Source organism: Ralstonia sp. 24A2, assembly GCF_051783885.1.
GTDB lineage: Bacteria > Pseudomonadota > Gammaproteobacteria > Burkholderiales > Burkholderiaceae > Ralstonia.
This window is the reverse complement of record NZ_JBPVZD010000001.1, coordinates 512,315-567,991: the sequence shown is the minus strand read 5'-3', so window position 1 is coordinate 567,991 and position 55,677 is coordinate 512,315. Positions and strand designations below refer to the sequence as shown.

The 55,677-nt window shown below is 64.8% G+C and carries 54 protein-coding genes, 1 other RNA gene and 1 riboswitch (2 of these 56 only partly in view); of the genes, 20 read left to right on the top strand and 35 right to left on the bottom strand.

What is annotated here, in order from left to right:
- The 15 genes from ACS13N_RS02645 to apbC all read right to left on the bottom strand — a co-directional run.
- On the bottom strand, positions 1-2,153 hold the 5' portion of the coding sequence (locus ACS13N_RS02645) for an Orn/Lys/Arg decarboxylase N-terminal domain-containing protein (protein ID WP_438930222.1). 127 nt of this gene lie to the left of the window's left edge; only the first 2,153 of its 2,280 coding nucleotides appear in the window; its start codon is at positions 2,151-2,153; its stop codon lies off the left edge, out of view.
- A gap of 72 nt (positions 2,154-2,225) precedes the next feature.
- Entirely contained in the window at positions 2,226-2,792 is a 567-nt protein-coding gene (gene dcd / locus ACS13N_RS02640) for a dCTP deaminase (RefSeq protein WP_012762552.1), read from the bottom strand.
- 188 nt (positions 2,793-2,980) lie between these two features.
- Positions 2,981-3,856: a formate dehydrogenase accessory sulfurtransferase FdhD gene (locus ACS13N_RS02635; RefSeq protein ID WP_438930601.1), complete on the bottom strand. Its 876-nt coding sequence runs from the start codon at positions 3,854-3,856 to the stop codon at positions 2,981-2,983.
- A 92-nt stretch (positions 3,857-3,948) separates the two neighbouring features.
- Positions 3,949-4,491 carry a superoxide dismutase family protein gene (locus ACS13N_RS02630; protein WP_438930221.1) on the bottom strand — a complete coding sequence of 181 codons (543 nt, stop codon included), beginning with the start codon at positions 4,489-4,491 and terminating at the stop codon, positions 3,949-3,951.
- 78 nt (positions 4,492-4,569) lie between these two features.
- Positions 4,570-4,902 (bottom strand): hypothetical protein, encoded by a 333-nt coding sequence (locus ACS13N_RS02625; RefSeq protein WP_438930220.1) that lies wholly within the window; start codon positions 4,900-4,902, stop codon positions 4,570-4,572.
- Between the two features lie 35 nt (positions 4,903-4,937).
- Positions 4,938-6,104, bottom strand: coding sequence for a formate dehydrogenase subunit gamma (locus tag ACS13N_RS02620; RefSeq protein ID WP_438930219.1), 1,167 nt, complete (start codon positions 6,102-6,104; stop codon positions 4,938-4,940).
- Positions 6,105-6,127: 23 nt separating this feature from the next.
- On the bottom strand, positions 6,128-6,373 hold the full coding sequence (locus tag ACS13N_RS02615) for a hypothetical protein (RefSeq protein WP_438930218.1): 246 nt from the start codon (positions 6,371-6,373) through the stop codon (positions 6,128-6,130).
- Positions 6,370-7,059: a formate dehydrogenase FDH3 subunit beta gene (gene fdh3B / locus ACS13N_RS02610; RefSeq protein ID WP_438930217.1), complete on the bottom strand. Its 690-nt coding sequence runs from the start codon at positions 7,057-7,059 to the stop codon at positions 6,370-6,372. Before fdh3B ends, ACS13N_RS02615 begins: the two co-directional genes overlap by 4 nt.
- A 16-nt stretch (positions 7,060-7,075) precedes the next feature.
- Positions 7,076-10,081, bottom strand: coding sequence for a molybdopterin-dependent oxidoreductase (locus ACS13N_RS02605; RefSeq protein WP_438930216.1), 3,006 nt, complete (start codon positions 10,079-10,081; stop codon positions 7,076-7,078).
- 70 nt (positions 10,082-10,151) lie between these two features.
- Complete coding sequence (locus tag ACS13N_RS02600) at positions 10,152-10,409, bottom strand: twin-arginine translocation signal domain-containing protein (protein WP_438930215.1); 258 nt, start codon at positions 10,407-10,409, stop codon at positions 10,152-10,154.
- Positions 10,410-10,644: 235 nt separating this feature from the next.
- Entirely contained in the window at positions 10,645-11,316 is a 672-nt protein-coding gene (locus ACS13N_RS02595; protein WP_438930214.1) for a TorD/DmsD family molecular chaperone, read from the bottom strand.
- 26 nt (positions 11,317-11,342) lie between these two features.
- Positions 11,343-13,502 (bottom strand): 4Fe-4S binding protein, encoded by a 2,160-nt coding sequence (locus tag ACS13N_RS02590; protein WP_438930213.1) that lies wholly within the window; start codon positions 13,500-13,502, stop codon positions 11,343-11,345.
- A gap of 82 nt (positions 13,503-13,584) precedes the next feature.
- Positions 13,585-14,148, bottom strand: a complete 564-nt coding sequence (locus tag ACS13N_RS02585; RefSeq protein ID WP_438930212.1) for a DUF3306 domain-containing protein — start codon at positions 14,146-14,148, stop codon at positions 13,585-13,587.
- Positions 14,149-14,159: 11 nt separating this feature from the next.
- The gene (locus ACS13N_RS02580) at positions 14,160-14,684 is read right to left on the bottom strand and encodes a DUF3305 domain-containing protein (protein ID WP_438930211.1); all 525 of its coding nucleotides are present in this window, start codon (positions 14,682-14,684) and stop codon (positions 14,160-14,162) included.
- A gap of 3 nt (positions 14,685-14,687) precedes the next feature.
- The gene (apbC, locus tag ACS13N_RS02575) at positions 14,688-15,776 is read right to left on the bottom strand and encodes an iron-sulfur cluster carrier protein ApbC (protein WP_438930600.1); all 1,089 of its coding nucleotides are present in this window, start codon (positions 15,774-15,776) and stop codon (positions 14,688-14,690) included.
- 207 nt (positions 15,777-15,983) lie between these two features.
- Here apbC and ACS13N_RS02570 point away from each other — a divergent pair, with 207 nt between their 5' ends.
- Together ACS13N_RS02570 and metG are read left to right on the top strand one after the other, a co-directional pair.
- Positions 15,984-16,613 (top strand): OmpA family protein, encoded by a 630-nt coding sequence (locus ACS13N_RS02570; protein ID WP_438930210.1) that lies wholly within the window; start codon positions 15,984-15,986, stop codon positions 16,611-16,613.
- A gap of 292 nt (positions 16,614-16,905) precedes the next feature.
- Positions 16,906-18,975 carry a methionine--tRNA ligase gene (gene metG / locus ACS13N_RS02565; RefSeq protein WP_438930209.1) on the top strand — a complete coding sequence of 690 codons (2,070 nt, stop codon included), beginning with the start codon at positions 16,906-16,908 and terminating at the stop codon, positions 18,973-18,975.
- Positions 18,976-19,059: 84 nt separating this feature from the next.
- On the opposite strand, the gene ACS13N_RS02560 is transcribed toward metG, so the two are convergent.
- From ACS13N_RS02560 to ACS13N_RS02550, 3 genes are all read right to left on the bottom strand, one after another.
- Positions 19,060-19,602: a hypothetical protein gene (locus ACS13N_RS02560; protein WP_438930599.1), complete on the bottom strand. Its 543-nt coding sequence runs from the start codon at positions 19,600-19,602 to the stop codon at positions 19,060-19,062.
- A 96-nt stretch (positions 19,603-19,698) separates the two neighbouring features.
- Positions 19,699-23,610, bottom strand: a complete 3,912-nt coding sequence (locus ACS13N_RS02555) for a translocation/assembly module TamB domain-containing protein (protein ID WP_438930208.1) — start codon at positions 23,608-23,610, stop codon at positions 19,699-19,701.
- Positions 23,611-23,618: 8 nt separating this feature from the next.
- Positions 23,619-25,397 (bottom strand): autotransporter assembly complex protein TamA, encoded by a 1,779-nt coding sequence (locus tag ACS13N_RS02550; RefSeq protein WP_438930207.1) that lies wholly within the window; start codon positions 25,395-25,397, stop codon positions 23,619-23,621.
- 227 nt (positions 25,398-25,624) lie between these two features.
- On the opposite strand from ACS13N_RS02550, the gene ACS13N_RS02545 reads away from it, so the two are divergent.
- The 3 genes from ACS13N_RS02545 to panC are packed head-to-tail and all read left to right on the top strand — an operon-like array spanning position 25,625 to position 27,611.
- Entirely contained in the window at positions 25,625-25,813 is a 189-nt protein-coding gene (locus ACS13N_RS02545; protein WP_039597042.1) for a DUF3460 family protein, read from the top strand.
- A 39-nt stretch (positions 25,814-25,852) separates the two neighbouring features.
- Positions 25,853-26,734 (top strand): segregation and condensation protein A, encoded by an 882-nt coding sequence (locus ACS13N_RS02540; RefSeq protein ID WP_199033218.1) that lies wholly within the window; start codon positions 25,853-25,855, stop codon positions 26,732-26,734.
- A gap of 25 nt (positions 26,735-26,759) precedes the next feature.
- Positions 26,760-27,611 (top strand): pantoate--beta-alanine ligase, encoded by an 852-nt coding sequence (gene panC, locus ACS13N_RS02535; protein ID WP_438930206.1) that lies wholly within the window; start codon positions 26,760-26,762, stop codon positions 27,609-27,611.
- 46 nt (positions 27,612-27,657) lie between these two features.
- On the opposite strand, the gene ACS13N_RS02530 is transcribed toward panC, so the two are convergent.
- Both ACS13N_RS02530 and ACS13N_RS02525 read right to left on the bottom strand, forming a co-directional pair.
- Positions 27,658-28,323, bottom strand: coding sequence for a nucleotide-binding protein (locus tag ACS13N_RS02530; RefSeq protein ID WP_438930205.1), 666 nt, complete (start codon positions 28,321-28,323; stop codon positions 27,658-27,660).
- A 100-nt stretch (positions 28,324-28,423) separates the two neighbouring features.
- Positions 28,424-29,878 carry a cobyric acid synthase gene (locus ACS13N_RS02525; RefSeq protein WP_438930598.1) on the bottom strand — a complete coding sequence of 485 codons (1,455 nt, stop codon included), beginning with the start codon at positions 29,876-29,878 and terminating at the stop codon, positions 28,424-28,426.
- Positions 29,879-29,998: 120 nt separating this feature from the next.
- On the opposite strand from ACS13N_RS02525, the gene cobU reads away from it, so the two are divergent.
- The 4 genes from cobU to ACS13N_RS02505 are packed head-to-tail and all read left to right on the top strand — an operon-like array spanning position 29,999 to position 33,549.
- Complete coding sequence (cobU, locus tag ACS13N_RS02520; RefSeq protein ID WP_438930204.1) at positions 29,999-30,574, top strand: bifunctional adenosylcobinamide kinase/adenosylcobinamide-phosphate guanylyltransferase; 576 nt, start codon at positions 29,999-30,001, stop codon at positions 30,572-30,574.
- Positions 30,571-31,563, top strand: a complete 993-nt coding sequence (gene cbiB / locus ACS13N_RS02515; protein WP_438930203.1) for an adenosylcobinamide-phosphate synthase CbiB — start codon at positions 30,571-30,573, stop codon at positions 31,561-31,563. Before cobU ends, cbiB begins: the two co-directional genes overlap by 4 nt.
- Positions 31,560-32,588: a threonine-phosphate decarboxylase CobD gene (gene cobD, locus ACS13N_RS02510; RefSeq protein ID WP_438930202.1), complete on the top strand. Its 1,029-nt coding sequence runs from the start codon at positions 31,560-31,562 to the stop codon at positions 32,586-32,588. The genes cbiB and cobD overlap by 4 nt, the downstream gene beginning before the upstream one ends.
- Positions 32,589-32,604: 16 nt before the next feature.
- Entirely contained in the window at positions 32,605-33,549 is a 945-nt protein-coding gene (locus tag ACS13N_RS02505; protein WP_438930201.1) for a cobalamin-binding protein, read from the top strand.
- A 3-nt stretch (positions 33,550-33,552) separates the two neighbouring features.
- On the opposite strand, the gene cobC is transcribed toward ACS13N_RS02505, so the two are convergent.
- Genes cobC through ACS13N_RS02470 form a run of 7 tightly spaced genes read right to left on the bottom strand, consistent with a single transcriptional unit; the run spans position 33,553 to position 40,305 of the window.
- The gene (gene cobC, locus ACS13N_RS02500) at positions 33,553-34,140 is read right to left on the bottom strand and encodes an alpha-ribazole phosphatase (protein WP_438930200.1); all 588 of its coding nucleotides are present in this window, start codon (positions 34,138-34,140) and stop codon (positions 33,553-33,555) included.
- Complete coding sequence (locus tag ACS13N_RS02495; protein ID WP_438930597.1) at positions 34,125-34,907, bottom strand: adenosylcobinamide-GDP ribazoletransferase; 783 nt, start codon at positions 34,905-34,907, stop codon at positions 34,125-34,127. Before ACS13N_RS02495 ends, cobC begins: the two co-directional genes overlap by 16 nt.
- Positions 34,908-34,909: 2 nt before the next feature.
- On the bottom strand, positions 34,910-35,956 hold the full coding sequence (gene cobT, locus ACS13N_RS02490) for a nicotinate-nucleotide--dimethylbenzimidazole phosphoribosyltransferase (protein ID WP_438930199.1): 1,047 nt from the start codon (positions 35,954-35,956) through the stop codon (positions 34,910-34,912).
- Positions 35,957-35,965: 9 nt separating this feature from the next.
- Positions 35,966-36,586 (bottom strand): cob(I)yrinic acid a,c-diamide adenosyltransferase, encoded by a 621-nt coding sequence (gene cobO, locus ACS13N_RS02485; protein ID WP_438930198.1) that lies wholly within the window; start codon positions 36,584-36,586, stop codon positions 35,966-35,968.
- The gene (locus tag ACS13N_RS02480; protein ID WP_438930197.1) at positions 36,576-37,412 is read right to left on the bottom strand and encodes an ABC transporter ATP-binding protein; all 837 of its coding nucleotides are present in this window, start codon (positions 37,410-37,412) and stop codon (positions 36,576-36,578) included. Before ACS13N_RS02480 ends, cobO begins: the two co-directional genes overlap by 11 nt.
- Entirely contained in the window at positions 37,409-38,416 is a 1,008-nt protein-coding gene (locus ACS13N_RS02475) for a FecCD family ABC transporter permease (RefSeq protein ID WP_438930196.1), read from the bottom strand. The genes ACS13N_RS02480 and ACS13N_RS02475 overlap by 4 nt, the downstream gene beginning before the upstream one ends.
- On the bottom strand, positions 38,413-40,305 hold the full coding sequence (locus tag ACS13N_RS02470; RefSeq protein ID WP_438930195.1) for a TonB-dependent receptor domain-containing protein: 1,893 nt from the start codon (positions 40,303-40,305) through the stop codon (positions 38,413-38,415). The genes ACS13N_RS02475 and ACS13N_RS02470 overlap by 4 nt, the downstream gene beginning before the upstream one ends.
- 125 nt (positions 40,306-40,430) lie before the next feature.
- Positions 40,431-40,682, bottom strand: a riboswitch (cobalamin riboswitch).
- Between the two features lie 156 nt (positions 40,683-40,838).
- On the opposite strand from ACS13N_RS02470, the gene ACS13N_RS02465 reads away from it, so the two are divergent.
- The 5 genes from ACS13N_RS02465 (at position 40,839) to ACS13N_RS02445 (ending at position 43,322) form a co-directional block, all read left to right on the top strand.
- The gene (locus ACS13N_RS02465) at positions 40,839-41,150 is read left to right on the top strand and encodes a hypothetical protein (RefSeq protein WP_438930194.1); all 312 of its coding nucleotides are present in this window, start codon (positions 40,839-40,841) and stop codon (positions 41,148-41,150) included.
- 2 nt (positions 41,151-41,152) lie between these two features.
- Positions 41,153-41,470 (top strand): cell division protein ZapA, encoded by a 318-nt coding sequence (locus ACS13N_RS02460; RefSeq protein WP_438930193.1) that lies wholly within the window; start codon positions 41,153-41,155, stop codon positions 41,468-41,470.
- 223 nt (positions 41,471-41,693) lie between these two features.
- A non-coding RNA gene (ssrS, locus tag ACS13N_RS02455) (6S RNA) lies at positions 41,694-41,914 on the top strand.
- Positions 41,915-42,055: 141 nt separating this feature from the next.
- On the top strand, positions 42,056-42,526 hold the full coding sequence (locus ACS13N_RS02450; RefSeq protein ID WP_438930192.1) for an EVE domain-containing protein: 471 nt from the start codon (positions 42,056-42,058) through the stop codon (positions 42,524-42,526).
- Between the two features lie 94 nt (positions 42,527-42,620).
- Positions 42,621-43,322, top strand: coding sequence for an SIMPL domain-containing protein (locus ACS13N_RS02445; protein WP_438930191.1), 702 nt, complete (start codon positions 42,621-42,623; stop codon positions 43,320-43,322).
- Between the two features lie 63 nt (positions 43,323-43,385).
- On the opposite strand, the gene lgt is transcribed toward ACS13N_RS02445, so the two are convergent.
- Complete coding sequence (lgt, locus tag ACS13N_RS02440) at positions 43,386-44,288, bottom strand: prolipoprotein diacylglyceryl transferase (RefSeq protein WP_438930190.1); 903 nt, start codon at positions 44,286-44,288, stop codon at positions 43,386-43,388.
- Between the two features lie 14 nt (positions 44,289-44,302).
- Positions 44,303-45,235 carry a LysR family transcriptional regulator gene (locus ACS13N_RS02435; RefSeq protein ID WP_438930189.1) on the bottom strand — a complete coding sequence of 311 codons (933 nt, stop codon included), beginning with the start codon at positions 45,233-45,235 and terminating at the stop codon, positions 44,303-44,305.
- 127 nt (positions 45,236-45,362) lie between these two features.
- On the opposite strand from ACS13N_RS02435, the gene ilvD reads away from it, so the two are divergent.
- Both ilvD and ACS13N_RS02425 read left to right on the top strand, forming a co-directional pair.
- Positions 45,363-47,036, top strand: a complete 1,674-nt coding sequence (gene ilvD, locus ACS13N_RS02430) for a dihydroxy-acid dehydratase (protein WP_438930188.1) — start codon at positions 45,363-45,365, stop codon at positions 47,034-47,036.
- An 80-nt stretch (positions 47,037-47,116) separates the two neighbouring features.
- Positions 47,117-47,569, top strand: a complete 453-nt coding sequence (locus ACS13N_RS02425; RefSeq protein WP_438930187.1) for a DUF2938 domain-containing protein — start codon at positions 47,117-47,119, stop codon at positions 47,567-47,569.
- A gap of 23 nt (positions 47,570-47,592) precedes the next feature.
- Here the strand turns inward: ACS13N_RS02425 and ACS13N_RS02420 are convergent, their stop codons facing one another.
- Genes ACS13N_RS02420 through ACS13N_RS02410 form a run of 3 tightly spaced genes read right to left on the bottom strand, consistent with a single transcriptional unit; the run spans position 47,593 to position 49,983 of the window.
- On the bottom strand, positions 47,593-48,018 hold the full coding sequence (locus tag ACS13N_RS02420) for a DUF2486 family protein (protein ID WP_438930186.1): 426 nt from the start codon (positions 48,016-48,018) through the stop codon (positions 47,593-47,595).
- Positions 48,015-48,443, bottom strand: a complete 429-nt coding sequence (locus ACS13N_RS02415) for a DNA polymerase III subunit chi (protein WP_199032382.1) — start codon at positions 48,441-48,443, stop codon at positions 48,015-48,017. Before ACS13N_RS02415 ends, ACS13N_RS02420 begins: the two co-directional genes overlap by 4 nt.
- Before the next feature lie 31 nt (positions 48,444-48,474).
- Positions 48,475-49,983, bottom strand: coding sequence for a leucyl aminopeptidase (locus ACS13N_RS02410; RefSeq protein WP_438930185.1), 1,509 nt, complete (start codon positions 49,981-49,983; stop codon positions 48,475-48,477).
- Positions 49,984-50,106: 123 nt separating this feature from the next.
- Between ACS13N_RS02410 and lptF the strand changes: the two genes are divergently transcribed.
- Genes lptF through ACS13N_RS02395 form a run of 3 tightly spaced genes read left to right on the top strand, consistent with a single transcriptional unit; the run spans position 50,107 to position 52,798 of the window.
- Positions 50,107-51,225, top strand: a complete 1,119-nt coding sequence (gene lptF, locus ACS13N_RS02405) for an LPS export ABC transporter permease LptF (RefSeq protein WP_438930184.1) — start codon at positions 50,107-50,109, stop codon at positions 51,223-51,225.
- Positions 51,225-52,418: an LPS export ABC transporter permease LptG gene (lptG, locus tag ACS13N_RS02400; protein WP_438930596.1), complete on the top strand. Its 1,194-nt coding sequence runs from the start codon at positions 51,225-51,227 to the stop codon at positions 52,416-52,418. The genes lptF and lptG overlap by 1 nt, the downstream gene beginning before the upstream one ends.
- Entirely contained in the window at positions 52,418-52,798 is a 381-nt protein-coding gene (locus ACS13N_RS02395; RefSeq protein WP_438930183.1) for a sirohydrochlorin chelatase, read from the top strand. Before lptG ends, ACS13N_RS02395 begins: the two co-directional genes overlap by 1 nt.
- Positions 52,799-52,825: 27 nt before the next feature.
- On the opposite strand, the gene ACS13N_RS02390 is transcribed toward ACS13N_RS02395, so the two are convergent.
- The 3 genes from ACS13N_RS02390 to ACS13N_RS02380 all read right to left on the bottom strand — a co-directional run bounded on the left by ACS13N_RS02390 (position 52,826) and on the right by ACS13N_RS02380 (position 55,124).
- Positions 52,826-53,647 (bottom strand): hypothetical protein, encoded by an 822-nt coding sequence (locus ACS13N_RS02390; protein WP_438930182.1) that lies wholly within the window; start codon positions 53,645-53,647, stop codon positions 52,826-52,828.
- Positions 53,648-53,793: 146 nt separating this feature from the next.
- Positions 53,794-54,198 (bottom strand): 5-carboxymethyl-2-hydroxymuconate Delta-isomerase, encoded by a 405-nt coding sequence (locus tag ACS13N_RS02385; protein ID WP_438930181.1) that lies wholly within the window; start codon positions 54,196-54,198, stop codon positions 53,794-53,796.
- Positions 54,199-54,227: 29 nt separating this feature from the next.
- On the bottom strand, positions 54,228-55,124 hold the full coding sequence (locus tag ACS13N_RS02380) for a LysR family transcriptional regulator (RefSeq protein ID WP_438930180.1): 897 nt from the start codon (positions 55,122-55,124) through the stop codon (positions 54,228-54,230).
- A 126-nt stretch (positions 55,125-55,250) separates the two neighbouring features.
- Between ACS13N_RS02380 and ACS13N_RS02375 the strand changes: the two genes are divergently transcribed.
- Positions 55,251-55,677, top strand: the 5' portion of a protein-coding gene (locus tag ACS13N_RS02375; protein WP_438930179.1) for a zinc-dependent alcohol dehydrogenase family protein. It continues 590 nt past the right edge of the window; 427 of the gene's 1,017 nt are visible here — the first part of the coding sequence; the start codon lies at positions 55,251-55,253; the stop codon falls past the right edge of the window.

Sequence of the window (55,677 nt, the reverse complement as noted above, 5' to 3'; positions counted from 1 at the left end):
ATCGTCTTGTTGAAGCGCTCGCCCGGGATCAGCAGCGGAATGCCCGGCGGATACGGCGTCAGCAGGATGCCGGTGATACGGCCTTCCAGGTCATCGATCGCCACGCGCTCAGTCTCGCGGTGGGCCATCTTGGCCCAGGCGTCCGACGGGATCATCGCCGGTTCCATGTCCGACAGGTACATCTCCGTCGTCACGCGGGCCACGTCGTTGGCCTGGTAGACGCTATGGATGCTGTCGCACAGTTCACGCAGGCCGATGCGCTCGTACTGCGGGTACTGGCGCACGAACTCCGGCAACACACGCCACAGCGGCTGGTTGTTGTCGTAGTCGTCCTTGAACTGCTGCAGCTCGGTCACCAGCGAGTTCCAGCGGCCCTTGGTGATGCCGATGGTGAACATGATGAAGAACGAGTACAGACCGGTCTTCTCGACGATGATGCCGTGCTCGGCCAGGTAACGGGTGACGATGGCGGCCGGGATGCCCGAGTCGCTGAACTTGCCGTCCACGTCCAGGCCCGGGGTGATGATGGTGGCCTTGATCGGGTCGAGCAGGTTGAAGTCTTCGGCCAGGTTGCCGAAACCGTGCCAGCGCTCGTTGGCCTTGAGCATCCAGGCTTCGCGCTCTTCGATGCCTTCGTCCGACAGGTCGTTCGGGCCCCAGACCTTGAACCACCAGTCGTCGCCCTTGCCATTCCCGCCATTCGTGCCGACGTACTCCTGCTCCACCTTGCGCATGGCGCGGCGGAAATCGAGCGCTTCGGCAATACTCTCTTCCACCAGCGCCGTGCCGCCCGGCGCTTCCATCATCGCCGCGGCCACATCGCACGAGGCGATGATCGAGTACTGCGGGCTCGTCGACGTGTGCATCAGATACGCCTCGTTAAAGCGATACGTATCGAGCTTGCGCGTCTCGGAATCCTGCACGAGGATCTGCGAGGCCTGCGACAGACCGGCCAGCAGCTTGTGCGTGCTCTGCGTGGCGTAGACCAGCGCGTCCTTGCTGCGCGGACGGCCGTGGCCGATCGCGTGCATGTTCTCGTAGAACGGGTGGAACGACGCGTGCGGCAGCCACGCTTCGTCAAAGTGCAGCGTGTCGATCTCGGTCGACAGCATGTTCTTGATCATTTCGGCGTTGTACAGCACGCCGTCGTACGTACCCTGCGTGATGGTCAGGATGCGCGGCTTCTTGTTCTTCGCTTTGCTGGCAAACGGATGGTCGGCGATCTTCCTGGCGATCGTTTCCGGCTCGAATTCGCTCTTCGGAATCGGGCCGATGATGCCGAAGTGGTTGCGCGTCGGCATCAGGAACACGGGAATCGCACCCGTCATCATGATCGCGTGCAGATTCGACTTGTGGCAGTTGCGGTCCACCACGACGATGTCGCCGGGGGCCACGTTGGCGTGCCACACCATCTTGTTCGACGTGGACGTGCCGTTGGTCACGAAGAACATGTGGTCCGAACCGAAGATGCGCGCCGCATTGCGCTCGGACGCGGCCACGGGGCCGGTGTGATCGAGCAGCTGGCCGAGTTCTTCCACGGCGTTGCAGACGTCGGCGCGCAGCATGTTCTCGCCGAAGAACTGGTGGAACACCTGGCCCACCGGGCTCTTCAGGAACGCCACACCGCCCGAGTGCCCCGGGCAATGCCACGAATACGAGCTGTCCTGCGCGTAGTCGATCAGCGCCTTGAAGAACGGCGGCGGCAGCGAATCGAGGTAGTTGCGCGCTTCACGGATGATGTGTCGGGCCACGAACTCAGGCGTGTCCTCGAACATGTGGATGAAGCCGTGCAGCTCGCGCAGCACGTCGTTCGGCAGGTGGCGCGAGGTGCGCGTCTCGCCGTACAGGAAGATGGGGATGTCGGCGTTGCGGCGGCGCACTTCGGCCACAAAGGCGCGCAGGTTCTCAACCGCTTCCGGTTCCGGCTTGTCGTTGTCCGGGTTGATGAACTCGTCGTCGTCAATCGACACGATAAAGGTCGACGCGCGGCTCGACTGCTGCGCGAACGAGGTCAGGTCACCATAGCTGGTGAGGCCGATGACCTCCATGCCTTCGGTTTCGATGGCTTGCGCCAGCGCGCGAATGCCCGACCCGGAGATGTTCTCGGAGCGGAAGTCCTCGTCGATGATGATGACGGGAAAACGGAATTTCATCGTGGGTCCTTATGGATGAAGCTAAAGGCACCGCTCCGGATACGCCTGAACGCGCGGAAACGGACTACAAAGTTAGGTCTTGGGCAGCGTCACACCGTGCTGGCCTTGATACTTGCCACCACGATCCTTGTACGAGGTTTCGCACTCTTCGTCGGACTCGAAGAACAGCACCTGCGCGCAGCCCTCGCCGGCGTAGATCTTGGCGGGCAGCGGCGTGGTGTTCGAGAACTCCAGCGTCACGTAGCCTTCCCACTCGGGCTCGAACGGCGTGACGTTGACGATGATCCCGCAGCGCGCGTACGTGCTCTTGCCCAGACACACGGTCAGCACCGTGCGCGGGATGCGGAAGTACTCCATCGTACGGGCCAGCGCGAACGAGTTCGGCGGGATGATGCACACATCGCCCTTGAAGTCGACAAACGACTTCTCGTCGAAGTTCTTCGGATCGACGATGGTGCTGTTGATGTTGGTGAAGATCTTGAATTCGTCGGCGCAGCGGATGTCGTAGCCGTAGCTCGACGTGCCGTAGGAGACGATGCGGCGCCCTTCGGATTCGCGCACCTGGCCCGGCTCGAACGGCTCGATCATGCCGTGCTGCTCGGCCATACGGCGGATCCACTTGTCGGATTTGATGCTCATGGGATGCCTTGGATGAACAAATGGGGGCAGGCTTCGCGGTGCGAAAACTGTCCCCATTTGGTCACTTCGGCGGCCGGGCCCGCGCTTTGGTCCGCGTGTCGGTCCAATTTGGAACGCGGATTGTACTCCCAAACCCGTGACGGAAACCCCCGTGTAAGGCGATGGCTTGCGCCGGCCTTACCAGCAAGTCAGCGGCCGGATTCCGCCGCCTGCGGCAGCTCGCCGCGGGGTCCAACCGTCTTGGCCATGTCCGGCTCGGCCACAAACCGGTCGCGTCCGGTGTAGAGCAGGAAGTGGCGCCCAGTGCACCGCGCAAACAGCGACAGGTTGACCCGCTGCGCCATCTGATAGCCCATCTGCGTGACACCCGAGCGCGACAGAAGGAACGGAATGCCCATCTGCGCGCCCTTGATGACCATCTCGGAGGTCAGGCGGCCGGTGGTGTAGAAGATCTTGTCGCCGCCGTCCATGCCTTCCAGCCACATACGGCCTGCGATGGCGTCCACGGCGTTGTGGCGGCCCACGTCTTCAATGAAATGCAGCAGCCCGCCCTGCGCATCGAACAGCGCGCAGCCGTGCACCGAGCCAGCCTGCTTGTAGATCGACTGCTGCAAGCGGATGGTGTCGACCACACGGTACAGCGTGGTCTGCGTCATGCGCGCTTCCGGCGGCAGGTGGATGGCGTCGATCTCGTCCATCAGCGAGCCGAACACGGTGCCCTGCCCGCAGCCGGTGGTGACGGTGCGGCGGGCGGTCTTTTCGTCCAGGTCGGCAATGCCGGCGCGGGTGGTGACGGCAGCGGATTCGGTCTCCCAGTCGACCTGGATGGAGGCGATGTCTTCGACGCTGCTGACCAGGCGCTGGTTGCGCAGGTAGCCGAGCACGAGCGCTTCGGGTGCGCCGCCCAGCGTCATCAGCGTGACGAGTTCGCGCTTGTCCAAATAGACCGTGAGCGGGCGCTCGCCGGGGATGTAGACCTCGCGTGCGCGGCCCAGCTCGTCGAGCACTTCAACCTCGTCGAGCAATGGAACAGAAGCGTTGGTCAGTTCGGGGCGCAGCGGCATCAGATCTTCGTTCAAACAAAAATGCGCACGACGAGCGTGCGCATGGACATGCGGCTTGTACCTGCCCTGAGGCAGGTACCGCGTACGGGCGATCAGTTCGCCACGATCACGCCGCAAGCGATGCGCCCGCCGGAGTTGCCAGTGGGCTGGGTTACATAATCATCCTTACCGGAATGCACGACCAGCGCGTGGCCGACCAGGCTGGTCGAGCCGGGCGACAACGTCACGCCGGAAAGGACGATGGAGCCGACGGCCTTGCCGTTGGCATCGGATTGCAGCATCGGGATGTCACCTGCATGGTGCGCGCCGCTACGCGGATCGCCATGCTGCTGGCCGGTCGGGTTGAAGTGGCCGCCTGCGCTCATGCCGTCGGCCGAGGAGCAGTCGCCCTTCTCGTGCACGTGGAAACCGAACATGCCGTTGGCGGGCAGACCGGAAATATCCACGGCCATGGCAACCCGATTGTCGCCTTGCTGCGCCAGTTTCACGCTGCCCTGCACGGTGCTGCCGCTCTTGGGCGCCAGCACGGCTGAGGCCGCCATGCCTGAGTCGGCCGCCTTTGCCGTCGATCCAGTATTCGATGCACAACCGGCCATCAGGCCGATCACGGCGAGTCCAATCGCGAGTTGCTTCATGTGTCACCTCCAGTCAGGGTTCACTTGCGAGCGGACGATTGTACTGCCGGATGATGAACTCGCAACATGGGCGCTGCGTCAACCTTTGGCAACAGGGGCCGATGCTGCTGGCGCGGCCACGGCTGGCGTCGGTGGCACAAAGGGTCCCGGATCGACACACGGCGTGCCCGGCTGCGTATGCGCGCCCTTGCCGCTCGCCTGGTAAGCCCCTGCGGCTCGATCTTGTGCCTTGCACAACTGGAACGCGGCCACCTTGTCGCTCCAGGCTGCTTTGGCTTTGTCCACTTCGGCCTTGGCTTTCTGTTCTTCGGTCGGTGCCGGCAATTTGGCGAAGGCCAACCCGCTGGCGAGGCAAAGCGCGGCAGCAGCAAGCGTCGTACCTACGGTACGTGTCATCGTGAAAGCATGCATGGAGAGATTCCTCGATTCGGTGACAGCCGGGCGCATCACGACTTGGCGGGCTGCTCGCTTGGCGCCGGTAGCGCGGGCGGCTGCGAGCGCTGCGCCGGAATCTTGCCGGCCTTGATGTCGTCATACCAAAGCTCGTGGTGCTCCTTGGCCCAGGCTTCGTCAACATAGCCGTCGCGCATGGCGCGGTAAGCGCCTTCCATGCCGATCGTGCCCATGTAGATGTGGCCCAGCGACATGCAGATCATGCCCACCGCTGCAATGGCATGGATGATCTCGGCCAGCTGCATCGTGCTGCGGTAGTAATCCACGCCCGGGACGATGCGATCGAGCACCCAGCCAGAGGCCGACAGGATCAACCCGAACAGGACCAGGCCGCCCCAGAACCAGAGCTTCTCGCCAGCATTGAAGCGATGCGACGGCGGTTCATGACCGCCGCCAAACAGGCCACCGGCCTTCAATAGCCACTGCAGATCGATCCCGCGCGGCAGGTTGTCACGCACCCACATCACGAAGGCCACGATGATGCTGACCGTGAACAGCGGCCCAATCAGGTTGTGCAGGTTCTTCAGCACGTATGTCAGCCAGCCAAACAACTGGTGACCCAAGATCGGCAGCAGGAAATGCTTGCCCCACAGCATGACGATGCCCGACACGCCCAACGTGACGAAGGAGATCGCCATGGTCCAGTGCACATAGCGCTCGGTCGGCGTGAAGCGCTCGATCTTGCGGCCGGTCGGCGTGTCCTTCAGAGGAATCGCCCCCTTCCACAGGAAGAAGCCGAGGATGACCAAGGGCACCAGTACCACGAGCCAGCCACCCCACACGGTGATGACGCCGTTGCGGAACAGGCGCCATTTCTGCCCGGTGCGCTGGATCAGCACGCCGGCCTCCAGACCGGGGATGCTGGCGTAATGCGTCTGGTCGGAATTGACTTCGCGCCAGACCGGCGCGTTGTTGCCGGGCTGCGTGGTGCGTCGCGCAGTCTGGTCCTGCGCTTCCTTGGCCAGATCACGCTTCTGCACATCAAACACGTTCTCCGAAACGATATTGGAGAACGGCTGCGTTGGTTGCACGGCCGGGTTGACCGGTGCATTCGCGGCGGCGGGCGCACTGGCCGGCTGCTGTGCGCTGGCGAGCATCGCCGCACCGCCGAGCAGCAGCGCCATCGCAACGCACGTCAGGTGTTTCCAAGAAGTGCCCATGGACGGACCTCCGCTTGCGCGCGTCATGGCGTCTTGTTGTACTCGTTCTGATACTGGCCGCGCGCGCGAATCTGGTTCTCCCAGCTCGTGCGGTCGCCGGGCGTCCAGTTCTTGACCATGAACGGATCACCCTCGGCGCCCTTGTAGGCGGGCGTGTCGTCCTTGCGGTGCGAGGCGAAGGCGGTCTGCGCGCGCTCGCCGCAGGCCGACAACACCAGCACGGCACCCAGTGCGATCAGCAGGCTGGTCGATCGTACGCGGGCGCTCATGATTGCGCTCCCGGGGTTGAAGCGGGCGCTGGTTGGGACGAACCCGGCGCAGCGGGTGTAGCCGGCGCCGCCTGGCCACCCTTGCCCTGCGCACCGCCCGCGCCACCATAGGCCGTGCCCCACCCGAACAACTCCGCGCCCTTCCCCCGCTTCATCACGCGGTTGCGCAAGATGTCGGAAATCACGTCGCCGTCGCCGCCGAGCAGCGCCTTGGTCGAGCACATCTCCGCGCACAGCGGCAGCTTGCCTTCGGCCAGGCGGTTGCGGCCGTACTTTTCGAATTCCTCTTCGCTGCCGTTCTTCTCGGGGCCACCGGAGCAGAACGTGCACTTGTCCATCTTGCCGCGCACGCCAAACGTGCCCTGGCTAGGGAACTGCGGCGCGCCGAACGGGCACGCATACGAGCAGTAGCCGCAACCGATACAGACATCCTTGTCATGCAGCACCACGCCGTCTTCGGTGCGGTAGAAGCAGTCGACCGGGCAGACCGCCATGCACGGCGCATCGGAGCAATGCATGCACGCCACGGAGATGGATTTCTCCGCGCCGATCATGCCGTCATTGATGGTGACCACGCGGCGCCGGTTCACACCCCAGGGCACCTCGTGTTCGTTCTTGCAGGCCGTGGCACAGGCGTTGCACTCGATGCAGCGCTCGCTGTCACAGATGAATTTCATGCGTGCCATGTTGATCTCCCCGTCCTTATGCGAACCGCTCGATCTGGCAGACCGTCGTTTTCGTTTCCTGCATCATCGTCACCGAGTCGTAGCCGTAGGTGGTGGCCGTGTTGATGGCCTCGCCGCGCACGATCGGGTGGGCGCCTTCTGGGTAGTAGTCGAGCAGGTCCTTGCCCTGCCACCAGCCCGAGAAGTGGAACGGGATGAAGGCGTGGTCGACACCCACACGCTCCGTTACCAGCGCACGCACCTTGATCTGGGCGCCGGTCGGCGTCTTGACCCAGACGAAGTCGTTGTGGCGGATGCCCCGGTCGGCCGCAGCCTTGGGGTTGATCTCGACAAAGTTCTCCTGCTGCAATTCGGCCAGCCACGGGTTCGAGCGCGTTTCCTCACCGCCGCCCTCGTACTCCACGAGGCGGCCCGAGGTGAGGATGATCGGGAATTTTTCGTAGACCTTGTTCTCGATATTGCGCTGCTGCACCGTCTTGTACAGCGTGGGCAGGCGCCAGAAGGCCTTCTTGTCGTCGTGCGTCGGGTACTTGGCGACCATGTCGGGCCGCGTGGAATACAACGGCTCGCGGTGCTGCGGAATCGCATCGGGGAAGTTCCACACGATGGCGCGCGCCTTGGCGTTGCCGAACGGGTGGCAGCCGTGCTTCATCGCCACGCGCTGGATGCCGCCGGACAGGTCGGTCTTCCAGTTCTTGCCCTCGGCGGCCTTCTTTTCGGCGTCGGTCAGGTCGTCCCACCAGCCGAGTTTCTTGAGGAAGACGTGATCGAACTCAGGGTAGCCCGTGGTCAGGTCGGAGCCCAGCGAGAATGAACCGTCTTCCGCCAGCAGGTTGACGCCGTCGCGCTCCACGCCAAAGTTGGCGCGGAAGTTCCCGCCGCCTTCCATCACGTGCTTGCTGGTGTCGTACAGGTTGGGCGAGCCGGGGTGCTTGAGTTCCGGGGTGCCATAGCACGGCCACGGCAGGCCGAAATAGTCACCGGTGAGGTCGTAGCCAGTTTCCGGGTCCTTGCCGCCCTTGCAACGCAGCGTGCGCACATCAAACAGATGCATGTTGCGCATATGGGCCTTCAGGCGTTCCGGCGATTGGCCGGTGTAGCCGATGGTCCAGTTGCCGCGATTGATCTCGCGCAGGATCGATTCGATCTCCGGCTCGCGCCACGTCATGCCGGCGCGCTTGTACTCGGTGATCTTGCAACCCTTCGACAGCTCCTTGCCGAAGCCGAGGCGATCCGCAAAGGCCTGCATGATCACGTGATCGGGCTGCGACTCGAACAGCGGCTCGATCACCTTCTCGCGCCATTGCAGCGAGCGGTTGGACGCCGTGCACGAGCCCGACGTTTCAAACTGCGTAGCCGCAGGCAACAGGTAGACGGCGCGGTTCGGGTTGGGAGGCGTGCCGTCAGCCGAGGGCATGTTGGCCATCGCCGCCGTGGCTGACGGGTATGGGTCCACCACAACCAGCAGATCAATCTTGTCGAGCGCGCGCTTGATGTCCATCCCGCGCGTCTGTGAATTCGGTGCGTGGCCCCAGTAGAAGACGGCGCGGACGTTGTTGTCTTGATCGATCAGTTCGTTCTTTTCGAGCACCGCATCGGCCCAGCGCGAGACCGTCGTGCCGGACTTTTCCATCATCGCCTGCGAGGCGAAGCGGCCCTTGATCCAGTCGTAATCGACATCCCACACCTTGGCGAAGTGCTTCCACGCGCCAGTCGCCAAGCCGTAGTAGCCCGGCAGCGAATCCGGGTTGGGGCCGACGTCCGTCGCGCCCTGCACGTTGTCGTGGCCGCGGAAGATGTTGGCGCCACCGCCCGACTTGCCGATGTTGCCCAGCGCCAGTTGCACGATGCACGATGCACGCACGATGGCATTGCCGATGGTGTGCTGCGTCTGGCCCATGCACCAGACGAGCGTGCTCGGACGGTTCATCGCCATCATCTCGGCGACCTTGTGGACCTGTGCCTCGGGCACGCCGCACACCTCTTCGACCTTGTCCGGCGTCCACTTGGCGAGCACTTCCTCGCGCACCTTGTCCATGCCGTAGACGCGGTCGTGGATGTACTGCTTGTCTTCCCAGCCGTTCTTGAAGATGTGGTACAGCACGCCGAACAGGAAGGCGATATCGGTACCCGAACGGATGCGCACGTATTCATCGGACTTGGCCGCCGTGCGCGTGTAGCGCGGGTCGACCACGATGACCTTGCAGCCCGTTTCCTTGGCATGCAGCAGATGCAGCATCGACACCGGGTGTGCTTCCGCCGCGTTCGAGCCGATGTACAACGCGCACTTGGCGTTCTGCATGTCGTTGTACGAGTTGGTCATCGCACCGTAGCCCCACGTGTTGGCCACGCCGGCCACGGTGGTGCTGTGGCAGATACGCGCCTGGTGGTCGCAATTGTTGGTGCCGAAGAACGACACCCACTTGCGCAGCAGGTACGCCTGCTCGTTGCTGTGCTTGGACGAACCGACGAAGAAGAACGAGTCCGGCCCCGTCTCCTGGCGGATCGTCTTCATCTTGGCGACGATTTCGTTGAGCGCCTGCTCCCAGCTGATGCGCTGGTAGCGGCCGTCGACGAGCTTCATTGGCGTCTTAAGGCGGTATTCGCCATGGCCGTGTTCACGCAGGGCCGCGCCCTTGGCGCAGTGCGCACCCAGGTTGATGGGGGAATCGAACACCGGTTCCTGACGCACCCACACGCCGTTCTGCACAACGGCATCCACCGAGCAGCCGACCGAGCAGTGCGAGCACACGGTACGGCGCACGACGATGTCGCCCTTGCCGCCGTTACCCTCAGCGGCCTGGGCCTCGCCCACCACCGATTTCTTCACCAGCGAGAGTTGCGTGGCTGCCAGCCCCGCGCCCACGCCAATGCCGGAGCGTTTGAGGAAGGTGCGGCGATCCATGGTCGGCAACGCGCCGGCCAGACTGCGCGCGAGACTACCGGTAAGCGATGCGGCGCCCTGGCGACGTGCCGGGGCGGTTTTGGTGTCCTGTACCGCCGGTTTGCGGGTCAGAAGCATAGGGGTCACCTGAGGATGTGGGGTGCGTGCAATGACAACAACGGGGCAAGCGAGTGCGAATGCGCCCGCGTCAGATCCACGTCGTCTTGTAGTACTTGCGGATGTGTTCGCTCAGGCGATAGCCCGTCGCGCCATCGTCAGCGGGTTCGGCCTGCGGCGTGGCGGAGGCGATCGGCGTTTGCGCCAGATGACTTGCCGTGGCGGCAGTGCCGGCAGCAGCGGCGACGGCGGCCCCCATCAGGAAACGGCGGCGTGTCGGCGCGTTTTCAGTGGATTCCGCGGAATCTGCTTGCGGGCGGGCGTGAGGGACAGTGTTCGGACCTGGCATATCGATGCTCCCCGGCTTTGTGAAACCGATGATCGAATCTAATAGGAATTATCCGACATATTTTAGAAGCAACTGCCGGGGAAAACCATGCCTGACACCCCTCACCGGCTGAGTTTTCTGACGATTTGACGATAATTTTTCGCACTCAGCACAAATTGAACCACCCCGCCATGACGTGGGCGGGGCCTCGCTCTTGGCGGCGTGCTGATTTCTTAGGCAAGCATCCGGCGTGCAGTCACGCCAATTCGAGCGCGAGCCGTTCGACTTCAAAAAAGGCTTTGGCCAAACCCGCCGCGTCGGCATAAAAGCGCGCACGCGGATGCTGCAACACAGCATCGCAAGCGGTGTCGACCCACGACGCCAGATGACGCTGGAAGAAGGCGCGCTGCTCTTCCACATGGGCAATGGCAGCGTCGTCGCCGGCAATCAGGTAGCGCATGACCTCGCACAGGGTAGCAAGGTGGTCCTCGGTCTCGGTGATGCCCTCGGCGCGCTCCAGGCCGTAGCGGCGCAGGTCATCGCGCAGTACCACCAGCGGCTTCTCGTTCAGGAAACCCGCCTGGTAGTACGAGCCGTACAGGAACACCTCCGGCTTGCCGACGCCGATGAACAACTCGGTGTATTCATCGTCGGCCTGTGCGGCCGTGGTCTGGCCAGCGCGCGCAACCAAGCGGCGCCAGGCTTGCGTGAGCGCGCTGCTCACGGCGGCCTCCACATCGGCCGGATCGGTATCGCTCTCGCCGATGGGCTCCAGCGGTGCCGCCGCAATGCGTTGCAGCAAATCGGCGTCCGGCGCATGGAAGAACAGTGTCGCAAGCAAACCGTACAGATCTGCGCGGGCGAGATCCTCGGCACTGTCGGCGGGCGTGGCGGCGCGGTGGAATTGCAGGGGCTGGGCGTCGGTCATGGAAAACGGAAACGGAGGTTCGTTCTTCAGTGGGTGGTGCCCGGACGTTCGCCGCGCTCCATCATGTCGATCACACGGCAGTCGCCGCACATCTTCAGGCGCTCGGCAGCGGCACCAGAAAACGCCGGATGTGCGCCGAGCTTGGCCAGCATCGTGGTGACCATCTGCGCCGTGCCGAACGGCTTGCCGCAGCGGACGCAGTGGAATGGCTGTGTCTCGTTGAGCGTAACGGGCTGACGGGCTTCAGCGGACAGGTTCAGGCGTGGGATAAGCGCGATGGCGTCTTCGGGGCACGTGGTTTCGCACAGGCCACACTGGACGCAATTACGTTCGATCATCGAGAGCACCGGCCGCTCAGCCTGGTCGCGCAACGCCTGCGACGGGCACGCGCCTACGCAGGCCATGCACAGCGTGCAGCGCTCGCGATCCACAGTGATGGCGCCGAACGGTGCACCCGCCGGCAGCGGGATGGTGGCCTCAGTGGCCTTGGCGTGGCGAGCGAAGTGATCGAGCGCAAAGTCGAGCGTCTCACGCTTGGCGGCCGCCACGGCGAACGTCGCCGCGGGCATGTCACGGCGGAATCCATGCATCGGGCCGGATACCTCGGCAGCGTTAAGACGCACATCGAGGGTCGCCACATCCGCCGTATCGATCAGCACAACGCTCGGTACATCGGCGGACTCGCCCAGCCCTTGCAGCACGGCCTGCGCCACGGCGACCTGCTCGGCGAGCATCGCCCGGTACTGCGGCGCATCGTCTTCGGTCAGAAGAATGGCAACACGCGCAGCGCCATAGGCAAGCGCCGAGAGCCACACCTCCAGCCCCGTCGACACTGCATGAAACACTTCGACCGGTAGCACATTCACGGGCACGCCCTGCGCCTTACCGATACGTGCCGCGCGGCCCAGTTGTTCGATCAGCGTGCGGCCCCGCTCACCGTTGTGCAGCAAGACCACCGCATCGCGCCCGCCTGCCGACGCGTACGTGCTCAGCAACGTCTTGAGCTTGCGGCCCTGGTACGGCGCGCTTGGGTACGCGTAGGTGATGGCGCCAGTGGGGCACGCCGTCGTACACGCGCCGCAGCCAACGCACAGGTTAGGTGTGACGTGCACGCTGCCGCGCCCATCCTTCCATTGCGACGAGATGGCCGCTGCGGAGCACACCTGCACGCACGCATCACAGCCGACTTGACCGTTACGTCCGTGCGCGCAGATCGATTCTTTGTACTGGAAGAACTTCGGCTTCTCGAACTCGCCCACCATCTGCAGCAGTGCGAGCGATGCCGTCAATTGACGGCCCGCATCAGCGCCCGCGTGAAAGTAGCCCTGCGGCGACTGGTGCTGGGCAAAGGCCGGCGCATCGTTCAAGTCGAAGATCAGGTCGAACTGGCCCGACAGTGTTTGCGGTGCATCTACGCGGGCAAAGTCGATCGCCATCGCTTCGCCGCAGGCCTTCACGCAATCGCGATGGTCACGGCAAAGATCGAGATCAATCTGGTAGAGCGCGTCGATCGCGTTTTCCGGACACACGTCGATGCAGGCGTTGCAGCGTGTGCAACGGTCCAGATCGATCGGATTGCGGTTGCGCCACTGCACGTCGAAGGCGCCGAGCCAGCCCTTCACCTCCACCAGCTCGCCAGCGTGGACTGGCCAGCGGCGCTCCATCGGCGGCGAGAGTGGACCGGCGGAGCGATCGCGCCCTGTGGCCAGCACCGTCACGCTCAGTTGACCGGCCAGGCGCCCGGCCCACGGCATGACCCGTTCGGCGGGGCCGACGATGAGCAGGTTGCCCTCGGAGCGGTAGTCGACCACGGGTACCGGATCTGGCGCAGGCAAGCCAGCCACCGCCAGCAGCGCGGCCGTCTTCGCATGGAAGCCGCGCGCATCGCGCTTGGCCCCGGCCGACCACCCGCCCGTCTCGCGCACGTTCACGAAATGGATCGGTGCGGTCACACCCTCGTGCTGCGCAGCCACCTCGGCAAACAGCGCCTTCTCCTGCGTGCAGGCGACGATCACGTCTTCCGTACCGTCCAGCGCCTGCGTGAAGGCGCCGATCTCGCGGCGGCACAACAGGTGGTGTGTCTTGCCAGGCGCATCGAGGGCGGCATCGGACGCGCGCAGGGCGTCGCTCACCGCATCGGCATCGAGCGGCATGGTGTGATTGCAACTGCAGACCAGCGTGGGCATGGAAGTGTACGTATGCGCCCGCGTCTGGCGCGCGGGCTATGGGGACATGGCCGTACGGTCTCTGCCGCACGGTCTTCTTTTTTTATTCTACGGACGGTGGCTTAGCGCCGCCATGCCGGGTTGTCTGGGCGGGATCGCCAACGACGGGCGGCTCGGCAGGTTCAGGCGGCGTCTCACCTGTCACGGCGGGGGCAGCCTCGGCGTCGGGTGGCTCGAAACCCACCCTTTGCGCCACATCCTCGTCGAGCGGCTCAAACAACCGCAGTTCCGCCGTATGTCGCAGTTCGCGCAACATCTCGGGCGGAATCGGGTCGGGCTGAGAGTAATCGTCGATGTAGGTGTCGAGCCCGTCCATCACGTTGAAATGCGGATCGGCGAAGAGCTTTTTGAGCGCGGCGCGCTTGACGGCCTCGTCCACACCACGTGCGACAAAGGGAGCGAAATCGTTGGCCGGTGTGAGCTTCGCGGCGTCTTCGAGCGTCAGTGGCGGCGGCGCATCAGGCGCAGGCTCGGCAGGTACCGGCTCCTGCACTACAGCCGGCGCAGGCACCACCTCCACGGGCGGCGCGGCTTCCGGCTCGGGCTCACCGCGCCGCTCGGCCGTCTTGCGGCGCGACCAGCGCGACAGGAAAGATTCGTCGTTCACGGCAGCCTCGCTCAGAACTTCGCGCGGTCTTCCGGCGACAGGAACGACTCAGGCCGGCGCCGCTTCTTCGGCTCGGGCCGGTAGTTCTCGGCCACGTACGCCTGCAGCCACTCTAGCGCGGCGGCATCCAGCGGCACGTTCTCAACCGTCTCGCCGCCGTCGAGCCAGCGGCCGGCCTCGTTGTAGCTGAGCGAAACCGTATGCGGAATCGCCCTACCCTCGTCGGCCGTGCCCGCCTCGCCCAGGCGCCACAGCACGAACCAGCAGGGCGCGGCGGAGGTCACGTTCAGGTAGTAGCCCTCGGCCTCGTCGCGGAACAGCGTGACGTTGAAGCCGGGGGTGAGCCAGCGCTCTTCGGTGTCTGAGCGATCCAGGCAGCGTGGCTCGGTACCGTATTCGCCTAAATCCGGCACCACATCCTCCAGCCGCCACTGGAACGGCTGCCAGCGGTTGCCCGTCGGGCGACGGCACAGCACCACCGCCATCCGTACGGACGGGCGCTCAGTCGACAGCGGCTCGATGGTGTTGGTGTCCATGGCTTACGTGTTTTGCACGACGATCGAAGGGAACTTGCTCGTCATGTCCTTCGCCTTCTCGGCGACGGTGATGGCCACGCGGCGCGCGATCTGCTTGTAGACGCTGGCAATCGCACCGTCGGGATCGGCCACCACGGTCGGGCGGCCCGAATCAGCCTGTTCGCGGATGGAGAGGTTCAGCGGCAGGCTGCCCAGGAATGGCACGCCGTACTGCTCACACATCTTTTCACCGCCGCCCGCGCCGAAGATGTGCTCGGTATGGCCGCAATTCGGGCAGCAGTACACCGCCATGTTCTCGACCACGCCGATGATGGGAATGCCCACCTTCTCGAACATCTTCAGGCCCTTCTTGGCGTCGAGCAGCGCGATGTCCTGCGGCGTGGTGACGATCACGGCGCCCGTCACGGGCACCTTCTGCGACAGCGTGAGCTGGATGTCGCCCGTACCCGGCGGCATGTCGACGATGAGGTAATCCAGGTCGCGCCAGTTGGTCTGCTTGAGCAGTTGCTCCAGCGCGGACGTGACCATCGGGCCGCGCCAGACCATCGGGTTGTCCTGCTCGATCAGGAAACCGATCGAGTTGGCCTGCAGGCCGTGGCCTTCCATCGGCTCCATGGTCTTGCCGTCGGCCGACTCGGGCTGACCCTGGATGCCGAGCATCATCGGCTGGCTCGGGCCGTAGATGTCCGCGTCCAGAATGCCGACGTTGGCGCCCTCGGCAGCCAGCGCCAGCGCCAGGTTCACGGCGGTGGTCGACTTGCCCACCCCACCCTTGCCCGACGCCACCGCGATGATGTTCTTCACATTCGGCATCAGGTGCACGCCGCGCTGCACCGCGTGCGCGACGATCTTCATCGACACCTGCACGCTTACATTGTCGACACCTTGTACCTGACGCAATGCGCCGATCACCAGCTTGCGGATCGGGTCGAACTGGCTTTTGGCCGGGTAGCCGAGTTCGACATCCAGCGAGACCTCGCCGCCATCAACCCGGATATTGCGCACCGACTTGGACGACACGAGGTCGCGCTCGGTATTGGGATCCACCACGCCGCGCAGGGCTTCGGTGATCTGTTCGACGGTTACGCTCAACATTTACTCCACAAATCTAATGCAAATGGGGGACGGGCCAACGGCTGCGCGACGTGAACTTTGTCGGGTCCTGGCCACTCTATCTACTGTTTTGCTATTGTATTTTGCTGGCGCCACATTCGTCCGATTCCCCCCACAGATCCCTCGGTCGCGCCGGCTATCGGCAAGCCAAACAAGAACCGATCCCGTTTTCGTAGGAGAAACCACATGAAAGCCAAGCTTATTTCCGTCTCGCTCGTCGCCCTGCTGGCGGCCGGCTGTGCCACCCAGCAGCAGAACAATACCGCCGTTGGCACGGGCGTTGGTGCGGCTGTAGGTGCTGGCATCGGCGCTCTAGTGGGCAACGGCAAGGGCGCCGCCATCGGTGGCGCCCTGGGCGCCGCCGCCGGTGCAGCCGCCGGTTACAACTGGAGCGCCATCAAGTCCAAGCTGGCCGGCGACACGGCTGGCACGGGCACGCAAATTTCGGAGCAACCTGACGGCTCGCTTAAGCTGAACATCCCGAGCCAGGTCTCGTTTGATACCGACAGCGCGGTAATCAAGCCGTCGTTCCGCGGCGCGCTGGATAGCGTTGCACAGACGCTCACGGCAAATCCTGAGCTCGCCGCCAACGTGGTCGGCCATACGGATAGCACCGGCAATGCCAACTACAACATGACCCTGTCGCAGAAGCGCGCGCAAAGTGTGGCGAGCTACCTGACCGACCGCGGCGTCGCGCGCAACCGCCTGGCCGCTGAGGGCCGTGGCCAAACGCAGCCGGTTGCCGACAACGCCACCGAGGCCGGCCGGGCACAAAATCGCCGCGTCGAAATTTATTTGAAACCAATTCAAGGATGACCCAGTCATAGAGAACAGGTACCGCTTGCTACGCATTGCTGGCTCGCGATGCGTGGCTGACCTCCCGGGCGGTACCTGATTTCTCCTCCTTTTCCGTTGTGGAAAGCTGCGCCGGCTCTGACCGGCGCTTTTTTTTTTGATCACGCAACCTGCGACGTCCTGCCGCAGCGTCCGAGCCTCCAGATCCCCGCCATTCGTCGCCCAGCGGCCTGAGCCCGCTGGGCGCGCTAAAATATGCGTTTCTCCGCGCGCTGCCCTTTTTGCGGCCCGCCCGCACCCTTCTGGCCTGCCCATGTCCGAACGTCGCATCCTCGTCACTTCCGCCCTGCCGTACGCCAACGGCCCGATCCACATCGGCCACTTGGTCGAGTACATCCAGACCGACATCTGGGTGCGCTTCCAGCGCATGCGCGGGCATGAGACCTACTACGTGGGCGCCGACGATACGCACGGCACGCCCGTCATGCTGCGCGCCGAGAAGGAAGGCCTGACCCCGCGCCAGCTGATCGAACGCGTCTGGACCGAACACAAGCGTGATTTCGACAGCTTCCTGATCTCGTTCGACAACTACTACAGCACCGATTCCGATGAGAACAAGGAGCTGTCCGAACGCATCTACCTGCAGCTCAAGGAAAACGGCCTGATCGACGTGCGCGAGGTCGAGCAGTTCTACGACCCGGTCAAGGAGATGTTCCTGCCGGACCGCTTCATCAAGGGCGAGTGCCCGAAGTGCGGCGCGAAAGACCAGTACGGCGATTCGTGCGAGGTGTGCGGCGCGACCTACCAGCCGACTGACCTGAAGAACCCGTACTCCGTGGTGTCGGGCGCGACGCCGGTGCGCAAGTCGTCAGAACACTACTTCTTCAAGCTGTCCGACCCGCGTTGCGAGAGCTTCCTGCGCGAATGGGTATCCGACCTGGCCCAGCCGGAAGCCACCAACAAGATGCGCGAATGGCTCGGCGACGAAGGCGAGGCCAAGCTGTCGGACTGGGACATCTCGCGTGATGCACCGTACTTCGGCTTCGAGATTCCGGGCGCACCGGGCAAGTACTTCTATGTGTGGCTGGACGCACCGGTCGGCTACTACGCCAGCTTCAAGAACCTGAGCGCCAAGCTTGGCCTCGATTTCGAATCGTGGATCAGCGAGCACTCGACCACCGAGCAGTACCACTTCATCGGCAAGGACATCCTCTACTTCCACACGCTGTTCTGGCCGGCGATGCTCAAGTTCTCGGGCCACCGCACGCCGACCAACGTGTTCGCCCACGGCTTCCTGACCGTGGACGGCGCCAAGATGAGCAAGTCGCGCGGCACCTTCATCACTGCGCAGAGCTACATCGACACGGGCCTGAACCCGGAATGGCTGCGCTACTACTTCGCAGCCAAGCTGAACGCGACGATGGAAGACCTGGACCTGAACCTGGACGACTTCATCGCCCGTGTGAACAGCGACCTGGTTGGCAAGTTCGTCAACATCGCCAGCCGCTCGGCGGGCTTCCTGGTCAAGCGCTTCGAGGGCCGCGTGAGCGACGCCGCCCTAGGCCATCCGCTGATGGTGCAGCTGCGCGAAGCGGCTCCGCAAGTTGCCGATCTGTACGAGAAGCGCGAGTACAGCAAGGCGCTGCGTGCGGTGATGGAACTGGCCGACGCCGTCAACGCCTTCGTCGACACCGAAAAGCCGTGGGACCTGGCCAAGGACGAAGCCAACCGCGAGAAACTGCACGCTGCATGCTCGGTCGCACTGGAAGCATTCCGCCTGCTGGCCGTGTACCTCAAGCCGATTCTGCCGACCACGGTCGAGCGCATTGAAGCATTCTTGAACGTCGAGCCGCTGACCTGGCGCGCGATTGATTCGGCACTGTCGTCGGCCAAGCCGATCCAGCCGTATTCGCACCTGATGACACGCGTGGACAAGAAGCAGGTCGATGCGCTGGTTGAGGCGAATCGTCAGTCGCTGCAAGCCACCACGGATGCACCGGTCGCAGCCGCCAACGGCGTTGCCGCGATCGAGCCGATGGCTGAGACCATCACGATTGATGACTTCGCGAAGATCGACTTGCGCGTCGCCAAGATCGTGGCCTGCCAGCGCGTTGAAGGATCTAACAAGCTGCTGCAGCTCACGCTGGATGTGGGTGAAGGTCAGACGCGCAATGTGTTCTCCGGCATCCAGTCGGCTTACGCGCCGGAAGACCTCGTGGGCAAGCTGACCGTGATGGTTGCCAACCTCGCGCCTCGCAAGATGAAGTTTGGGATGTCGGAGGGGATGGTGTTGGCGGCTTCGGCTGCTGATGAGAAGGCGCAGCCGGGGCTTTACATTCTTGAGCCACACTCCGGAGCCGTGCCGGGCATGCGCGTGCGCTGATCGCCTGGGACACGCCAGAAACAGCAAGGCCAACCCCACGGGGTTGGCCTTTGCCTTTTGACGCACCACTCAGCCGGTACGCGGTCAGGCTCCATTCAACCGGTTATCGCTACGCGACGTCGTCGTAACCCGCCCATCCTGCCCAAAGTGGACATTGAAGAACGCCTTCTCAGTCGGACTTTCCATCCACTTGTAGCCCCACACCTCTTCCTGCTTCAGCTTAAACGCCTCGACTTTGCCCGGCTTGCCAAGCATCCGACGGATATCGTCCTTGCTCTGCCCCACCCGCACACGCCCAAAGTTCTCGGCAGTCAGCACCTGCTCAATCTTGCCGACATGGCCATCGGGAGAAATCGTCACCATCCACGTCGAGGTCCCTTCCGGCCCACGCGGATACTCAAGCTGGCGCGTACCACCTTCGTTCTCCCAGATCATCTCCGGCTCGCCCGCAGTCGCCTTCACATCCGCCTCGGTCGACTGCCCGGCAACGATGTCCTTGAACAGCAGGTTGTCGGGCTTGGCGGACTGCCATACCCGCTTGGCCGCATCCCCCGCGCGATCGACGGCTTGATCGACCTTCTGCTGATCGCAGCCAAACAGCCCGAGCAATGACGCCAGAATGCCCATGGTGACTCCCACTTGTGCGAGTTGACGACGATGCGGCATGGAACCCCCTCGTTCAAAACGTAGATCCGTCGCCATTCTGGCAGCCGGATCATCCAATTACCAACGCTTGTTGAACAGCACCGACGCGCCGTTGATCGTGCCGCCGCGCGCCACCACTGACCATCGCCGTGAGAACTGCCACGTCATCTTGACGATGGAATCGGCGGTCGACAGGCTCTGTTCGTAGCCCACGGTGATGCTCTCGGAGATGGCCTTGCCCAGGCTGACCACCTGCGGATCGGTCAGGCCCGAAGTGGACGCGCCGATCGAGAACTCATCCAGCCCAAAGCGCCGCGCCACATTCTTGCCCGCCACGTTGCCGAGCAACCCCAGTGCCGCACCGGACATCGCCTGCTGCTGGCCCAAACCGGCGTTGGATGCGCTGTAACCGAACATCAGCCACGAAAGCTTGTCTTCATCGGGCACGTTCGGCTCGGAGACCAGCTTCACGCGTGGCTGACGCACCGTGCCGGTCACCTGTACCCCGGCCTCGACCTCCTGGTTGCGGCGCATGGCGGTGATGTTGAACGATGGATTGTTGATTGGCCCGATGAAGTTCAGCACACCCTGATCGATCGCCAACTTGCGGCCGAAGGCCTCATAGGTGCTGCCCTGGCGCACGTAGATCGTGCCGGTGCCGCGCAGTGGCACCAGCGGCTCGCTGTGCACATGCATCTGGCCACCCAGCGACAAGTCCGCGCCGGCGCCCTTGAAGCGGAAGTTATCGCCAAAATCGACGTCGACATCAACAATCGGGCTGAAGCGGCCAGCAGGCTTCTCTTCGCGCCTGACGCCACGCTCGGCCTGATTGCGGGCTGCATCCGCGCGACGCACGATGACCACGTCGTCGCCGAGGGCGGGCGCGCCATCCTTGGGTAGATCGAACAGGCCGCGGTCGACCTTGAACTTGCCGGTAATGCCCACGCGGTCGTTGTCATTGGCAATGCGCGCCTGGCCCGAGAGCACCAGCGTGCGGTCCGGATCGGCAAAGAGCTGCAGCTTGTCGGCAACGATGGCGCCGGTCAGGTTGGGGTTGGCCTCGCCGAGCTGCACGCGACCCTGCGCGCGCACGGTGCCGTCGCCCCCATAAAACACCACGTCCTGCAGGTCGACCACGTTCTGGTCCAGCGCCACGCGCACCACGCCCTTGGTCAAGCGGATGCCCTGGTCGTACAGCGCCACCTCGATGTCCTGTCCGGTCAGAAAACCGCTGATCTTGGGCGCGCCAACCGTGCCGGCAAACTGCAGGCTGGCCGCCAGTTGACCATCGGTTGCGACGTCTGGGCCGAGCAGATCGCCAATGCCTTTGAGGTGCGGCAGGCTCACGGTCAGCCCGCCCGTCAGCGGTGACGCGGGCGACATCAGCGCCAGCGCGCCGGGCGCCGCATCGCGCGTCAGCCCGATTCCCGCATCGAGGTAGAGATTGCCGACGCGGGTCGACTGCGCATCGCCGCGCAGTGCCAGGCGCATGCCCTCGCCGCGCGCCTCTACGACCAGCTCGGTCAACCCAAGCGGCGTAAACCCACGGCCGGCGTTGATCGACAGGTCACCGCTGCGGCGGGCAAAGCGCGCCGTACCGGTGGCCGTGCCGCCGAGATCCAGATCCCATTGGCCATCGATGACGAGATCGGTACGCACCGGCGAGGCCTGGCCCGTCCACGTGCGCACCACCTCCAGCACGCGGGCGATCTGCAATCCATCGACGCGGCCCGCGCTGCGCAGGTGGCCCTGGTTGGATTCCACGCGCTCGATGTGGATAGGGGTCTGCTCCAGCGTCAGATCGGCACGGCCGATCGTCAAGCGGCTCGGCGCCACCGACACGCGTACCGGCGTCATCAGTTGCAGATTGGGTGCACCTTGCGCCGACAGCGTGGAAATCGTGCCATCCCACGCGTCGCCGTCCTTACCGGGCGTCAGTGCACCGTCGCCAGCCAGCGCAAACTTGAAGGGTTGAGTGCGCACGTTGCCATCGGCATCAGCGTGGAAACGATGCGCGCGACGCGTGCCTTCCAGCGTGGCACGCACCTCGCGCAACGACACATTCGGGGCCGTCACGCGCTGTGCGGTCAGTTCAAACTGCAGCGGGCCGTCAATCCCATCGCGCATTTGCGCACGGCCATTCGCCAATTCGATCTTGTTGCCCTGATACGCAAGCTGCTGCGCGCGGAACGTGGCATCCACCTGCGGGCGCTTGATCGTGCCGGACACATCGCCCGACAGGGTCAGCGCCCCACTCACGCCAAGTTGCAAGCGCGCGAGCTGCGGCGCGTCGACGTCTACGTGCAAGCGGTCGCCGGCGGCACCGAAACTGCCGCGCAGGCTGGCCTTGTTGCCGGCCACATCCAGCTTGGCGTCGCTCGGCAGCAGGCGCATCAGTTCGTCAACCTTGCGCAGGTGGACATTGCCATCACCCACCATCGGCAGGCCGGCGTAGTCGCTGTCGCGCACGGCAAACTTGATGGCTGCGTCGATCGGCTCGCCCAGCGTGCCACGCGCGTCGAACGTTGCGTTGATGCGGCCCTTGGCCACCTTGGCCAGCCGCGATGGGTCAAACTCCGTCAGGTCGCCCTTGAAGGCGAACGACTGTGCATCGTCGTGCTTGAGCGTGCCTGCCAGCGTCAGCCGCGACCGGCCCAGCGACACCTGTGCGCTCTCCACCGCCAACTGCGCCGCATCGAGCACCGCCTTGGCCTGCGCACGCATGTCACCACCGGCCAGGTCGAGCGCCACGCGCTGCGTACCCCCCGCAAAGTCCACGGTGACGGGGCCTGCGAGCCTGGTCTTTTCCAACGACGCATGCACTGCTTGCAGATCCAGCTGACGCACATCGACGCGCAGCGTGCCGTGCCCCTTCTTCACGTCAGCGCCGCCGGTCAGTTGCGCGCCGCCCAGCAGACGCACCTCCAGGCCGGTGAGCTGCTGCTCGTCTTCGTTCAACCGCACCTGCGCGCGCAGGGATTGCAGCGGCAGCTTCTGCTTGTCGAGCGTACCGGCCTGCGCGTTGTCGATCTGGATGGGGCCGGCTACGGTCAGCGTCTTGGCTTTCTCATCAGGGCGCAGGTCCGCGTGGATGGTGAGCGAAGCCTCCGGTGCACCCGGCGCGAACGCCCGTGGGTTCACGTGATCGGCGGACACCACCGCGCGCGACAAGGGCAATGCGCCGAACGGTGTGGCGTCGATCTGCGCCTGCGCGGTCAGCTTGGCACCGGTGCCGGTCGCGTCAATATGCAGCGCCTCCAGCGAGCCCGAGAGCTGTGCCGATACCGATGCGTCCTGCTTCTGCCCACTCGCTTCGAACTGCGTGGCAAGCGTGGCCGCACCCGTGAGCGGATACGGCCGCGTACCCGTCATGCGCAGCGTGGCGGCCAACTTGCCGGCGGGCGTTTCCATGCCGTCGAGCAGCACGTTGTGATGCGTGCCGTCGGTATGCAGGCTGCCGGCAATCGACTTGAGTTCAGTGGTTGACGTGCCCTCACGGATGGCGAGACGGTCCACGGCCAGTCGATCCACATCCAACGCCAGTGGCAACACCAGCGAAGCGGGCGGGCCACTCGGCGGTGTTGGTGGCGTCGGGTGCAGGATCACCTCGACATTGCCGGCGGTGAGATAGGCGAAGCGGGCATGCCATGGGCCGCGCGTGATGGCCCAGCGGCCTTCCACGTGGTCGATGCGCACTTCGGTGCTGCCCGCGCGCACGTGCAGGTCACGCAGCGACACCCCCTCGCGCAGCGTGCCGCCCGCCAGCTTGCCCGACACAGTGTCGTGGCCGAAACGCGTGGCGAGCGACCACAGTTGCGCCGTGCCCGTCGGTGAATGAATGGCCCAGGCCAGCCAGCCGACGATACCCAGCACCACCACCAGCACAAGCGCGGCAAGGCCGCCCAGCCATCGCAGCAAACGGCGGCCCCAGCCACGCTTGGGCGACGGTGTCTCAGGTTGTACGGATTCAGGCGTTTGCGTTTCGGTCATGGTGGCGCTCAAAACGCGATGCCCAGCGAGACGCTCGGCCGGAACTGCTTCTGCTGGATGCCGTAGGCCAGATCCAGCTGGATCGGCCCGACGGGGCTCTTCCAGCGTACGCCCACGCCCACGCCGTTGAACCAGCGACGCTCCGACCAGTTGTCGGTGGCAGTGCCGGTGTCCCAGAACACGGCGCCGCCCCACTGCGGCAGGAACCAGCGCTGGTACTCCACCCCGCCCGTCACGAGAAACTTGGTCGGCAGCGTACTGCCGTTGACCTCATTGCCAATGCTCTGGAAGTCGTAGCCGCGAACCGACTGTGTACCGCCCGTGCGGAAACGCAGCGTGGCCGGCACACCGTCGCCGGGGCCGGAGGTGATGACGCCGCCCAATTCAGCCCGCGCGACAAAGATGTCGCGCTGCCCCACCGGCACGTACTGGCGAATACGGCTGTACGAACGCACGAACGTCTGGTCGGTCAGGAACCCCTTGACCGCCGCGCCGAGCTGCGTGGTGATGATGTTGCCCCGACGCGGAAACAGCGGGTCGTCCACGTCACGGCGCGTCCATGCGAAGCCGGGCACCAGCGCCTTGCTCAACTCGCGATCGGCGCCCTCGGGGCGCAGGTCGTCGTAGTAGAAGTCGATGGTGAACGAGGTTTCGTAGATACCGCGTACGCGCGTCTGCTTGAAGCCCGAACGATAGCTGCGCGTCTCGGTGCCCGAGGTGTCGGTCCGGTCCATGCTGCTGTAGAGGCTGTTCACGTACTGTTTTTCGTCAGGCGGCAAGGTCACGCCGGCAAACAGATACTGCCGGCGCTGTTCAATGCGCGCCTGCGTGTCGAGCACCCACGCCTTGTTGAAGAGGTTCAGATACTGGTAGCGCCCTTCCACCGAGGCGCCCGTATCGGTGCCGAAGCCGACGCCGCTGGTCAGACGGTTGGGCGGGTACTCACGCACCCGCACGCGCACTGGGGCGTTGACCGGGTCTTTCGGATCGTCACCCAGATCGACAATGGCGTTGGCGAAATAGGGCTGTCCCTGGATGGCGGCCTGCAAGGCCTGCAGGCGGTCTGCGGAATAGTCCTCACCCACGCGCAGCGGATTGACGTTGGTGATGATGCCGAGCGGGTAGCGCGTCAGCCCCTGCACGTCCAGCGGGCCCAGCGTATAGGCCGGACCACTGTCATACGCAACGGACAGATCCGCCTTGTTCTCGTCCGGGTCAACGCGCGCCTGCGACGTGGTCTGCTTGGCTGCGTAATAACGTTTGCTCTGTAGCGCGGCCAGGCTGTCGTCCTTGGCCTTGTCCCAGCCGGACTGGCGGAACGCCATGTCCTTCTGCAAGCCCCAGGCCTTCTTCAGTTCTTCGATGCGCTTGGGGTCCTGCGTGATGGCACCGTTGAAATCCAGCGCTACGTTGTCGATGGTGGTGCGCGGGCCGGGCTCGACCTTGACGTGCACGACACGGTGATCCGGCGGGCCGTCCATGTTGGCCGTCGCCTTGGGCACGAAATAGCCCTCCGTGGCCGTCAGCTTGGTGACCTGGTCGCCGATGGTCTCGACCATGTATTGAAGCTGGTCTTCCGTGATGTCCTTGCGGTCCTTGTAGCGCGATAGATCGAGATGGCGCTCCAGCAGGTCGCGGACGGCCTTGGGCGCCTCGATCTTGACGTCGTACTCGGCGTGGGCCGGCGCGCACGCGAGCGACAGGGCAACGCCAGCCGCAAGCACAGCGGCATAAGCAGCAGGAAAACGAAATCGAGACGGTCGTGACGGTCGACGAAGGCCGGTCATCGTGGCAAGCGTGGCGCCGCCCCCACGGGCCGGCTAAGTCAACGGAAAGGCGTATTTGACCATACCGACCCCGGCAGGTGCCCAGGCAATTGCAACGAATGCTGCCCTTCGGATCAGTCCGAAGCCTTCCGCTCGCGCCGTGCCTACCGGCCAATACGGTAAAATGCGCCGGTTTTCCGCCCGGGAGCCTCCCGTGCGGACCAGATCACCCAACATCATCGATTGCCATGGCCCTGTACAAGTCCGAGATCACCCAGTTCCTGGAAGAACTCAAGACCCAGAAGCCCGACCTGGAAACGCAACAGCGCCAAGGCCGTTCCCTGCTGTGGGACAAGGACCCGGTCGACCTGGATGAGCGCGCACGCGCCCAGGCCGCACGCGTGGCGCAGAAGCCGTATGTGTACTCGCTGGACTGATCGGCTGGCCGATCCCCAGACCCCCAGGCTCGCCGCTGCATGACCACTTCTGCGCAGGACAAGCTGCCGCTACCCGTCGAGCTGCCCAGCGTGGCACCCGAGCAGGACTCCACGCCGGTACAGGTCGACGGCCTGGCCTTCGCGCGGCTATACGGCGAGCCGCTGTTCAAGCTCCCGCAAGACCTCTACATCCCGCCCGATGCGCTCGAGGTGTTTCTCGAAGCGTTTGAAGGGCCGCTGGACTTGCTGCTGTACCTGATTCGCCGCCAGAATTTCAACGTGCTGGACATTCCGCTGGCGCAGGTCACGCGGCAGTACCTGGCGTACATCGAGCAGATCCGCGCGACCAACCTCGAGCTGGCCGCTGAATACCTGCTGATGGCGGCCATGCTGATCGAGATCAAGTCGCGCATGCTGCTGCCGGTCAAGAAGACTGACTCCGGCGAAGAACCCGAAGACCCCCGTGCCGAACTGGTGCGCCGCTTGCTCGAATACGAGCAGATGAAGCTCGCCGCGCAAAAACTCGACACCGTGCCGCAGCTGGGCCGCGATTTCCTGCGCGCGCAGGTCTACATCGAGCAAAGCCTCGCGCCGCGCTATCCAGACGTCAATTCCGACGACCTGCGCATCGCGTGGGCCGATGTACTGCGCCGGGCCAAGCTCACGCAGCATCACAAGATCTCGCGCGAAGAGCTGTCCGTTCGCGAGCACATGAGCCAGATCCTGCGCAAGCTGCAGCATGCGCGGTTCATGGAGTTCACCGAGCTGTTTGAAGAAGCGATCCAGTCCGGCAAGGGCGCGCCCATCGTGGTGGTCAACTTTGTCGCCATGCTGGAGCTCTCGCGCGAATCGCTGCTCGAAATCACGCAGGCCGAACCGTACGCGCCGATCTACGTGCGCCTCGCCTACTCTCCGACCTGACCCGCAGTCAGGTCACACAACCACTATGAAAGTCATCTCGTCCATCCAGGAACTGCGCGACCAGCTGCGCGGCCAGAACCGCGTCGCCTTCGTGCCGACCATGGGTAACCTGCATGAGGGCCACCTGAGCCTGATGCGCCTGGCGCGCCAGCATGGCGACCCGGTGGTGGCGTCCATCTTCGTGAACCGCCTGCAGTTCGGCCCGAACGAAGACTTCGACAAGTACCCGCGCACGCTGCAGGACGACATCGAGAAGCTGCAAAAGGAAGGCGTGTACGTGCTGTTCGCGCCCACCGAGCGCGACATGTACCCCGAACCGCAGGAATACCGCGTCGACCCGCCGCACGATCTGGGCGACACCCTCGAAGGCGAGTTCCGCCCCGGTTTCTTCAAGGGCGTGTGCACGGTGGTGATGAAGCTGTTCTGCGCCGTGCAGCCGCGCGTGGCCGTGTTCGGCAAGAAGGACTACCAGCAGTTGATGATCGTGCGCCGCATGGCTCACCAGTTCGCACTGCCGGTGGACATCATCCCCGCTGAGACGGTGCGCGCGGAAGACGGCCTTGCGCTGTCGTCGCGCAACATGTATCTGTCCAGCGATGAACGCGCCGAGGCGCCCGAACTGTACCGTACGCTGCACCAGGTGCGCCAGGACGTGCTGGAAACCGTGTTGCAGGGCAAGACCTCGCACGAAGCGGTGACCAACAAGGCGATGGACTACCTGCGTGGCCGCGGCTGGCAACCGGACTACGTGGCCGTGCGCCGCCGCGCCGACCTGCAGCAGCCGACGCCCGAGAACATCGCCGCCGGCGAGCCGCTGGTGGTGCTGACCGCCGCCAAGCTCGGCAAGACGCGCCTGATCGACAACCTCGAAATCTGAGCGGCGCATCGTCCAGCAAAAAGCCCGGCAGTTGCCGGGCTTTTTTTCATGCCGCCGCTGACGTATCCGCGACGGTTGCCTGCGGGGGCGCTTCCCCCAGCCAACCGAGGATGCCGCTCCACTGCTCCACATCCTTCGCCACGCGCGAGGGCGCCACGTCCCACAGCGTCAGACCGTGCGCGGCCAGTTGCACGTAGTTCTGGGTATCGCGCAGGTAACCGAGGATCGGCACCTCCAACCCCTGCACGAAACGCTGGAGCTGCTCCGCGGCGCGCGTGCGCATATCCACGCGCATGCCGACCACACCCAGCTTGACCTCGCCGTGGCGGACGGCCTTTTCATCGGCCAGTTTGCGCAGGAAAGACTGCGTGGCAAGGATGTCGAACATCGAAGGCTGCAACGGCACGATCACGTGGTCCGACAGCTTGACCAGATCGGTCAGCCGCCAACCGTGCAGCCCGGCCGGCGTATCGAGCACCACATGCGTGGTGCCCTTGGGCGGCTTGGCGATGTGGTCGGCGCTGATCTCCCACGTGTGGATGGGCTTGGCCGTCTCGGGGCGCAACGCCAGCCATTCGCGCGATGACTGCTGGCGATCGGTGTCGCCCAGCATCACAGCATGATCCTGCGCGGCAAAGTAGCCCGCCAGATTGGTTGCCAGCGTGGTCTTGCCCACCCCGCCCTTCGGATTCGCTACAACGGCCACCGGCATGCCTGCCTCCTTGTACACATCGCGCGCTCGTCGAATCGTGTGCCGAGTGAATCACTCGGCGGATCTGCCCTGATTTTTCGTCAACCCTGGTGATTATGGCTCAGCCCGCACGTGGCAGCGTCCCGAACAGCGCGGCAAGGTCGAGGTGCGCCTCGCAGGTGTCGGCAAGGCGTTCGAGCGACGCCTCGCGCAACGCGGCGTAGTCCTGCACTTGGGCATCGCGCACGCCGGCCCAGGCGAGCAGCGCTCGGCAGGCTTCAGGCGCATCGAACAATCCGTGGAGATACGTGGCGAGGATCTGTCCGTCGGGCGAGACGGCCCCATCGGCGCGCCCGTCGTCGAGCTGCACGGCTGGCCGTGCGAGTGCTGGTCCCTCGGTCACGCCCATGTGGATTTCGTAGCCGGCAATCGCTGCCCCAGCCGCACCGCCGTCGGCGAGTGTGCCGCGCACTTGCCGCAATTGCTTGGCAGTCTCCAGCGTGGTCTCAAAATCGAGATACCCGAGCCCATCAACGCTGCCGGGCACGCCTTCCAGCCCCTGCGGATCATGCAGGCGACGCCCCAGCATCTGCATGCCACCGCAGATGCCGATCAGCTTGCCGCCATAGCGCAGGTGCCGCGCGATGGCCGCCTCCCAACCGTTGGCACGCAGCCAGGCGAGGTCAGCCTGCACGCTCTTGCTGCCGGGCAGGATGATGAGATCGGCCGGCGGAATCGGCTGCCCTGGGCCAATCAGGCGCACGTCCACCTGTGGATGCGCACGCAGTGCATCGAAATCCGTGTGGTTGGACACGCGCGGAAGCACCGGAACCACCACGCGCAGCGCATCGCCTGAGGCGATACGCTGCGCCGTCTGCACGGCGTCCTCCGCATCCAGATGCAGGCCGTGCAGATAGGGCAGCACACCAAACACCGGCTTGCCCGTCTGCGCTGCCAACCAATCCAGCCCCGGTGTCAGCAGCGAGATGTCGCCGCGAAACCGGTTGATGACGAAGCCGGTCACGCGTGCGCGCTCGCTCTCCGACAGGCACGCGAGCGTGCCGACCAGGTGGGCAAACACGCCGCCACGGTCGATGTCGGCCACCAGCACGACGGGGCAATCGACGGCTTCGGCAAAGCCCATGTTGGCGATGTCGCGGTCACGCAGGTTGATCTCGGCGGGGCTGCCGGCGCCTTCCACCAACACGAGGTCGTATTGCGCGCGCAGGCGCGTGTGCGATGCGAGCACCGCTGCCATCGCAGTCGGCTTGTAGTCGTGATAGGCACGGGCATCCAGATCACAGCGCGGCTGGCCGTGGATGATGATCTGCGCGCCGGTGTCGCTGTTGGGCTTGAGCAGCACGGGGTTCATGTCCACCGTGGGTGCAACACCGGCGGCCTGCGCCTGTAGTGCCTGGGCGCGGCCGATCTCGCCACCGTCTGCGGTGACGGCGCTGTTGAGCGCCATGTTCTGCGGCTTGAACGGTGCCACACGCACACCAGCGCGACGGGCAACGCGGCACAGTCCGGCCACCAGCGTGCTCTTGCCGGCATCGGATGTGGTGCCCTGGATCATCAAGGTGCCCTGAGGCAAGAAGGACAGCACAGGAAAGAGTGGCTTTGGCATGCGCGAATTATCGCATTCGCCTGTCTGCGCCTGGCTGCACCAACGCGTACCCACGGCTAGAATGCGCGGATGTCCCGTCGCCTCACACTCGTCCTTGGCGGTGCCCGTTCGGGCAAGAGCCACCACGCAGAACAACTCGCGCTGCAATGCGCGGGGCCCGTCACGTACATCGCCACGGCGGGTGAAGGGGATGAAGAGATGCAGTTGCGTGTGGCCCTGCACCGCGCACGTCGGCCCGAGCATTGGGGCCTGGTCGAGGAGCCCGTGCGCCTGGCCGAAGCGCTCTACACGCATGCGCAGCACGGCGGTTGCGTGCTGGTCGATTGCGTCACGCTGTGGCTCAACAACCTCCTCTTCGCCGAGCAGCGCGACTATCCCGACACCGGTCTCATCACGCCACCCGAGGCCTGGACGGCGGAAATCGATGCCCTGCTGACCGCTCTGCCGCTGCTGCCCGGCGAGGTGATTCTCGTAAGCAACGAGATCGGCCTGGGCGTGGTGCCGATGGGGGCCATTACGCGTTTCTACGTGGATGAGCTGGGACGCCTGAACCAGCGTCTGGCAGCACTGGCGGACAACGTGCATCTGCTGGTGGCCGGCATTCCGATGGTGGTCAAAGGGCCGGCCCTCGGCACTGGGTCGTGAACCTGCCGACTGGCGGTGTGACCGACCTCGGGTGGTCATTCGTGGCACTGGCTGCGCTGGCTGGCGTACTGCTCGACCGGCTGCTGGGTGAAGTGCCGCGCTGGCATCCGCTGGTGGGCTTCGGGCGCATTGCCAACATCGTGGAACGCGCCATGAACCGCAAACCGGCGGCGCTGGCATGGTCACGTGTCATCGGCCTGATCGCCTGGGCGATTGCCGTGCTCCCCTTCGTGCTGCTGGCGGCATGGCTTGTCGCCATGGCGCATGCGGCGTCAACATGGGCGGTGGTAGCGATTGATGCGGTAGCGCTCTACTTCGCGATCGGTGCGCGCAGCCTGCACGACCACATCGCGCCGATTGCGCTCGCCCTGCGTGATGCAGACCTGCCCCGCGCCCGCGCACTCGCCTCGCGCATCGTCTCGCGAGACCTCTCCGGGGCAACCGACGAACCTATCGCCCGCGCTGCCGTGGAGTCCGCCCTGGAGAACGGCAGCGACGCCGTATTCGCACCCTTGTTCTGGTTGATCGTGGCCGGCGCACCCGGCGTGATGCTGTATCGGTTGGCCAACACGCTCGATGCCATGTGGGGCTATCGCAATGCACGCTTTACCGGCTTTGGCTGGGCTGCTGCGCGCATTGACGACGTGCTCAACTGGATTCCTGCCCGGCTGACGGCGATGAGCTATGCGCTACTTGGCCAAACCATCGGCCACACCGCAGACGCACTGCGCTGCTGGCGCCTGCAGGCACCCCAATGGTCGAGCCCCAACGCGGGGCCGGTCATGGCTGCGGGTGCGGGCAGCCTGCGTGTGCAGCTTGGCGGCACCGCGCGCTACGAAGGCGTGGACGAAGCCCGCCCGCCGCTGGGCACCGGTGCGCCCGCCAGCGCCGCCGACATCAACCGCGCACTGACACTCGTCTCACACACGTTGTCGCTGTGGCTCGGCGTGTTGAGCGCCGCCGCCGTCATCGCATGGAGCCTGGCATGAGTGCCATCGTCCACGGCGGCAATCTGGCCGCGGCACGTGCGCGATATGGTGAACCGGCGGGCGGCTGGCTCGATCTCTCCACGGGCATCAACCCGCACGGCTATCCGATCCCACCCATCCCGCCGAATGCGTGGCTACGCCTGCCAGAAGAGGACGGCCTGGAAGCGCTGGCCGCAGCGCATTACGGCGTAAGACATGCCAACGCAGTACTGGCAGTCGCGGGCTCGCAAGCGGCCATCCGTACACTGCCCTCCCTGCTGCCACGCGGCCGGGTCGGCGTCGCGCACATCGGCTACAGCGAATACGCGCCCGCCTTTGCGCGCGCCGGACATGACGTCGTTGCGCTGCCCGAAGCGGCATTCCTGGGCGATCTGCCTGACGATATTCAGCACCTGGTCGTCGTCAACCCGAACAACCCAACGGCACGCGTGCTGGCCGCCAGCACATTGCGTGATTGGCATGCGCGTCTGCACACACGCGGCGGCACGTTGATCGTTGATGAGGCGTTCATCGAAGCGCTGGAAGATGGTCCGACACTTGCACCATTGGCGGGTGCGCCGGGTCTGGTGATCCTGCGTTCGATCGGCAAGTTCTACGGGCTGGCCGGGGCACGGATCGGCTTCGTGCTGAGTGCGCCAAATCTGCTGGCTGCACTGCGCGACGCATTGGGACACTGGACCGTCAACGGCCCAGCCCGCGCCGTCGTGCGTGCTGCGCTGGCGGATACCGCCTGGCAGACCACCAACCATGCCCGCCTGCAACGCGAGGGGATGCGCCTGCACACGTTGCTCAATCGCCACGGTTTTCCGAACACCGCCACGCCACTCTTTGCCTGGGCGCCGACCTCACACGCGCCGTCGCTGCACGCACAACTGGCGCGGCTCGGCATCTGGACGCGCCTCTTTGATGTGCGGGGCACACCGCCCATGCATGACGTGCTCGGCCTGCGCTTTGGCCTGCCTCCGGACGACACTGGATGGCAGCGCTTGAGCGTTGCGCTAGCATCGCTGTCGCTCTCTGTCTGACCTGCCCCCCCTTTCGATGCCCGTTTGCTTCCCTCACTTTGCCCGTCGCCTGTGTGCGCTCGGCATGACCGCGCTGGCGGTTGCTGCAGCACCGGCACTCGCCGCCATTTCCGTCACCGATGACACGGGCGCCACCATCACGTTGCAGCGCCCTGCGCAGCGCATCGTCAGCCTTGCGCCGCATGCGACCGAGCTGCTGTTCGCAGCGGGTGGCGGCGCACGCATCGTCGGCACGGTGGCCTATAGCGACTACCCGCCGGCCGCCCGCGACATTCCGCACGTGGGCGACAACCGCGCGCTCGACCTGGAACGCATTGCCGCGCTCAAGCCCGATCTGGTGGTGGTCTGGCGCCATGGCAATGCACAGAAGCAGATCGACCGCCTGCGTGCACTGGGCATTCCGCTGTTTTTCTCCGAGCCGCACCGTATGGGCGATATTCCGCGCTCCATCGAGACACTCGGCACGCTGCTCGACACACGTGCCAGCGCACATGACGCGGCCCAGCAGTTTCGCCAGCAGGTCGACGCGCTGCGCAACCGCTACGCAGGCCGGCCGCCGGTGCAGGTGTTTTACCAGGTGTGGGAGCAGCCGCTGATGACGCTCAACGGCCAGCACATCTTTACCGACATGCTGGCGCTGTGCGGCGGCCGCAATGTGTTTGCGGGCGAGCCGCTGCTGGTGCCGACCGTATCGACCGAGGCCGTCATCGCGGCCAACCCCGAAGTCCTGCTGACCGCCAGCATGGGCGCCACGCAAGGCAATCGCCCGATCGACACGCTCGACGGCTGGAGGCGCTGGCCGCAACTGCTGGCCGTGCAGCGCGGCAACCTGTTCAGCATCAACGGGGACCTGATCAACCGCTTCGGCCCGCGCCTGGTGGAAGGCGCAGCGCAGTTGTGTGAAGACCTGGAGCAGGCGCGCGCCAAGCGCACGGGCGCACAGGCAGTCAACGGACGCTGATTGTCAGCGGTTCCAGAACAGCAGCACCGGCGGCGCATCCGGCTGCCCGGGCTGCAGGCGGAAACCACAGGCGCCACCCCACTGCAGCGGCCATTGCAGCGTTTCAGCAAGCGGACGCTGCAGCCAGTGCGCAGCCAGCGCACGCATGCAGCCCGCGTGCGTCACGGCCCATAAGCACGATACTGGCGAAGCCGCCATCGATTCGGCCCACGTGGTCACGCGGGCTAGCAAGTCAGCAGCGGACTCTCCACCGTGCGGGTTGCCATGCACCAGATCGCGCGCCCAGCGATCGACTTGCGCGCGCGGAATGTCATCCCACTGACGACCTTCCCACGCGCCAAAGTCCAGCTCCATCAGTTGGGCGTCAACCTCCAGCGGGGGCAGCTCGGCAACCTGCAGGATCGCCTCTGCGGTGAGCCGGCTGCGCTGCAGCGGGCTAGCCAGCAGGCGTTGCGGCGGATGCGCGCCGAGTTTCTCCGCAATGACCAAGGGGGCCGGGTCCATCGGCGCATCCAGCGGCAGATCGGTGCGCCCGTAGCACAGGCCTGCCGTCATAGCAGGCCGCGCGTGGCGGATCAGGATGAAATCCATGCCAACAGCCCCCACAGGATCAGCAACTCGAACATCTGCTGCGCCATCCCCAGGCAATCGCCCGTGATGCCGCCAATGCGACGTACGAAGTAGCGGCCCAGCAACCAGCGCGCGACAAACAGCGCAACGACCACGAGCGCTGCACACACCGGTCCGAACCACAGCAAGGGCGCGATGCCGAATACGCCCGCCCACAGCGTATCGCTGGTGCGCATGCGCTGTGCAACGGGCTTGGCCTTGCCCTCGGCGCGTACGTAGTCATGCGTGACCAGGTAGCTGACGGCAGCGGCGCGGCTGGCAGCGTGCGCAGCCACCATCGCCGCGAGCATGGCAATCGGATGCGCGGCCAATGCGGTCAGCAGCTGCCACTTCAACAGCAGCGCCATGCACACCGCAATGGCCCCGAACGCGCCGATGCGCGAGTCATGCATGATGCGCAGCCGGTCTTCCGGCGTGTAGCCGCCGCCAAAGCCGTCAGCGCAATCCGCCAGACCGTCTTCATGGAACGCGCCGGTCAACAGCAGCGTAGCCACCATCGACATGGCCACCGCCACGCCAGGCGCGGGCACTGTGCGCGACACCAGCCAGTACACCGTTGCTGCCACCGCCCCCACCAGCCAGCCGATCAACGGAAAGTAGCGCGCTGCGCGATTCAACCCCGCTTGCAAGGAATCCAAACTGCGCCCGACCGATGCCGGCACGGGGATGCGGGTGAAATACCCGACCGCCGTCCACAGCGCCTGCCAGTGTTCGCGCAGTCGGGTCATCGTCATGCGCGCTCGCTCACGCCTGCACTGGCGAAGGTCGCCATCTCGCGCAGGAAAGCCACGGCAGACACGACCAGCGGATACGCCAGCACCGCCCCGCTGCCCTCGCCCAGGCGCAACGACAGCGACAGCAGCGGCCGCGCATCCAGCACCTCCAGCAGCGCACGATGGCCGCGCTCATCCGACACGTGGCCGAACACGCAGTAGTGCAGCACGTCCGGGGCCACGCGCGCAGCCACAAGCACAGCCGCCGTGGCGATGAACCCGTCGACGAGGATGACCATGCGGCGCTTGGCCGCCTCGATCACAGCGCCCGCAATCGCCGCAACTTCGAAACCACCGAAGCAGGCGAGCACGTCCAGCGGATCGCGCACGTCGGCATGTTTGGCCAGAGCGGCCTCCAGCGCGGCGCGCTTGCGGGCGAGACCTTCATCGTCGAGGCCGGTGCCACGGCCAACGCATTGCGCCACCGGCATATCGCACAGCCGCGCCATCAGACATGAGGCAGACGCCGTGTTGGCAATGCCCATCTCGCCGAATGCGATCACGTTGGTGCCGAGCGATGCATGGTGTGCCACGCGTTGCGCGCCAAGCGCCATGGCGCGGTCGCGCTCGTCGGCGGTCATGGCGGCTTGGTGGACATGCTCGTCGGCAAAGTTGCGGGTGCCGGGGCCAACCGGCGCGTCCACCAGACCCGGCGTGTCTGCCGTCCAAAGCGGCGCGGCCACGCCAGCATTGACCACTTCCAGCGCAAACCCATGCTGCCGGCTGAACACGTTGATGGCCGCGCCACCCGCGATGAAGTTCAGCACCATCTGCGCCGTCACCGCTTGCGGATAGGCGCTCACACCGGCATGCGCGACACCATGGTCCGCAGCAAACACCACCATGGCGGGACGCTTCAGCACCGGCGCTTCGGTGTTCTGGATCAGACCGATCTGCACCGCCAGCGGCTCCAGCCGCCCCAGCGCGCCAAGCGGCTTGGTCTTGCTGTCGACAGCGGCTTGCAGGCGGCTGCGCAGCGCCGGATCAAAAGGAGGAATCTGCATGATGAAAGGCTACAGTTCGACACCCGGCTGGGCCTGGATGCCTTGTGAAAATGCGTGCTTGACCAGCGTCATGTCGGTCACGGTATCGGCGGCTTCGATCAACTCCGGCGGCGCGCCGCGTCCGGTAATGACAACGTGCTGTGCGGCCGGCCGCGCACGCAAGTCGGCCAGCACCGTCTGCACATCAAGGTAATGGTATTTGAGCGCGATGTTCAGTTCATCCAGCAGCACCAGGCCGATGGACGGATCCTGCAGCAGTTCGCGCGCGCAGTCCCAGGCGGCCTGGGCTTTCTCGATGTCGCGCGTGCGGTCCTGCGTCTCCCACGTATAGCCCTCGCCCATCACGTGGAACTCGCATTGCTCAGGAAAGCGGCGCAGGAAGCGCTCTTCACCCGTGGGGATCGCGCCCTTGATGAACTGCACCACGCCCACCTGCATGTCGTGGCCCATGGCGCGGATCACCATGCCAAAGCCGGAACTGGATTTACCCTTGCCATTACCGGTATTGACCAGCAGCACGCCGCGCACGTCGGTGGCGGCGGCAATCTTGGCGTCCACCACGGCCTTCTTGCGCTGCATGCGCGAGCGGTGGCGCTCGTTCAGGCCATCGTTGTTGTCTTCAATTGTCATCGGGGTCGTCAGGAATCAGTGCTGTGCGGCGGCCGTCCGCCACCTCGGCAATCGGGGTGCGCAGCACGCGGGCGCAATGTTCAGGGGTGAGCACGTCGGCAGCAGGGCCGGCGTTGGTATGGCCCTCGCCATCCATCAGGAGGGCGTGCGTGGCAAAGCGGCGCGCGAGGTTCAAATCGTGCACGGTCAGCACAACCAGCCAGCCGTGATTGCGGCAACCGTCGCGCAGCAGGCGAAGCACTGCAATCTGCTGGTGCAAGTCCAGATGCGCAACAGGCTCGTCGAGCATGAGAACGTGCGAGCCCTGCGCAAACACGGCGGCCATGGCGACGCGCTGGCGTTCACCACCGGAGAGCGTGCGCACATCACGCTGTGCAAGCGGTTCCAGCGCAAGTGCGGCGATGGCGGCCTCCACGGCACGCGCATCGGCATCGCCCTCCCACTCCCAGCGCGCGAGGTGCGGGTGACGGCCGGTCATGACCGCCTCATGCACGGTCATCGGGAAGGTGTCATGCAACGTCTGCGGCAGGAACGCGCGGCGGCGGGCCATCGCAGCGGCAGGCCAATCCGAGATCGGCTGCCCGTCAAGCGCCACACTCCCGCCGTCCGCATCGCGCAAACCGGCCAGCACCGATAGCCACGTCGACTTGCCGGCGCCGTTCGGGCCAACCACGCACCAGAGCTGCCCGCCGGTGGCCGTCATCGACAGGCGCTCGATCAGCATGCGCCCATCAATGGTCACGCGCAGATCGCGCAGCGCGAGTTCAGGCACGGCGTCGGTTTCCACAAACGCTGCAGCGACAGGCGTACGGCGCAGCCAGCTCATCGCGTGCTCCGCATCAGCAGGTAGAGAAACGTCGGCACGCCCAGTAGCGTGGTGATCACGCCCACCGGCAACTGCGTCGGGGCGATCAGCGTGCGTGCAATCAGGTCGGCCAGCATCAGCAGGCCACCGCCGGCCATCACCGTGGCGGGCAGGTGGATGCGCACATCGCGCGTCCATGCCAGGCGCACCATGTGCGGTACCAGCAGGCCGACGAATGCGACGGAGCCGGCAATCGTCACCGCCACCGCCGTGCACAGCGAGGCCACCACGTAGATCAGCGTGCGCACACGCGCCACCGGCACGCCCAGCGCACGGGCGCGTGTCTCGCCAGTCAGCAGCACGTTCAGGTCACGCGCGTGCGGCAGTACCACGGCCACCGCCACAACGAGTGCGATCAACGCACCCACATAACGATCGGCACCACCCAGGTCACCGACCATCCAGAAGATCATGCCGCGCAGCTTGTTCTCGGGTGCGACCGTCAGAATGAGGGTAATCAGGCCAACCCAACCGGAGGCCATCACCACGCCACCCAAGAGCAGGCGCGCGTTGGCTTCACCCGGTTCGCCGCGCCACAGATGCTGGCGCGCCAGCGCCGCCACCAACGCCATCGACAGCAGTGCGCCGGCGCAAGCGCTCACCTGCACACCCCACCACGGCACCGAGAACAGCATCGCCGTCAGCGCCGCTACCGCACCGCCGCCAGACACCCCCAGCACATACGGATCAGCCAGCGGATTGCGCAGCAGCATCTGCATGAGCGCCCCGGCAAACGCCAGCAGCCCGCCGGCAGCAAATGCAGCGCCCGCACGCGGCAGGCGCAACTCGGTGACGATGCCCGCAGCCAGACCATCGCCACCGCCAATCAGAGCCCGCCAGACTTCGACGGGCGACAGCTTCACGCTGCCGAGCATCAAGGACGCCATCAGCACCACCACGCACGCGAGCGCCAGCAGCGACCACAGTCGCCAGGAAAAACCGCGTGCGGGCAGCGCAGATGTCATTGCTTCTTCGGCTCGTGCTGTTGCCACGACAGCGTGAAGAACACCCCACGCGATGCCGTGTTGTACGGATAGATCAGCTGGTAACTCTTGTTCGTCACGTTCTCAAGGCGTGCCGACAGTGCCCAGTCCGGCGTGATCTGGTAGCGGCCAACCAGGTTCAGCAGGCCATAGCCGCCGAGCGTCTTGGTCGAATCCTGGCGATCACCCGCGGCATTCCACTCCACGCCCGCCGAGAACGGCCCGAAGGTCTTGTAGGCCGACACGCTGCCGAAATGCCGTGCGCGGCGCGACAGCAACTGGTTGGCCGACAAGTCCTGCGGGTTCTGCATGGTAAAGCTGGCACGCAGGTCCACACCATAGATCGAACCCCGATACGAGGTCTCGACACCATTCACGCGTGCACGGTTCACGTTGGCTGCGAGGAAGGTGCCTGCCACCGGATCGAACACGCTGGTGATCAGATTGCTGTAGTCCGTCTCGAACACCGTCATGCGCACCAGGCCGATCGCGCCGCTGTATTCCACGCCGCCTTCCACCGAACGCGCCTTTTCGGGCTGCAGATTCGGGTTGCCGAAGAACGGGTAATACAGTTCGTTGAAGCTCGGCGCGCGGAAGGCATTGCTCACGCTCGCCACGGCCTTCCACTGCGGGTTGAAGGCGAAACCGTAACCAGCGTAGTAGCTGTTGGCACCGCCGAAGTCCGAGTAGCGGTCACGACGCACGTTCAACTGCAACTGGTGCGGACCGAACTTGCCTTCGTAGCCGATGTAGGCGGAATCGACATTGCGCGTCGGCACGTTGTAGGCATCGCTGTCGATGCTCGTCTGCAGATGCTCCAGGCCCACCTTGAGCAACTGATCGGGCATGAAGACCCAATCGTTCTGCCAGCTTGCCGTCTGGTTGCGCGTATTGAAGCGCGCAGGCACCTGCAGCACGCCGTTGGTGAAGTTCAGGCTGCGATCATCGCCCTGCGAAAGCGTCAGACGCGTCTTCCAGTCCTGTGTCACCTTGCCGTCCACGTAGGCCGACATCGAGCGCACCACGTTGTGCGCGATGTTGATGTCGGTCGGCTTGCCGAAGGCATTGTCGTAGCTGACGTCACCCCAGGTCTGGAAGTACGTCAGGCCCGCCTGCCAGTCCGCGGAGAACCGATGCGACAGTTGCGCCGACACGCTCTTGTTCGTGTACGGGTTGTCGTTCGGGTTGGCCTTCGGTGCCTGCAGCGGATTGATGGTCGAGAAGCCGCTGGTCTTGAACTCCGACACCGACACCGCAAACGACGTATCGCCGCCCTCGCCCAGCGAGCCGCTGATGCCGGCCTGCGCACGCTTGGTGTTGCGCGCGCCGTATTCGATCTCGGCATTGGCCAGCGGCGCGTGCCCGCGGCCGCTGCGCGTGAAAATCTGCACCACGCCGCCAATCGCATCCGAGCCATACAGCGCAGACACGTTGCCGCGCACGATCTCGATGTGGTCGATCTGGTCGGCCATCAGTTGCCCAATCTGTGCGCCGCCCGACGTGCCGGAAGCCACACGCACACCGTCGATCAGGATCAGCGTCTGGTTGGAGCCGGCGCCGCGCATGAACAGGCTGGCGTTAGTGCCCGGGCCACCGTTCTGCGCGATTTCGATGCCCGCCTCGCGACGCAACAGGCTCACCGCATCCGGCGCCTGCGAGCGTTCGATGTCGGCGCGGCTGATGACCGTGGTATGCGGCAGTGCATCCGACAAGGGCTGCTCGCTGCGCGAGGCCGTCACCACTGTCGGGTTCAGTTCGCCCACCGGCGTACTTGCCGTCTGTACGTTGCTTTGTGCCCAGGCCGGTACGACTGCACCCGCCATGACCCCCGTTAGTGCGCTGGCAAGCGCGCGCATGGCCGTCCGGGGCATCCGGAGTGGCCGCTTTGTAGTCAAGCTCATGTTGAAAAGACAAGAAGCGTCAGCCGGACCCGTTCCCCCGCGGGTCGCTGGCAGCAGGATCTCGATGCGGTTCCCTCCAGGGTCGCACATCAGCTCTGAGATCCACCGTCCTGGCCGGTATCCGGGCTGGCGAAGCGGCCTGCCCGCCTTCCCATTCCCAAAGGAACAGTGGCATATGGACAGCCCGCGCGGCGCCCTCCTCTTCTTGCGAGAGATGGTGGGCACACGCGACGTTCGCTTACCGTTGCGGGGGCAGCGCAGGTTGGCGCATCGCTTTGGGGGCGGCGCTCCCTGCTTCCCGTTTAACTGCAGATGGTGCTGCGGGCACCAGGACGGCAGCGAGTTTAACGGAAAAGGCTCGCCAGGCCCGCATCGCGCATGCCACAGTGCACCGATCAACACTTGTGCCCTCGCCGCCGCCTCGCCTTGCGCATCCGTATGGAGGACATGCGCAATCGGCATGATGGGCTAAAATCTCCCCACTCGATTCTGATTGACAACCGATGCTGAACGAACTCGAACACCTTGCCGACAAGATTGCGCGCGTGCTGCGTCACGCCGATGCACTTGCCGCCGAGAACCAGCGCCTGCGCGCTGAAGTCGAACGGCTTGCCGCGGAAGCCGAGGTCTCCAAGACCGAGCGCGACGCCATGGTGGCTGATCGCAGCGTGCTCAATGCCAAGATTGAAGAAGCGCAGCTGCGCATCCAGTCGATTCTCGACAAGCTGCCGACGGCCACCGACGCCCGCCAGCTTGACCTCCTCGGCCAGGCCGCCGGCGATGATGCCGCCACCGCCCCGCACTCGGAGACCTAAGCATGAGCAGCAAGCAAATTGAAGTGAACATCGCGGGCCAAGCCTACAAGTTTGCCGTTTCGTCCGACAACGAAGCCGCGCTGCGTGAAGCCGCCGCCATGGTCGACAACCAGATGACCCGCATCAAGAACGGCTCGAGCACCAAGGGCATCGAGCGTATTGCCGTGATGGCCGCCATCAGCATCGCGTCAGATCTGCTTTCGATGCAGCGTCAAGCCGCATCCGATTCGGCCCTGCCGATCGACACGATTCGCGCCAAACTGGCCGATCTGAACGCCCGCACCGACGAGGCACTGCGCCAGTACGGCGAGGTCATTTAGCGAAGGTCAAAATGTGTTTGTAACCGGATCGCATCCGGGCTTGGGTTCGGATGCGAACGGGTGTATAGTGTCACCCAATGGCTACCGGCAGTCTCCCGCAAACCCTTACACCATAAGGCTTTAGCGACTACAGACTCACAAGCCGGTTGCTCGTAATGAATCTCTCAGACGCATCGCCATGTCGTCAAAGACATACCTCCACAACGTGGTGATCCGTCTGACAGTTTCCCTGCCTGGTTCGCCATGGCCATTAATTCCTTGAACCGATAAGCAATTGCTTGGTGCGGGATATGCCGTGTGGGCGAGCGCGTCTTCCAGTGCATAGCGTGCGACGCAAGTCGTAGGCTCCCTGCGCCGGTGATGTACCCAAAATGCGGCTTCCGCAGCCTCTCTGAACCTCACTTGGGTTCAGGATGCGGGTCTAGCGGCCGAGGTGGGGACCCAACAAAAGGCGGTAGTGCACATGTGCGCTACCGCCTTTTTCTTTGCGCGTTTCCTTTGTGCATTCCATGATGCATCGCCAATAGCAAGGCCATAGCGCTATTGCTATGCTGCGCACACCATCACTTCCGCACGCCGCGCATCATGGCCGCCCAATACTGGTTGATGAAGTCCGAGCCCGACGAGGCCAGCATCGACACGCTGCACACCGAGGGCACGCTGCCCTGGACCGGCGTGCGCAACTACCAGGCACGCAACTTCATGCGCGACCGCATGCGCATTGGCGACGGCGTCCTGTTCTACCACTCGTCCTGCCCACAGCCTGGTATCGCAGGGCTGGCGGAGGTCTGCTCGACCAGCTACCCCGATCCCACGCAGTTCGACGCCAAGAGCCACTACCACGACCCGGCCTCCAGGCCGGAAGCACCGCGCTGGATGCTGGTCGACGTGAAGTTCGTGCGCAAATGCGCGCTGATCGATCTGCCCACGCTGCGCGCACAGGAATCGCTAGCCGATATGACCGTGCTCCAACGCGGCAATCGCCTGTCGATCACGCCGGTCACGCCGGCGCAATGGCGCTACATCACGACCAAATTGATGCGCGATTCTGAGTAAATGGCACGCAACGGTTGGGAATTGTTACAAACGTGATGAACGATGCGCGTTGTAGCCGGTCAGACGCATCACATTGCTTTTTTGGGAGAACACAATGAAATCTGTGCTGGCCGCAACCATTCTGGGGACCGCAATGATGACGACTGCCTTTGCGCAAGCTGCACCTGAGACGAATCATTCGGGCGTGCTGTCGCTGGATGCACAGGCCGTGACCGAAGTGCCGACCGACACCGTCACCCTCACGCTGGGTGCCGAGCAGGAAGGCGCGGACCCGGGTGCGATCTCCACAGCGCTGTCGCGCAAGGCCGACGAGGTGATCGCCCAGGCCAAGCGCACGTCCGGCGTGCAGGCAGAAACCGGCGGCTTCAACATCTACCCGAACACCAATCGCGACGGCAAGATCAGCACTTGGCGCGGCCATGCCGAAGTGCGCATCACGTCGAAGGACTTTGCTGCAGCCTCCAAACTGGCCGGTCAACTGGCCAACCAGATGCAGGTGCAGAACGTGAATTTCACGCTCTCGCGCGAGGCACGCACGGCGGCTGAAGCCAAGCTGATCGACCAAGCTGTGAACACGTTCCGCGACAAGGCACTGGCAACCACCAAGCTGTTCGGCTACACGAGCTACACGATCCGCGACGTGCACGTGAGCGAAGGCAGCAACAACCCTGGCCCGCGTCCGATGATGCGCATGGCAGCCGCGCCAGCTTCGTTCGATTCGGCACCGGTACCCATCGAGGGCGGCAAGGCACAAGTGACGGTGACCGTCTCCGGCGCCGTGCAGATGCTGAAGTAACGCATCCGCCAGCCATGAAAAAGCCACCGCAAGCGGTGGCTTTTTCTTTGCGTCGAAGTGACCTCAGGCGTGTGCCTGGGTTTTCGCGCCGTTGCCCGCGCGGCGATAGGCCCAGACCAGCATCGCGATACCGATGACGATCATCGGCAGCGACAGCCATTGCCCCATCGACAGGTTCGCCGCCAGCAAGCCGAGGAAGTTGTCCGGCTCGCGCGCAAATTCGGCGAGGAAGCGGAACACACCGTAGCCGAGCAGGAAGGCGCCCGACACCGCGCCCATCGGCCGCGGCTTGCGCGAGTACAGCCACAGCAGAATGAAGAACAGCACGCCCTCGCCGAGGAACTGGTAGATCTGCGACGGGTGGCGCGGCAGCATGTGGTACTGGTCAAACACGGCCTGCACGCCGCTGGTGACCGCCTGTTGTGCGTGCGAGAGCAACCACTCACGGTCTTCGCCCTGCGCCTGCGGGAACATCATCGCCCACGGCAGATTGGGCGAGGCCACACGGCCCCACAGTTCACCGTTGATGAAGTTGCCCAAGCGGCCCGCAGCGAGGCCGCACGGCACCATCGGCGCGATGAAGTCGGTCACCTGCATCCAGGAGCGGCCGCGCATGCGGGCATACACCATCATCGCCACGACCACGCCCAGGAAACCGCCGTGGAAGGCCATACCGCCCTCCCACACCTTGAAGATGTCGAGCGGGTGGGCGAAGTACCAGTCGGCCTTGTAGAACAGCACATAGCCCAGACGCCCGCCAAGGATCACGCCCAGCACGCCGTAGAACAGCATGTCGTCGAGGTCGCGGCCGCTCCAGCCTTCGGCGGCGATGTGCGGCTGGCGCGTGCGCAGCCGGCCGAACCACAGGAACATGATGAACGCCGCCAGATACATCAGGCCGTACCAGCGGATGGCGAGCGGCCCCAGATGCAGGGCGACGGGATCGAATTGCGGATGGATGAGCATGAATCCTGCGGGTTTCAGGTTTGTTTGTCTGTGTGCAGCTTGGCGACGGCGTCGGCGCTGGCCACGAACCACGGCAGCACCGGCGAGGCCGCGTCGCGCCGCCACACCAGCCCGGTCTCAATGAACGGGCTTGGCGCGGCGAGTTCGAGATAGACCACGCCAGTCCGCTGCAGGTTGCATAACGATGCAGGCACCAGCGCGACCCCCATCTCTGCGGAAACGAGGCTGACGATGGTCTGCATCTGGATGGCTTCCTGGCCGATGCGCGTGGCAGCCTCCCCGCCACCGTGCGCGGCATGATAGCCGGTAATGATGTCATACAGCGCAGGCGCAGACCGTCGCGGGAAGATGATGAGCGGCTCGGCCGCCGCATCGGCCAGCGCAAAGGGCTGGCCGGGCGCGATGCCCCACTTTTCTGCACGCGATGTGGGCACCGCTAGCACCAAGCGCTCCCGCACCAGCGGTCGATACTCCAGCTCACCGGGGACAGAACCCGCGTGATGCGCAATCACCACGCCCGCATCCACCTCGTCGGCCAGAAGCGCTTCGATCTGCACATCGCTGGTGGCTTCACGCAGCTGGAACTGCACATCCGGGCGGGCGTCACGGAAGTGCCGCAGCACGGCAGGCAAGATGCCGTAGTCGGCCGTGCTGACGAAGGACAGCGACAGCGAGCCTACCTCCCCGCGCGCAAGCCGCTGCGCCAGCGCTGGGAGTGCACCCGCCTCGGCCAGCACGCGCCGCACCTCGACCAGCCACCGCGCCCCCACCGGCGTGAGTGCCACCGAGCGCTGCGTGCGGTGGAACAGCGTGACGCCCAACTCCTCCTCCAGCGCACGGATCTGCTGCGACAGCGGCGGCTGCGTCATCGACAGACGCTCGGCTGCGCGGCCGAAATGCAGCTCCTCGGCGACCGTCACGAAATAGCGAAGTTGGCGCAAATCCATAGTGGCGATTGATAGTTTTTTCGACTCAATAATCGCTCAATAATATATTTGACGCGCCTTTTTCCCAAGCGCATGCTGGGCGCCACGCTGTTTCCTATAACGACATACCCGCCCCACGGAGACTCCCATGCCAGACAACAAGCGTTCGCAGCACATCACCCAGGGCGTGGCGCGCTCGCCCAATCGCTCGATGTACTACGCGCTGGGCTACACGAAAGACGACTTCAACAACCCGATGATCGGCGTGGCGAATGGCCACTCGACCATCACGCCGTGCAACTCGGGCCTGCAGAAGCTGGCCGATGCGGCGGTGGCCGCCGTGAAGGATGCCAAGGCCAATCCGCAGATCTTCGGCACGCCCACCATCTCCGACGGCATGTCGATGGGCACGGAGGGCATGAAGTTCTCGCTGATCTCGCGCGAAGTGATTGCCGACTGCATCGAGACCTGCGTCAACGGTCAGTGGATGGACGGCGTGATCGTCATCGGCGGCTGCGACAAGAACATGCCGGGCGGCATGATCGCCCTGGCGCGCACCAACGTACCGGGCATCTACGTGTACGGCGGCACCATTAAGCCCGGGCACTGGAAAGGCAAGGACCTGACCATCGTGTCGTCGTTCGAGGCCGTGGGCGAATTCACCGCTGGCCGCATGAGCGATGAAGACTTCGAGGGCATCGAGAAAAATGCCTGCCCGTCGAGCGGCTCGTGCGGCGGCATGTACACGGCCAACACGATGAGTTCGTCGTTCGAGGCACTGGGCATGTCGCTGCTGTATTCGTCGACGATGGCGAACCCGGACCAGGAGAAGGTCGACAGCGCGGCCGAGTCCGCGCGCGTGCTGGTCGAAGCCGTACGCCGCGACCTCAAGCCGCGCGACATCATCACGCGCAAGTCGATCGAAAACGCCGTGGCCGTGATCATGGCCACCGGCGGCTCGACCAACGCGGTGCTGCACTACCTGGCCATCGCCCACGCGGCGGAAGTGGAATGGACCATCGACGACTTCGAGCGCGTGCGCCAGCGCGTGCCCGTCATCTGCAACCTCAAGCCGTCGGGCCAGTACGTGGCGACGGACCTGCACGAGGCCGGCGGCATCCCGCAGGTGATGAAGCTCCTGCTCAACGCCGGCCTGCTGCATGGCGATTGCATCACCATCACCGGCAAGACGCTCGCCGAAGAACTGGCCCACGTGCCGGACCAGCCGCGCGCGGATCAGAACGTGATCCTGCCGATCGACCGCGCGCTCTACAAGGAAGGCCACCTCGCCATCCTGAAGGGCAATCTGGCCGAGGAAGGCGCCGTGGCGAAGATCACCGGCCTGAAGAACCCGGTCATCACCGGCCCGGCCCGTGTGTTCGACGATGAACAGAGCGCGATGAGCGCCATCCTGGGCGACCAGATCCAGGCCGGCGACATTCTCGTGCTGCGCTATCTGGGGCCCAAGGGCGGCCCAGGCATGCCGGAAATGCTGGCGCCCACATCCGCCATCATCGGCAAGGGGCTGGGCGAGTCGGTGGGCTTTATCACCGATGGGCGTTTCTCGGGTGGCACGTGGGGCATGGTGGTCGGCCACGTCGCGCCGGAAGCGTACGTGGGCGGCACGATCGGCCTGGTGCATGAGGGCGATTCGATCACCATCGATGCGCATCAGCGCCGGTTACAGCTGAACGTGCCCGACGATGAACTCGCCCGCCGCCGTGCCGCGTGGAAGCAGCCGGCACCGCGCTATACGCGTGGCGTGCTGGCGAAGTTTGCGAAGCTGGCCGCGCCGGCCAGCAAGGGTGCCGTGACGGACTGATCTGGCAACAGCCGTCCCCAGGCTGCACATGGGGACGGCGCCTCCCTCCCAACATCATGTGGAACACGACAAGCGCCGCCGTGCTGATCGGCGTCGGGGCAACCGCCCTGATGGATAGTTGGATTTACACATTGCACCGCGTATTCAAGCAGCCGATGACGAACTGGGCACTCGTCGGACGCTGGTTCTGGCACCTGCGCACCGGCAAAGTCTTCCACGACGACATTGCCCTCGCCAAGCCTTACGCGCATGAACTGGCGTTCGGCTGGTTCTGCCACTACGCCATCGGCATCGCCTATGCCGTCATCCTGGTGCTGATCGCGCCTGATTGGTTGGTTGCGCCTGCGTTGTTACCGGCCTGGATATTCGGCATGGTGACAATCCTGCCGGGCTGGTTTCTGCTGCATCCGGGCATGGGAGCGGGCTGGGTGGTATCCAAGCGCAGCAACGCCACGCAGCTCCGCTGCCTGAGCCTCCTGAGCCACAGCGTCTTCGCGGTCGGCCTGTATGGCGTGGCGCGACTTGCTCAGTAGGTACGCGTATCGTTAGATGTTGCTTAGCGCGACGGCGGCTTGCGCTGGTCGGCCAACGCATCGTCCAGCGCAGCACCCAGCCAGTCCATCAGGCGAGCTTCCAGCGTGCGCGTGAGATCGGCAGCCAGTTGCTCGGTCAGCAGCGAGAGGCGCGATTCCAGCGCCGCGCGGCATTGCGCCTCGATCAGCGTCGGCCATTCGGATTGAAAACGCCACATCACCTCGCCCATCACGCGCGCGGCGTCTGTGCCGGCCGGCGGCAGGGCGGAGGTAGGCGCCAGGCCCTGCTCGCGCAAGACAGGCGGCACAGCAGGTGTAACAGGGGCAGCAGTTGGAGAAGGCGCGGCGGCCGGAGCAGCCACCGGTTCAGCATCCTCCAGCTCGACGATCTCCGTCAGAACGGGGATGTTGTTGTCCGCGGGGGACCCAGAGTTGCGGCCGTCGGTCATGCGCGCCCCACGTCGTGGTGTTGGATCGGATAACCGCGGTCGCGGTAGAAGCGGAAGCGGTCGCGCGCGGCGGCGCGGTCCGCATCGTCATCGCCGACGATCTCGATCAGCCGGGCAAAGCGCGCAAACAGCGGCGGCGGCTCGTGCGACAGGTTGACCAGAATGTCGTGATGCGGCGCGTCGTCCAGCGGCTCGGCGGCATCGGCCAGCAGGATGGGCGTCTGCGCGGCCAGCGGGTGCCGCAGGCCGCAGTGCGGCAGAAAATCGAGCTGACTGAAGGTCCACAACTGTGTGTCGAACGCTTGCAGTGCAGCCTGATCCCCCACCACGATCACCTTCTGGCCCGCGCCGTAAGCCTTGCGCACGAGCCGGCAGGCATAAGCCAGCTTGCCGGGCACGTTGCTGTGAAAATCGACGCGGGTCATGCGGCTCCTCGGCTGACTTGGCTCGCTCGGCTCAAGCGCGGTCCATCAGGAAGCGCGTCAGCAGCGGCACCGGGCGGCCCGTGGCGCCCTTGGCTGCGCCGCTCTTCCAGGCGGTGCCGGCGATGTCGAGGTGGGCCCAGTCATACTTCTCGGTGAAACGCGCCAGGAAACAGGCGGCCGTCACGCTGCCGGCCGGGCGGCCGCCGATGTTGCCCATGTCAGCAAAGTTGGACTTGAGCTGCTCTTGGTATTCCTCGTCCAGCGGCATGCGCCAGGCGGTGTCGAGCGATTGCTTGCCAGCTGCGATCAGCGAATCCGCCAGCGCATCGCTGCGGGCGTACATGCCCGTGTTGATATGGCCGAGCGCGATGATGCAAGCGCCGGTGAGCGTGGCCACGTCGATCACCACGGCCGGCTTGAAGCGCTCCACATAGGTGAGCGCATCGCACAGGATCAGGCGGCCTTCGGCGTCGGTGTTCAGGATCTCGATGGTCTGGCCCGACATGCTGGTGACCACGTCGCCCGGCTTGGTGGCGATGCCGCTGGGCATGTTCTCGCAGGTCGGCACCACGGCGATGATGTTCTGCTTGAGGCCCATTTCGGCCACAGCACGCAGCGTGCCCAGCACCGAAGCGGCGCCGCACATGTCGTACTTCATCTCGTCCATGCCCTCGCCCGGCTTGAGCGAGATGCCACCCGTGTCAAACGTGATGCCCTTGCCGACCAGCACGACCGGTGCCTGCTTGGCCGGGCCACCCTCGTAGCGCAGCACGATGAACTGCGGCGGCTCTTCACTGCCTTTGGTCACGGCCAGGAACGCGCCCATCTTCAGGGCTTCGATCTGCTTGCGGCCGAGCACTTCGACCTTGAGCTTGAAATCCTTGGCGATCTGGCGTGCGGTGTTGGCCAGGTACGTCGGCGTGCAGATGTTGGACGGCAGGTTGCCCAGGTCACGCGTCAGGTCCATGCCGTTGGCGATGGCGGTGCCGCGCGCGGCGGCCACGCTGGCGGCCTTGGCGTCAGCAGCCGGCACGGTCAGCACGGCCTTGCGCAGACCAACGCCGTTCTTGTCGCCCTTGCTCTTCAGTTCGGGATGGCGCGCGATGAAGCGGTAGCTGGTCTCGCGGATGAGCGTGACGGCGGTCAGCACGGCCCAGGCGGTGTCCTTGTCGCGGGCGGTGTGCTCGGTGAGCGTCCACGTCACGTTGGCGGCCTTGGTGCCGGACAGCGCGCGCAGTGCCGTGCGCACGGCTTCGGCATAGGCGCGGTCGGTGAAGTCGGCTTCCTTGCCCAGGCCGACCAGCAGTACGCGGGCGGCGCCCACGCCGGCCACTTCGTGCAGCAGCAGCGAGGTGCCACGCTTGCCTTCAAAGTCGCCCAGCTTGATCAAGCGGCCAACCAGGCCCTTGGTCGCAACATCCAGCGCCTTGGCGGCGCCAGCCAGGGTCTGCGACTCGAACAGACCGATCACGAGGCAGTCGCTTTTGGCTGCCAGGGCGCCCGCTTTGGCCCAGTCCAGGGCTTTTGTGCTAAATTCCATCGCGCTTCTCTCTATGAGGCGAGTCAACGAAAGCCCACATTATCCGCGATTTTGCGCGGGGGCTCCGATGGAACCCACATCGCAACACGTTGATCCTGACCTCGCCCTCCTTCCCGCATCCGCATGATTTTCGAACAAGCCCTGCGACGCGAGCTGTCCTTTACCGCCGGCGCCGTCTTCCTCGTGCTGCTGACGTTCATGCTGACCACCCTGGTGATCCGCATTCTCGGCATGGCCGCCAATGGTGAAGCCAACCCGAACGACGTCCTGCTCCTCATCGGCCTGGCTACGCTGGGCTACCTTGCAATTCTCTTATGCGCCACGCTCTTCATCTCGGTGCTGCTGGTGCTTACGCGCTGGTACAAGGATTCCGAGATGGTGGTGTGGTTCACCTCCGGCATCAGCCTGACCGATTTCATCCGCCCGGTGCTGCGCTTCTCGCTGCCGTTCATCGTGCTGGTGGCGCTGCTGGCGCTGTTCGGCTGGCCGTGGGCCAACCAGCAGAGCGCGCTGTTCCGTGACCGCTTCGAGCAGCGCGACGTGCTGTCGATGATCTCCGCCGGCCGCTTCATCGAGCCCTCACACGGCAACTACGTGCTCTTCATCGAAGGCGTGGACTCCGGCATGAAACACGCCCGTAACCTGTTCGTGGCCAACGCCTCGCAGGACAAGATCGGCGTGGCGCTGGCCCAGACCGGCGAGTTCAAGACCATGCCCAACGGCGACCGCTACGTCGTGCTCGACAAGGGCCGCCGCTATGAAGGCAAGCCCGGCCAGCTCGACTACCGCATCGTCGAGTTCGATAAGTACGGCGTGAAGGTCGCCAACAAGCCGCCGCAAGCAGACGCCAACCAGCCGACCAAGAGCCGCTCCACCAAGGACCTGCTCGCCAACCCGACACCCGAAAACCTGGGCGAGCTGGTCTGGCGGATCGGCCTGCCGCTGCTGGCGCTGAACTTCGTGCTGATCGCCATTCCGCTGGCCTACGTCAACCCGCGCCTGGGCCGCTACACGCCGATGATCTTCGCGGTGCTGATCTACCTGACGTATTCGAACTTGCTGAACCTGTCGCAAGCCTGGGTCTCGCAGGGCAAGATGAACGTGTTCATGGCCTGGTGGCCGATCCACCTGGCAGCCTTCATCTGCGCGGTGCTGCTGTTCCGCTTCCGCCATTACAGCGCGGCCGGCCTGAAGGGCATCTCCGCCCTGCTCGGCTTCTCTGCAAAGAAGGCGGGCGCATGATGAAGATGCCGGTCTACGAGAAGTATTTCGCGCGCCAGATCTACGGGGTGTTCGTCTTCATCCTGTTTGCGGTGCTGGCGCTGTTCATCTTCTTCGACATGCTGGGCGAGCTGGGCTCGGTCATGGGGCGCTACACCACGCTCATCGCGTTCTTCCACGTGATGCTGCAGGCGCCGACGCGTGTGTATGAAGTGATTCCGGTGGCGGCGCTCATCAGCGCCATCTATGTGTTCTCGCAGATGGCGAGCCAGTCGGAGTTCACGATCTTCCGCGTAGCGGGACTCGATACGCGGCGCGCGCTGATGTCGCTGTTCAAGATTGCGCTGCCGCTGGCGCTGGTGACGTACATCTTCGGCGAATTCATCGGTCCGAAGGCGGAGCAGTATGCGCAGAAGGTGCGGCTCGAAGCGCTGGGCGCCACGGTGTCGGCGGGCTTCCGCTCGGGCGTGTGGGTCAAGGACCGCGGCCCGGCCAAGCCGGACGGCAGCGGCGGCGAGGTGACACGCTTCATCAACGTGGGTGCGTTGCAGGCAGACCAGTCCATCCAGGGCCTGCGCATCTATGAATTCGATTCGGACTACCGTCTGAGCACGATCCGTGTGGCGCAACAGGCGCGATACGAGGGGCATCAGAACTGGCAGTTGAGCAACGTGACCGAGACGCGCTTCATCGAATTCCCGCGCAAGCCAGCGACCGGTACGCCACAAGACAACGTACAGGCCGCACCTGGCGCACCCGATGCGCTGGCGCCGGATTTCCGCGGCGAACAGCTCTCGGTGGCGCAGCAGGAGATGCGCTCGGAACTCACGCCGCAGTTGCTGTCGGTGCTGATGGTCACGCCCGACCGCATGGCCACGCTGGACTTGTTCCAGTACATCCGCCATCTGCGTGACAACAAACAGGATTCACAGCGCTACGAAATCGCGTTGTGGAAGAAGGTCGTGTACCCGTTCACCGTGCTGGTGATGATGGCGCTGGCCCTGCCCTTTGCCTACCTGCACGCCCGTGCTGGCGCCGTCGGCCTGAAGGTGTTCGGCGGGATCATGCTGGGTCTGTCGTTCCAGCTGGTGAACAACCTGTTCTCACACGTAGGGCTGCTCAATACGTGGCCAGCCATTTTCACGGCCATCGTGCCAGGCGCCCTGTATCTGGCATTCGCGCTGGTGGCGCTACGCTGGGTGGAGCGTCACTGATGACCGCGCGCGCGCTCGTACTGTTTGCGCATGGCGCGCGCGATGCCCGCTGGCGCGAGCCGTTCGACCGGCTGCGCGAGCGCCTCGCCGCTCAGCAACCCGATGTCGACGTCCGCCTCGCCTTTCTTGAATTGATGACGCCCGAGCTGCCGGGCACGATCGACGAACTTGCTGCTGCCGGTGTGCAGCACATCACCATCGTGCCGGTGTTCTTTGGCCAGGGCGGCCACTTGCGGCGGGATCTGCCGGCGCTGGTCGAGCGCTGCGCACAGGCCCACCCCGCCCTCTCCATCCGTTGCGCCGATGCCGTCGGTGAAGACGACGCCGTGCTCGATGCGATTGCCGGCTATTGTGTGCGGCAACTCACCTCGCCAAGCTGATCTGCCGTCCGCCGGCAGCCCCCCCTTTCAGGGCGGCAGAAGAGCGCCCCCGCCGTTGCCGCAAGCCCCTTGGGGGTTGATACTCCCAGTAATCGGCATCAACGAGGTCAGATCCACCACAGCGCGACCGAAATCGACACGCGTTGCATACCTTGGCATCGCGCCTCCCTGACAGCGCATGTATGGGAGCAGTTGCCCGGCGACCGAGCCGATCGTCGGCGCCACCTGCCTCAAGAGATCCCCGAAGATGCCCGCGGGCGGCGGCGCGGGCAGATACCGCTGATGAATGGGGCTGTATGACGCGGCATTCTCGCCCGCAGCAGCAAGAATCGGCGCAAGTTGATGGTTCAGATGAGCAACGCCAGCGTTGACGCTGATGGGTGTCACACGCCGGGTCAGCATCTGCGGCGACGCCAGCTCAGCCGGATCATCGTGTTCGCTCAGTTCTGCCACCAGAGCCGAGGTCAGGATCGATACGTTCACAATCGCCTCGTCCTCATCGGCCGGCAGTTCTGGCAGCACCGAATAGAGCGTCGGGTCATCACCGCTGGCGTCGTCTGCGGTGACCAGCAACGGAGCAGTCAACCCGGTCAGCGGAATCTCGTAATGGCCCGCGCTGTCAGTGACCGTGCTCAGCGTCCTGCCCTGGGCATCGGTCACCTTGACTTGGGCACCCGACAAAAGCTCGCCCATCGCCACGGTGCCGCTCATGATGCGCGGGGCCGATGTGGCGCTCGCACTGTCGCCACCACCACCGCACGCGGCCAGCGTCGCGAACACTGCAACAACGGGCATCAACGCCCCAAGACGCACGGCGGAAGATTGAATCGACGAATGGGTAGCAGGCATGGCATGGGGCTGGAGATCCCGCACTCAGGCGGAGGCGGCCTGGATACTCCCATGGCAACCATGCTGGCTCAAGCGCGCAAGCGCGCGGTGTGTACGACTGGTGCGGGTGTCTCACCAAGCTTTCGCCACGTCTCACGCAACCCCGTCTAGCCACCCTCGGCTTCGAGCTGCGCAAAGCGCGCGTGCACGTTGTTTTCAACGTGGAAACCGTGGGTGTCGAACTCCACCAACTCCAGCGTCAACCCGAGATTGCGGCGTGCAAACACGTCAGCCAGATGCGCGCGCAGGGCGGCGAACAATTCCGCGCAGATCGGCCCGGTCACAGCCTTGGGCCGACCGGCCTTGATGCGGAATACCACGTGGACGAAGGCATCGTCCTCAGCGCCGTCTGCCATGCGGTAGTGGTCTAGGCGCAGCGCGCGTGTGCGGATGCCACCGGTCGGAAACACATCGGCATGGCGGATCAGCACGCCGTTGAGCAAGCGCATCAGCTCGGGGATGCGCGCGTCAACTTCAACGTTGGCGGTGTACTCGATGATGACGTGCGGCATCGCAGGCGTCCGAAGAAGGGGTTAAGTGATTAACGCGCCGCGGCGGCCTCGGTGGACATCGCCAATTCGAGCGCATCCACCACGCGCGCCAAACGCCCGAGTGACGGCGCACGCTGCACGCAGACATCCCATTCCGATGGGGCCGAGGTGAGCTTGTGCACCGACAGCATGCCTTCGGCAATCTGCGGCCCGATCAGCCGCACAGGCGCGAACCCGAGCCCAAAACCCTCTGCCACCAACGCATGCTGCAGCGGCACGGATTGCACTTCGGCGGCCACGTTCGGCGTCAGGCGGTCGGCCTCGTAGCGGCCCAGCAGCCAGGCCCGCATCTCGCACCCGGCCGGATTCAACACCCAGGCTTCCTCCGTGACTTGCCCCATCGACAACGTCGGTGGCAGCTTGCGCGAGGGCGCGGCAATCAGGCTGACGGGCTCTGTGCCGATCACGCGGATGTCGGCATCGGCGTGATGGCCACGCGCGTTGGCTGGTGCCAGCCACAGCGCGACGTCCAGCTCGGCGCGCTTCAGACGATCACGCAGCACGCCACCCCACTCGCAGCTCAGGCGAAACGACACGCCCGGATAGCGCGTGCGCAGCCCCGACAGCAAGCGCGCAAACCGCGCATCGCTCACCGCATGGCTGACGCCCACGCGCAGCGCCCCCTCCGGCTCGCCGGTGGCACGTACAGCACCGCGCAACGCCTCAAATTCACCGACGATGGTGCGGCAGCGTGCCAGCACGGCCTCGCCCTCGGCAGTCAGCCGAAACGGTTTGACGCGCCGGTCGAACAGCACGGTATCGAGCGCGCGTTCCAACCGCTGGATCTGCTTGGTGACGGCCGGTTGCGTGAGCGGCAGATGCTCAGCCACGCGGGCAATCGACCCGGTCTGTGCCAGCAGCACGAAGGTACGCATCTCTTCAAGCATGACGACATTCCCAATCGTTATGTTTTCTCTGAACAAATTGAATTGGATTCATCTTAAGCGACAGGCCACAGTATCGCCAGACGCGCTTTTGCGTTGCTTTCCTCTCCCAACAACCACGAGGACACCATGAAAGCCCTGGCACTGATCGACGGTTACGGCATCGACGCCCTGCGCGCCATCGAGCGCGACGACCCCACGCCCGCCCACGACGAGATCATCGTGCGCACACGCGCCGCCTCGCTTAACTTCCGCGACCTGGAAATCGTCTCCGGCAAGTTCTTCACGCGCTTTCCACTGCCGCTGATTCCGCTGTCGGACGGTGTGGGCGAGGTGGTGGCCGTTGGTAGCAACGTGACGCGCGTGCGCCCCGGCGATCGAGTCGCCGGCACGTTCTGGCAGCGCTGGGACGGCGGCGACTTCCGCAACGCCGACACGCGCCGCATGCTCGGCGGCCCGATCGACGGCTGGCTGGCCGACACCATCCGCCTGGATGCGGGCGGCGCAGTGGTGGTGCCACCGCACCTGAGCGATACCGAAGCCGCCACCCTGCCCT

What these genes read in the sequence shown, in the direction of transcription:
- ACS13N_RS02445 (WP_438930191.1), top strand. Translation starts at nt 42,621, where the DNA reads ATGAAATCTGTGCTGGCCGCAACCATTCTGGGGACCGCAATGATGACG.
- ACS13N_RS02620 (WP_438930219.1), bottom strand. Translation starts at nt 6,104, where the DNA reads ATGGGCACTTCTTGGAAACACCTGACGTGCGTTGCGATGGCGCTGCTG.
- cobT (WP_438930199.1), bottom strand. Translation starts at nt 35,956, where the DNA reads ATGCAGATTCCTCCTTTTGATCCGGCGCTGCGCAGCCGCCTGCAAGCC.
- ACS13N_RS02525 (WP_438930598.1), bottom strand. Translation starts at nt 29,878, where the DNA reads ATGATCCAGGGCACCACATCCGATGCCGGCAAGAGCACGCTGGTGGCC.
- ACS13N_RS02450 (WP_438930192.1), top strand. Translation starts at nt 42,056, where the DNA reads ATGGCCGCCCAATACTGGTTGATGAAGTCCGAGCCCGACGAGGCCAGC.
- ACS13N_RS02385 (WP_438930181.1), bottom strand. Translation starts at nt 54,198, where the DNA reads ATGCCGCACGTCATCATCGAGTACACCGCCAACGTTGAAGTTGACGCG.
- ACS13N_RS02410 (WP_438930185.1), bottom strand. Translation starts at nt 49,983, where the DNA reads ATGGAATTTAGCACAAAAGCCCTGGACTGGGCCAAAGCGGGCGCCCTG.
- ACS13N_RS02435 (WP_438930189.1), bottom strand. Translation starts at nt 45,235, where the DNA reads ATGGATTTGCGCCAACTTCGCTATTTCGTGACGGTCGCCGAGGAGCTG.
- lgt (WP_438930190.1), bottom strand. Translation starts at nt 44,288, where the DNA reads ATGCTCATCCATCCGCAATTCGATCCCGTCGCCCTGCATCTGGGGCCG.
- ACS13N_RS02380 (WP_438930180.1), bottom strand. Translation starts at nt 55,124, where the DNA reads ATGCTTGAAGAGATGCGTACCTTCGTGCTGCTGGCACAGACCGGGTCG.
- ACS13N_RS02615 (WP_438930218.1), bottom strand. Translation starts at nt 6,373, where the DNA reads ATGAGCGCCCGCGTACGATCGACCAGCCTGCTGATCGCACTGGGTGCC.
- ACS13N_RS02555 (WP_438930208.1), bottom strand. Translation starts at nt 23,610, where the DNA reads ATGACCGAAACGCAAACGCCTGAATCCGTACAACCTGAGACACCGTCG.
- ACS13N_RS02630 (WP_438930221.1), bottom strand. Translation starts at nt 4,491, where the DNA reads ATGAAGCAACTCGCGATTGGACTCGCCGTGATCGGCCTGATGGCCGGT.
- lptF (WP_438930184.1), top strand. Translation starts at nt 50,107, where the DNA reads ATGATTTTCGAACAAGCCCTGCGACGCGAGCTGTCCTTTACCGCCGGC.
- ACS13N_RS02570 (WP_438930210.1), top strand. Translation starts at nt 15,984, where the DNA reads ATGAAAGCCAAGCTTATTTCCGTCTCGCTCGTCGCCCTGCTGGCGGCC.
- ACS13N_RS02635 (WP_438930601.1), bottom strand. Translation starts at nt 3,856, where the DNA reads ATGCCGCTGCGCCCCGAACTGACCAACGCTTCTGTTCCATTGCTCGAC.
- cobD (WP_438930202.1), top strand. Translation starts at nt 31,560, where the DNA reads ATGAGTGCCATCGTCCACGGCGGCAATCTGGCCGCGGCACGTGCGCGA.
- ACS13N_RS02595 (WP_438930214.1), bottom strand. Translation starts at nt 11,316, where the DNA reads ATGACCGACGCCCAGCCCCTGCAATTCCACCGCGCCGCCACGCCCGCC.
- ACS13N_RS02395 (WP_438930183.1), top strand. Translation starts at nt 52,418, where the DNA reads ATGACCGCGCGCGCGCTCGTACTGTTTGCGCATGGCGCGCGCGATGCC.
- ilvD (WP_438930188.1), top strand. Translation starts at nt 45,363, where the DNA reads ATGCCAGACAACAAGCGTTCGCAGCACATCACCCAGGGCGTGGCGCGC.
- ACS13N_RS02470 (WP_438930195.1), bottom strand. Translation starts at nt 40,305, where the DNA reads ATGCCCCGGACGGCCATGCGCGCGCTTGCCAGCGCACTAACGGGGGTC.
- panC (WP_438930206.1), top strand. Translation starts at nt 26,760, where the DNA reads ATGAAAGTCATCTCGTCCATCCAGGAACTGCGCGACCAGCTGCGCGGC.
- lptG (WP_438930596.1), top strand. Translation starts at nt 51,225, where the DNA reads ATGAAGATGCCGGTCTACGAGAAGTATTTCGCGCGCCAGATCTACGGG.
- ACS13N_RS02415 (WP_199032382.1), bottom strand. Translation starts at nt 48,443, where the DNA reads ATGACCCGCGTCGATTTTCACAGCAACGTGCCCGGCAAGCTGGCTTAT.
- ACS13N_RS02580 (WP_438930211.1), bottom strand. Translation starts at nt 14,684, where the DNA reads ATGGACACCAACACCATCGAGCCGCTGTCGACTGAGCGCCCGTCCGTA.
- cobU (WP_438930204.1), top strand. Translation starts at nt 29,999, where the DNA reads ATGTCCCGTCGCCTCACACTCGTCCTTGGCGGTGCCCGTTCGGGCAAG.
- cobC (WP_438930200.1), bottom strand. Translation starts at nt 34,140, where the DNA reads ATGGATTTCATCCTGATCCGCCACGCGCGGCCTGCTATGACGGCAGGC.
- ACS13N_RS02420 (WP_438930186.1), bottom strand. Translation starts at nt 48,018, where the DNA reads ATGACCGACGGCCGCAACTCTGGGTCCCCCGCGGACAACAACATCCCC.
- ACS13N_RS02590 (WP_438930213.1), bottom strand. Translation starts at nt 13,502, where the DNA reads ATGCCCACGCTGGTCTGCAGTTGCAATCACACCATGCCGCTCGATGCC.
- ACS13N_RS02605 (WP_438930216.1), bottom strand. Translation starts at nt 10,081, where the DNA reads ATGCTTCTGACCCGCAAACCGGCGGTACAGGACACCAAAACCGCCCCG.
- ACS13N_RS02600 (WP_438930215.1), bottom strand. Translation starts at nt 10,409, where the DNA reads ATGCCAGGTCCGAACACTGTCCCTCACGCCCGCCCGCAAGCAGATTCC.
- ACS13N_RS02625 (WP_438930220.1), bottom strand. Translation starts at nt 4,902, where the DNA reads ATGCATGCTTTCACGATGACACGTACCGTAGGTACGACGCTTGCTGCT.
- ACS13N_RS02540 (WP_199033218.1), top strand. Translation starts at nt 25,853, where the DNA reads ATGACCACTTCTGCGCAGGACAAGCTGCCGCTACCCGTCGAGCTGCCC.
- metG (WP_438930209.1), top strand. Translation starts at nt 16,906, where the DNA reads ATGTCCGAACGTCGCATCCTCGTCACTTCCGCCCTGCCGTACGCCAAC.
- ACS13N_RS02460 (WP_438930193.1), top strand. Translation starts at nt 41,153, where the DNA reads ATGAGCAGCAAGCAAATTGAAGTGAACATCGCGGGCCAAGCCTACAAG.
- ACS13N_RS02545 (WP_039597042.1), top strand. Translation starts at nt 25,625, where the DNA reads ATGGCCCTGTACAAGTCCGAGATCACCCAGTTCCTGGAAGAACTCAAG.
- ACS13N_RS02475 (WP_438930196.1), bottom strand. Translation starts at nt 38,416, where the DNA reads ATGACATCTGCGCTGCCCGCACGCGGTTTTTCCTGGCGACTGTGGTCG.
- ACS13N_RS02465 (WP_438930194.1), top strand. Translation starts at nt 40,839, where the DNA reads ATGCTGAACGAACTCGAACACCTTGCCGACAAGATTGCGCGCGTGCTG.
- ACS13N_RS02530 (WP_438930205.1), bottom strand. Translation starts at nt 28,323, where the DNA reads ATGCCGGTGGCCGTTGTAGCGAATCCGAAGGGCGGGGTGGGCAAGACC.
- cobO (WP_438930198.1), bottom strand. Translation starts at nt 36,586, where the DNA reads ATGACAATTGAAGACAACAACGATGGCCTGAACGAGCGCCACCGCTCG.
- ACS13N_RS02505 (WP_438930201.1), top strand. Translation starts at nt 32,605, where the DNA reads ATGCCCGTTTGCTTCCCTCACTTTGCCCGTCGCCTGTGTGCGCTCGGC.
- ACS13N_RS02550 (WP_438930207.1), bottom strand. Translation starts at nt 25,397, where the DNA reads ATGACCGGCCTTCGTCGACCGTCACGACCGTCTCGATTTCGTTTTCCT.
- fdh3B (WP_438930217.1), bottom strand. Translation starts at nt 7,059, where the DNA reads ATGGCACGCATGAAATTCATCTGTGACAGCGAGCGCTGCATCGAGTGC.
- ACS13N_RS02480 (WP_438930197.1), bottom strand. Translation starts at nt 37,412, where the DNA reads ATGAGCTGGCTGCGCCGTACGCCTGTCGCTGCAGCGTTTGTGGAAACC.
- ACS13N_RS02390 (WP_438930182.1), bottom strand. Translation starts at nt 53,647, where the DNA reads ATGCCTGCTACCCATTCGTCGATTCAATCTTCCGCCGTGCGTCTTGGG.
- ACS13N_RS02495 (WP_438930597.1), bottom strand. Translation starts at nt 34,907, where the DNA reads ATGACCCGACTGCGCGAACACTGGCAGGCGCTGTGGACGGCGGTCGGG.
- ACS13N_RS02560 (WP_438930599.1), bottom strand. Translation starts at nt 19,602, where the DNA reads ATGGGCATTCTGGCGTCATTGCTCGGGCTGTTTGGCTGCGATCAGCAG.
- dcd (WP_012762552.1), bottom strand. Translation starts at nt 2,792, where the DNA reads ATGAGCATCAAATCCGACAAGTGGATCCGCCGTATGGCCGAGCAGCAC.